Below are 57,671 nucleotides of genomic sequence, written 5' to 3' on the forward strand. Positions count from 1 at the left end.
TGCCCTACAGTCCAGTCATCTGTCGAAACGGCATCAACAGCTTTCCATTTCCACTCTGATACGGCTATGCCATTATCTGACCCACCATCAACATCGTAAGAATTATTGGTTAAACCTCCTGTTGATGACACATAACTGAAACTGGCAATCGGTTTCCTGTGAAAATAAAGTGTCGTGGGATCTGTTGGTAAATCTTCGAATGTAAATGTATATTTACCAGGCTTATCATAATACTCCGGTACATCCTCCAGGTATATGTTCTGCCAGGAGGCCAGCCCCAGGTCATTGGAAAAGAAAGTATTGTCATGACTGATCTTCCAACGCCCACTGGGATAATCCGAATTGGCAGTTCCCGATTTCATCTCAGACGGATCAACATCTATTTCTACAGATGTACCCGCTATAAAATATTCCCCTTCTACAGTCTCTGTTACATACTGATCATAGATATATTGCGCCATAGCCTCAATCCAGGTACTCCAGGATCCGTTACTCCTGTTGATAAAAGTTCCTTTTGCACTGTTTTGTGCAATAAAACGTTCAAACTGAGTTTTATTAGCATCAACACCCCAACCGATATAATGAATATCTTCGTTGATACAACGCATCAGAATTTCTGATAAGTCAGCATCAGCATCAAAATCATCAACGGTTAAATCATCAAGGTTAACGTTAAATCGCAAAGCACTGTTGCGCCATTGTGGTTCGCGCAAAACATCTTTAAACTTACGTAAGGTTTTTTTAGTTACACTAATGTCATAAATCTTTGCGTTAGGCATGCTATAAGTAAAAGGACCATAGCTTCCGGATAATAAAGGAGACCCAAACTGATCATCAGTAATATCAAATATTGTTTCGCCATCATATATCACCTGGATATGATCATTTTCTGCCTTTATTGTCACATCATGAACAGCAATAGGATTATAAAGAATACTTTTAAAACCTAAACAATATGAATTATTAGTAAGCGCACCAATAGACGGATTCTTCAAACCTGTCCATGCGGCTAATAAGTTATTATCAACAGAATTTGGATTAGTAACTCCGTCAACTTTAAAAAGCCCTGCTACCTGCTGATAACCATAAATCCAAAAGGCATAATAGGAATATAATCCATCCTTATTGGTCATTCTGAACGTAAACCCCATTGGATCAGGATGGCATAAATATTCACTGGATGTAAAATTGTATTTTGGTGCTATTTGCCTTACTCTTAGTTCTTCTGTCAATTTATAACTAATTTCAACGTCAGTAGTTGCCTGAGCTTCCTCTGATGCATCCCAGAAACCAGTCCACGCAACATTTGCAGTGGATCCAAGACTATTATCAGTAGAATTAAAAGACCATGCTCCAGAGTTATCCGGATAATTTGTCCACTGTGTAAATATTTTTTCTGCATCAGCATCACTTGAAGAAAACGTTGATCTTTGATAAGCCTCTACTCTTAGTTTATCGGCAGGTATGCCTTTTGCAGCTAATGCTATACCTAAATCATTTTCAAATAACTCTAAATTTTGAGATGCCTGTCCCACAGTCACCATAACATCTACGTTAGGCCCCTGCTTAACGCTCATTGAAACATTTTGAGCATAACTTATATTGGTAATTACTATTAATACCAACAATGTGATAAAAAAGGAAATATTTTTCATGGCTGGATTATTTATTGATTGTAAAATTTATTTTAATGTTCTCGACATTGGAAATATTTGAATCAACACTTTTCACCATACCATTTTCCACAGAATAATTGAATATCAATTCTGCACCTTCAGTGTTACCAAACTCACCTGCTGTTGCATAAATGCTAAGATCTCTATTCTTGCTTTCATTAATTATAAATTCAATATTTGAAGGTGATGAAGCATAAAAAGAAGAATATATGAACAGTTTCTTTATGCTCTTTTCAGTCATAACATTTAATAAATTAGTAATATAATTCTGAAAACCGACACCTGAATTTGCATACTTCGTGCCCCCAATAAGGACCTCCTGCCTATCTCCTTTTACTAATAAATGAATCGCCTCAATATCCGGATTGGCATCCAGCAAGTCTGATAAATTCTGAGGCGCATCCAGATTATCTAATATCTGAATCGCTGAATTTGGCTCAATTCCAAACAATAGTTCCTGCATATTCTCAATATCCGGAGAAAAAATAAGCAAATTCTTATTTTGCGAATTCACCGTTATTACAAATGCCATTAATAGCATTGAAAAAAATAATTTTTTCGTATTCATAACCTTGAGATTTAATATTATTAAATAGTTTAACTTAACTTCAATATGTCAAATTAACATATTTTTAATAACAAAAACAATACTTCGTGATATTTATTTTTCTTTTATTTTACATTTATTTAACTTTCATAGCACAAAAACCCTTAATACAACCATTTGCCACAATCTAATAAGTTCAATACGACTTTCAGGTTTGCTCTAAGATAACGTTCAATAATCTACATGATATGTTTTCTTTTTATCTTTGTAAAAAGATTAAACATGAGAATAGCTTTATTTGGCCGGGAAATAACAGAAGAATACAAATCTCACTTTGGTAAATTCATTGAACAGTGCCAACAGGCAAATATAGAGTATGAAATCTCTGAGCTACTCATAGAAGACGTAAAAGGACATGGCATTGAATTACCACCTGATGTTGAAATACTGGATCAGCATGCCAATCTGAAATCTTTTGACTTCGTCTTCAGTATTGGTGGAGACGGAACCTTTTTACGTTCTGCCCGGCTTGTAGGTGATTCTGAAGTACCCATTATAGGTATTAATACCGGGCGTTTAGGTTTTTTGGCAGATGTAACACTTGACGAAATAAATGACATTCTTGATGATATAATACAAGGGAATTATGTGCTTGAAAAAAGAGGTTTGATTAAACTGCATTCAGACTGTAATTCGTTTGAGAATTGCAACTATGCATTAAATGACATATCTGTATTACGACGTGACACGTCATCTCTGATTGTTATTCATGTTTTTATTGATGACCAGTTTCTGAATTCATATTGGGCAGATGGCTTAATTATTTCTACGCCAACCGGATCAACCGCTTATAGTATGAGTGCAGGTGGCCCTATAGTTTTGCCACAATCAAGTAGTTTGGTTTTAACACCGTTGGCTCCACATAGTCTGACAGTGAGGCCCTTGGTTATTCCTGATGCCCAGAAAATTAAAATTAATATTGAATCACGTTCGTCTAATTACCTTGTATCGGTAGATTCACATTCCATGGCATTTGATATTAATAAAGAATTAATCATTACAAAAGCTGATTTCACAATCAATGTTTTAAAGCGCAGGAACAATGATTTCTACGAAACACTGAGGAATAAATTGCTTTGGGGCCAGGATAAAAGGAATCAATCATAAAGCAGTAAATTTTACTATGGATAAAAAGGATTTTAGAATTATATTTATGGGAACACCGGACTTTGCAACAGGAAGTCTGGAAACTTTGGTCAATTCAGGTTATAATATTGTTGGCGTTGTTACCGCCCCGGACAAACCTGCAGGCAGAGGTCAGAAATTAATGGAATCTTCTGTCAAAAAATATGCTACGGCACACCACATTCCTGTCCTTCAGCCTGATCGACTCAAATCAGAAGAATTTATCAAACAGCTTTCCGATCTAAGCCCTGATCTTCAGGTAGTAGTTGCGTTCAGGATGCTGCCTAAGGTAGTTTGGTCGCTTCCCAAATACGGCACATTTAACCTTCACGCTTCACTTTTACCACAATATCGCGGAGCGGCACCCATAAACTGGGCTATTATTAACGGCGAAAAAAAATCAGGGGTCACGACATTTTTTATAGATGATAAAATTGATACCGGTGAAATAATTCATCAAAAGGAAGTTAATATACCGGAAGATATGAATGCAGGAGACCTACATGATCTTTTAATGGAGACAGGTTCAGAACTTGTTGTTGAAACGGTACAGGACATCATAGACGGAACGGTAAAAACAATTCCGCAAAACAAATATTTTTCAAATATAACTGAACTGCATGCTGCGCCTAAAATTTTCAGGGATGATTGCAAAATTGACTGGTCCTTGTCGGGTCATATCATCTATAATCTTATAAGAGGATTGTGCCCCTATCCTGCGGCATGGACTTCATTCGTTTTTTCAGATCCCGGAAAAAATATTACTGCAAAAATATTTAAAGCAGAGGATATTCCTGATCTGCAAGCAAAACCCGGATATGTAAGAACCGATAATAAATCCTATTTACACGTTGGATGCAAAACGGGTTGGATAAACATCCTTGATCTGCAGCTTGCCGGAAAAAAAAGAATGTCAATTGAAGAACTACTCCGGGGATTCCGGTTTGATAATGCAAAAGCTGAGTAGAATCAATTAATCCCGCTCATCGTCTTGGAAATGAGTTCAATAATATTTTTCCTGACGATAGGTTTTGAAATATAACCATCTGCACCGGCATTGATAAATCTTTGCTTTTCTTCACTTAACGTATAGGCTGTCTGGACAATAATCTTACTGGCAATCTTTTTACTTTTCAGTTTCAGCAATGCTTCATATCCATCCATTTCGGGCATATTAATATCGAGTAGTATCAGGTCCGGCTCTTCTGAATCTGTAAGTTTCAGCAATTCTTTGCCATTTTTCGCACGCTCAATCGATGCATTGAAACCAGATAATAATTCTCTCAAATATAAATAAGAGGCTTCATCGTCTTCAGCGATAATAATTGAGAGCCCGGTCATATCAGATTCGGCACCAGACGCAGCAGACATCTCTGTCTTTTTAATATTTCCGGTTTCAAAAGGTATAGTAAACGAAAATATTGATCCCTCTCCCAATTTTGAACTTACATATATCTCACCACCAAGTAATTCTACCAGTCCCTTACTTATGCTCAGCCCCAATCCTGCCCCATGCTGTTCCTCTGTATTTCCGGAATGATAAAAGCGATTAAAAATTTCTTTCAGCTTATCAGTAGGTATACCACATCCTGAATCTTTTACATAAAACTCAACAAAAGGCCTCTTGTCATATTGCTTAATATTAAAACCAAACTCAACAAATCCTTTATCCGTAAATTTTACTGCATTCGAAAGGAGGTAGATAAGTATCTGCTTTATGCGTTCAGAATCACTAAACACATAAATATCCCTGTTTTTATCTGTGAACCGGAGTCGTAGTTCAACATCTTTTTTCTGCAATTTAACAGGATCGTTACTTACTACATTATAACAAAAAGAGCATATCTCAATCATATTACATGCTGAACGGTTTATTTTTAGCTGTCCGGCATCTAATTTTGACAAATCAATAATATCGTTAATTATTTTTAGAAGATGATTTCCAGACTCCTTAATCGTCCCCAGATATGTTTTTTTCTGATCATCCGAGATTCCCCGATCAGCCAACAGATTTGAAAAGCCAATTATAGAATTCATGGATGTTCGGATTTCATGGCTCATATCGGCTAAAAATTTAGATTTATGTAAATCATTTTGCCGCGCCTTATCACGTTCTGAAAGTATTTTCGATTCATACTCCTTCTGCGAACTGATATCAACAATACTCATCAAAAATTCGCGATGAGTCGTTCCCTTTTTATCCTTAAATCTGGCGAAGATCTTAATAAAAACTGTTTTACCTGACCTTGGCTTTATTTTAACTTCGCAAAAGCCAATATCGGTTTGGGACCTGACCTGTTCAAAATAATAATTAATTATTTCCTGATACTCGGGTAATACAAAACTTAAAAATGGCAGGGTTATCAACTGCTCCTTATGAGAATTTAAAATATCTGCTCCTTTTTGATTAATATCTGATATTTCAAACTCTTCATTTAAAACAAGAAAACTGACGGGAGCTTTATAGAACAAATTTGCATATGCTACTGAATTTGCAATATGATCATCATTAATTATTTTTTTGATCAATGATTCCAGTTCAGATATATATTCAGACTGTTCAATGCTGGTCTTTAAACCTGAAATTCGATTATATTCATCCTCAACATTCATAATATCCAAGTCCGTTAATAGTCATTATAAGAAGACAAAAGCATGCTTTTGTACTTAATTCATCCATCCTCAATAAAAATAAGTATATCCTTTAAAGATAGGAAAATCTTTTCTAATTCTAGTTTTTCAATCTCTTTTAAACAGCAATTAAAAGACATTTCAAATGTAACACATACATATTATATGTTAACACTATTTAAGCTTAAACAACATAAAAAAGCCGTAAATTAGTATCTGTATTTTTATTTGAGAACAAACTTAATATTAAACCTGATTTGCAGGTATTTATTATTCTAACTTATAACAAATATTTAAACTCAAAAAGAAAAGATCATGAAATTTGAACTTCCCCCACTTCCTTATGCTTTAGATGCATTAGCACCTTATCTTGATAAGAAAACACTGGAATTTCACCATGGGAAACACCATCAGGCTTATGTTAATAATTTAAATAACCTGATTGAAGGCACCAGCTATGCTGATATGGATCTTGAAATGATTATTAAATCATCTGAAGGAGGAATTTTTAACAACGCAGCGCAAATATGGAATCACACATTTTATTTTGCTCAGTTTTCACCTAATGGAACCAAAGAACCAGTGGGAAAGCTTGCAGAAGCAATTAACAAGGATTTCGGTTCATTCGCTGAATTCAAAGAAAAGTTCAGTAAAGCTGCTGCAACATTATTTGGGTCAGGCTGGGCATGGCTGATTGAAGGTAAAGACGGCAAACTGGACATTATTCAAACCAGCAATGCAGGCATTCCTCTAAAAGAGGACCTGAAGCCTCTGTTAACATGTGATGTTTGGGAACATGCTTATTATCTGGACTATCAAAACAAAAGACCTGACTACATACAGGCATTCTGGAACATATTGGACTGGAAGATTATTGAAGAACGCTATTAAAACATTTTACGATTTGTAAACGGGGCATTCCAATTTGGGATGCCTTTTTTGCATGTTTTTGGTATATTTGGCAGATTAAACAATTTAAATGGGCTTCAGGTATTTTACAGAATTAGCTTACAACGGATCAGGATTTCATGGCTGGCAGATACAGCCAAATGCAAATTCGGTTCAGGAAACCCTTGAAAAAGCTTTCTCACTTATTTTGAGACAAAACATACAGCTTACAGGTTGTGGCAGAACTGATACAGGAGTTCATGCAAAATATTTTGTTGCTCATTTTGATTGTGAAGAGCAAATTCCAGATACCGATCAGTTAATTAACAAGATCAACAGTTACCTGAATTTCGACATTGTAATTTACTCTATTACCAGTGTTGATGCAGAAACACATGCCCGGTTCAGTGCTATTGAACGGGAATATGAATATCATCTTGTAACCCGAAAAAATCCTTTCTTTAAAGATACAAGCTTTTTTCTGCCAATTACGCCGGATTTTGAGCGTATGAACGAAGCGGCACAAAAACTTTTGGAACATACCGATTTTACGTCATTCAGCAAACTACATACCGATGTAAAAACGAACAATTGCAAAATCATCAGGGCTGAATGGATCAGGCAAAATGAATATTACCGGGTTTTTCATATTCGTGCTGACCGCTTTCTTCGGAATATGGTGAGGGCAATAGTCGGAACCTTACTGGAGGTTGGAAAACATAAAATGACTATTGAAGAATTTGAATCAGTAATCAGAGAAAAAAATCGCGGAAAAGCAGGCACATCTGTACCAGGCAATGCCCTTTTTCTGACAGATGTTGTATTTCCTACGAATTTATTTCAACGGAAAGCGGACTAACCTCTATATTTACTTTTGGTAAAGTAAATCCAAATCTGCTGCCAAATCCTGGTTTACTTTCCACAAAAACATCACCATTCAGACGTTCTATGATGCGTTTTACGATTGAAAGCCCCAGACCATGCCCGTTTTTATCGTATTTTATTCGAACATATTCTTTAAAAAGCGTGTCCTTTTTGTCTTCGGGGATTCCAAATCCATTATCATCAACCCAGAAATGCATATGTGATTCTGTCTCCCTGTAACCAATTTTTATTTCTGCAGGTTTACCACCATATTTTATTGCGTTGGATATCAGGTTTACCCAGACAACTTCAAGCCAGGGTGAATGTGACTTCAGCACAGGCATTATTTCAGGAATATTTATTTTCGCTTTTTCTGTAGTTATGATTTCATCCAGTCCTGAAACAGAGCGGTTCACAACATCCTTCATCCTACAGTATTCCATTTTCACCTTCTCTTTTCTTACTCCGGATAACAACAGTAATGTATCAATAATTTGTAACATTTTTTCTGACTGCATATTTATCCTGCGGAGATATTCCGTTTTTTCATCATCGTCAAAAATATAATCCTCATTAACCAATAATTCCGAAAAACCCATTATAGCATTGAGAGGATTTTTAAGGTCATGTGCAACAGAATGTGCAAATGCATCCAACTCCCTGTTAATTTCTTCCAGCTTCACAGATCGTTCCTTAAGCTCTCTTTCAGCACATTTAAGTGTTGTTATATCAACAATGGCAAAGATTAAACCATCAGCCAAATCATCTTTGTTTAAAGGTACTGCCTGTAACAATACCTCAAGAATTTTTCCCTCTTTGTTTTTCAGCTTTGTTTCAATTGAACCAAATCCTTTTTGAAGCAACTTTGGATATAATTCAGAACCAATCTTTTGGTATTCCTTTTCATCGGAATAATATTTCAATGTGTCCTGATAAATTATCTCAACAGCATCGTATCCTAAAATAGCTGTTGCTGCTTCATTTACCCAAACCACCCTTCGGCCTTTTATGAGGGTAATGCCAATCGGAGACGAAGACAGAATAGTATTTACTAGACGATCTTTATTTTTAAGCTCATTCTCTGTCTTCTTTCTGATTTTTATCTCATTCTCCAGATCAATTGTCCTTTCCGATACTATTTTCTCCAGATTATTTTTGTGTTCTTTTAATTCAGTAAAAGAAATACTGGTATAAAATAGTGTAATAGTTGCAATAAAAGCAAATACCATAAAAATCATAAACCCTTTATCTGCCATTTCATTTGAAAAGACAGTCATCTGATGTGTGGAAAGCCACATAACAAGAATTAGAACAATCAGATGAAACGGGATGAGTTTCTTTATATCAATATAATAAGCTGAAATAATTGCCGCCGGCGTTACTATTACAAACAAAAAATTATTATTAATAGCTTTTGCAGCAACAAATGGAATTAGATAACTACCTACCAGTATCATTAATTCTTTTGGAGAATACAATTTTAAGGAGTTTATGCTATAAATCAAGGGGCCAAATAAAAAAAGTCCCATAGCATCAGCAGCTGAAATACGCAGTATATTGTATAAAACTTCACTGTTCTCTACTATTACTGTGCCCTGATATAATTCATTCAATACAACAAACCCCCAGCTGGTAAGTAAAGATGGAACAATAGCGATATATAATAAAAACTGAAATACATCAAACCCCTGCCGAAACAGAGGTCTCCCTTTTTTTTGCTCCAGTTTCTCCCATATTACCCATGCCATTAAAGGTTGAGTGGTTTTTATAATTGAACTTAATAGTATAGCAGAACTGAATACATAATTTACCGGCTGAGGATTGTAAATCTGAAACAACAAAAACTGAAGAATAAGATTTGAAAATACTAAATAAGGTAAAGCCGTTTTCCCATAGCGTGCCAGCATAATAAATCCAAAACCTCCGGCAACCCATAACGAGAAATAACCATCCGTTGGTATAAAAACGTTTTTATAGCAAACTATTCCGGTAAGAATGTATAGAAAACTGTATAATGACAGAAGTTTAAAATTCTTCATTAGTAGTAGGATTGATTTGCTTACAAAACTACTAATTTAACTTTTAATTAACAAATATTCATTTAATATTTACTTATATGCTAAATAATTTAACATATATAAAATATTTAGAACACATTAATTACTAATACACTAGATGAATTTCATATGTAAAAAGAAATTTCTATCAGTCCTTTTATTTTTCCTTTTTCCAGCCATGGAGACTGATGGATGACCTTTGTGCGACCGTCTTTTTTGTTTTTCATATATGTATGTGATCCTCCCGTCTTCATCTGTTGTCTTATCATTTTCTGAGAATGTTCATTATGACAATCAAGCAAACTCTGACCTATCAGGCTTTGCCCTCCGTATTTCTCAAAGTCCCTGATGGAAGTATCATTCATGTAAATAATGGTAAAATTTTCATCACAGACCGTTACAGCACCATCGAATTCTTTTATCCAGTCAAACATCAGGCTTTATTTTTCGTATCAATAAGTATTGTTACAGGTCCGTCATTTAGTAATTCCACTTTCATATCGGCACCAAATATTCCTGTTCCGACACGCTTCCCCATTATGCCAGACATTGCATCACAAAAAGACTCATACAACGGTATTGCAACATCAGGCTCAGCTGCTTTAATATAAGAAGGCCGGTTTCCTTTCTTAGTCATGGCATGAAGAGTAAACTGACTTACCACAATGGCGTCTCCTTCTACATCCAGCAACGACCGGTTCATAACACCCTCATCATCAGGAAAAATCCTAAGGTTAGTTATCTTCTTCGAAAGCCATTGTACGTCCTCGGTGGAATCTGCATTCTCAATTCCCAAAAGAATAAGAACACCCTGTTTAATAGAAGAGACAACATTCTCATCTACTGTTACCGATGCCTTGCTTACCCTTTGAATTACTGCCCTCATATATTAATTTTGAATTTAAAATTAGGTAATAGAAATTTTATCCTGTGTCTTGAGTCTTATGTCTTACATCTTAAACCTACTTTCTTCCAAAATCTGCAGGTATCTCTCCCCAGTTTCTGGTGTCCCACTTCAATATTTTAGTTTCGTATTTATTTGTTCTGAGCCATATTTCAGCTCTTTTGATCAGTTCAAAAATTCTGGCATTTTTACTGTTCTGAACCAGTTTTGTATTACACCGTTTATTTCTGATCCAGGCCAATGCATTTTTACTATCCGTATACACAGGCATGTCAAGCTTTTGTTGTTTGAGCCATGCCAGAGCATGAACCAGTGCCAGAAATTCACCAATGTTATTGGTCCCGTCCTCGTGTGGTCCCTGCCTGAATATTTCTGTGCCGGAATACGTATAAACGCCCCGGTATTCCATTTTACCCGGATTCCCGCTGCAGGCTGCATCAACAGCAATGCTATTGGCTGTAGGTCCGTCAGGACGGTTAAACAGTTCCTGATCAATTTCTGCAACCTGTTTTTTCCCAATTACAGTCTCCGGTCCTTTTTCAAAAGCCTTTTCCGCCAAATTCTTTGCCTTAAATCCTTTATATTTTGCCCCTTCAAATCCATGAACCTGAGCTTTACATTTCTCCCATGAATCATAAATTCCGGGGTTGTTTCCTACCCAGACTACATAGTAATTATTTTTACTTTTTCCCATAACTATCTGGGTATTGTATTAGCATCGACCATTTTATATAATTTATCGGATCGTCTAATTTTTTCCGGAACCGAAATCGAAAACCGCTCCCCTTTTCTTGTTGTCTGAACAGGCTCCAGATCGACCCTAAGTTCATCAACCGTCATTTCAATAACGCCGGTTGTAGGTCCGGTAATTAAAATTTCATCACCGACAGAAAGATCCATGGCGTCCATCTGGAACTCCGCTACGCCAAGTTTTGAAAAATAATTTGTTCCTTTCCCAATGTATATTCGTCTCTTTGTTGCCTCGGATCCATAATTAGCACTCCACTCTCCCAGCCTTTGTCCAAGGTAGTAACCGTCCCAGAAGCCTCGATTAAAGACCGTTTTCAAACGTTTATCCCAATCAGAAATTTTCTCCTCCGTAAACGAATCATCTATCCATGCTTCTACGGCCTCGCGGTAACACGAAACTGTCGTTTTAACATATTCAGCACTACGTGCCCTACCTTCTATCTTTAGCACCCGAACGCCTGAATCCAGTATTTTATTCAAAAAGTGAATCGTCTTTAGGTCCTTTGGCGACATGATGTATTCATTGTCAATATCCAGTTCAATCCCCGTGTCTTTATCCGTTACGTTGTATCCTTTCCGACAAATCTGCATACAGTTTCCTCGGTTCGCACTGGCATTCATTTCATGCAGACTCAAATAACATTTTCCTGAAACCGCCATACATAGTGCTCCATGTACAAACATTTCAAGCCGGATTGGTTTTCCTCCGGGTCCGCATATGTTATTCTGCGTAATCTGTATATACATTTGAGCAACCTGGTCAAGATTCAGTTCTCTTGCTAATACTGCCACATCGGCAAAATGGGCATAAAACTGTAAGGATTCATAATTCGTTATATTAAGCTGTGTCGATAAATGAACCTCAATACCTGTACTGTTTGCATATTGCATTACAGCAACGTCGGAAGCAATAATTGCAGATATACCAGCATCTTTAGCCGCATTTACATAACTGCGCATCTGGTTCAGGTCATTATCATACATAACCGTATTCAGTGTGAGGTATGTTTTTATATTATGCTTTTTCGCTATGGATACAATTTTGTGCAGATCGTCGATGGTAAAATTCAAAGACGACCGTGAACGCATATTCAGACTGCCAATTCCAAAATAGACAGAATCTGCTCCTCCCTGTATGGCAGCCATAAGTGACTCGAATGAACCTACCGGTGCCATTATTTCTATGTCTTCCCGCTTCATATTTTTTTAAACTGGCACAAAATTACGACTTGTTTTTGCTCTTTGCAACCCTGTAAAGATATTGGGTAAAACCTGTAAAGCTGTTATATTTGCTGTGAAAATACCTTTTATGAACATACTCTTCATAAATTCACTCAGAAAAAACCGCTGGGGTGGCGGTGAAAAATGGATGGTAGAAGCCGCTGGGGGACTATCAGCTCTGGGGCATCATACCATTGTTGGATGTTTAAAAAATTCCTTCATAGAACATAAAGCCGTTCAAAAAGGTGTTGAAACAATTGAATTTGGAATTCCGTCGGATATCAGTTTTTTATCCATTTTCAAATTAAAAAAAATCCTCATCAGTAAACATATTGATGTACTTGTATGCTGTCAGAACAAGGATGTCAAAATCGGAGGACGGGCAGCCCGACAGGCTGGCACAAGGGCTGTGTTTTCACGTCAGGGCTTGCAGCTGTTTTCAAATAAGCGGAAATATAAATTCCCGTTTACCCGACTTATTGATGGCATCATTACCAATACACAATCTATAAAACAGATTTATGAATCGTTTGGCTGGTTTCCAAAAGATTTTATACATGTTATTTACAATGGTATGGCACCGCCCAAAACTGAGATGTCTTTAAGTAAAGAAACTGTTTTTGGTGTTGATCCCAGTGTTAAAGTTATTTTTTCTGCCGGAAGATTATCTGAGCAAAAGGGATATTCTTATTTGATTGATACAGCCGCTATTTGCAGGGATAAAAAGTTGGATTACCAATTTTTCATTGCCGGATCAGGAAAGCTGGAAGCAGAATTGAAATCCCGTGTAAAAGAACTTAACCTGGGTAATTATGTTCATTTTATCGGATTCATAGAAGATTTGTCAGTGTACTACAGTACTGCTGATGTATTTGTCCTTCCCTCTTTGCACGAAGGCATGCCTAATGTGGTAATGGAATCCATGGCGCATGGTACAGTGGCGATTGCAACCCGAGTAAACGGTGCTGAAGAACTTATAGAAGACGGAAAGAACGGTTTTCTTATTGAACCCGAATCAGCGGAACAAATTGCAGAAAGACTTGAAATATTTTTTTCTGACACTGTCGATCGTGAGACAATGGCAAAACAGGCAAAGCAGCACATTAAAAAAAATTTCACAACCGAAGTTATGAGTAGAAAGCTGGAAACGCTGTTTCTGAACCAACTAAACAAAACGTCATGAATATCCTGTTTGTATGTTCGGCAAAATCATGGGGAGGAAATGAAAAATGGACTTCCATGGCGATGAAAACACTTTCCGGGCAGCACAATGTGCTTTTCTTTGGCCGCAAGAAGAAATTGGGAAATGATTTCGGATTAGAATTTAAAAAGGATTTTGCCCCCATGTTCTCATACTGGGACCTGTATTCATACTATAGAGCATGGCGATTTGTAAAATCAAACAAAATTGACTGTATAGTCAGTACCAAGAAAAAAGAATATTTTATTTTTGGTATCATTTCCCGCATTCTGAAAATCAGGCATTTAATCAGGCTTGGTATTGTAAGGGATATGAATCGCCCGCTTTGGCATAATATTGTTTACAACAAACTTAATGATGGTATTATTGCCAATGCCCACCGGATTGAGAAGAACCTAAAATCAACGTCGTTTATGTCTAACAAACCGGTTTATGTCCTTTATAATACAATTCCCGGCCTTTCAGATTTATTAAACATAAAAAAAGAAGCACCTGATCAATTTACGATTATCAGCACGGGTATGCTGACCCGAAGAAAAGGATTTCATATTCTTACAGAAGCTGTTGCAGCCTTACCTGATAACCTGAAACAAAACATTAAAGTTGTTTACATCGGACAGGGACGTGAAAAAGAGAACCTGGAGAACCAGATCAGTTCAGCAGGCTTGAACCAAACAATTAAACTGGCAGGCTTCCAAAAAGAACCTGCATCATTTCTTAGAAAAGCTTCACTGTTTGTGCTGTTGTCAGAAAATGAAGGGATTTCCAATGCACTGATTGAAGCCATGGCATGCGGCGTTCCTGTATTGACAACTGATTCAGGAGGTTCTACCGAGTTTATAGGCTCCGGTCAAAATGGTTTTATTGTGGAGCCTAATGCTGAAACTGTCGCAAACAAACTAATTGAATTGATACAAATGCCAAATAATATTTTACAGGATATTGGGAAATCAGGACAGAAAACGGTTTCAGGATTGTTCGCCGAAGAGGTCTTTCGTAAAAACTTGTTTGAAATATTCAAATCATGAACAACACCTGATTCTGCTCGTCAGGTAATCCAGCATTCGCGATGCCTGGTTCTCACATGAATAATAGTCTTTCAACCTGCTGATATCCGGATCTCGTTTTTTCAGTTCGTTAATGCAGGCCTCTACATCGTTGTTAAAATCTTCCAGAAAAACGATACCATCGTAATACCCGGCCAGTTTAACATAGGATGGAATTTTATTCGCAATTACCGGAATACTCAGACTGGCAAATACCAGCGCTTTATGTGAACTATGACCTGAATTATAGGACTCGTCAATATCACGTGGCAGAAAACCAATATCACATTTTCGAAGTGCTTCAGGAAAAGAATAATAGTCCCAATCAATAAAATCGTATTTAAATTCCAGGGGAACATCTTTGATGTAATCTTTTGTGATCAATCTTGTTCTGCCGTCAATTACTTCTTTGTATTTGTTCAGATAAATGGCCTTATGTGGTACTCCCGACCAACCGAAAATCGGATTATCAAAATTAATTTTCTCTTTTACTTTATTAAAGTGTTCAAAATCAACCGGATCATCCATAACAAATACCGATTTTGCATGCGGTGCAGCTTTTTCAGCGATCTTATCTGAGGCACAAATAATACCGTCACAAATTGCCGCTATTTTGTGAGCAGCTTCCAGTCTTTTTTTATTGATTTCTTCATGCTCATCAAATATGTTAATGCAGGTATCAAAATAAATATTGCGTGAAATAAACCGCAGATATTGCATGAACCTGTAGTATTTAGGTTTGGGTTTCCTGAAAAAGATTGCAAAATCGTAAGTTTTAAAAGGTTTGTTGATATAAACATCTATCCCCAGTTCCTTATAATACTTTTCCATCTGCAACACTCTGATCCAGTGCGATGCAGCAGCTTTATTGAAATTTGTAGTCTTTTTGGGGAAGAACAGGCCTAGTCTCATGTATAAATTCAATTTATTTTCTACAAATATACAATAACCATAAAAAGATCTGAATAACTTATAATCCCAAATAATCAAATACCTTTCCAGCAAATTCAATATTCCTGTCCCGACAGATATCAAGAGCTTCGTTATAAACCACTGTCTTGCTAAGATGGCTTTTAAATGACTGAAAATCAGTATGAGGAACAGGAAACTTTAAATTAAACATCTTAGTAGAATTAGGCACAACCAATACTTTCTTCTGCATCAATATGCTCCAGTACATAGCATGATAACTATCTGTGACTACATATTCTGATTCTCCTATAAACTTTATGACATCCTCAAATGAACTATCGTTGTAAATTACAGGATAACTGGATTCCGGTAAGTTATTAAAGCTGTGATGTTTTACAATACCGATCTCCTGCTTTGTCTCGTACTTTCTATCCAGGTTATTGCTCATACAACTGGCACACGGAACCCATTCATGCTTATTTATGTCGCGTGTACCAAATAATTTAATACCGGATACATCATGCGAATATTTATGAGAGTAATAATCGTATGAACCCATCCTGGGGTCATTATGACCAATACCCCAGAAAACAACTTTTCGTCCTTTTTCTGCCAGATGCAGGAAAAAATCAATGGAATGTTTGAAGCCTTTGCGTTCCAGAAAACCTCCACCGCCCACAACTACATTATTCTGAGCTATCTCACTGGTCCAGTCATGGTAATCAAATTCTTCTTTAAATCCAAGAATATCAATTCTTTTCCGTCTTAATTCGGAAAAGTACAGATAGGGGGCAGAAGCTCTGTCTCCCACATTGTTTGTATTAAAACGGTGAATATTTATCACACCATCATAATCAGCACCTGCATGCTCAATATGACGGAATTTTCTTTTTTGCAAGTAATTCCCTAACATGTTACCTCAACATTCTAATACCAATTCCAAACATCCCCGAAGGGATGATCCTCACCTATTTAATAATATCCAGCAGCTGCTTTGAAATAGCTGACCAGTTATATGTCTTTATCACCCTTTTTCTTCCGTTTTTACCCATCTGAACAGCTTTATCCTCGTTATTCAGAAGATACAAAAGCTTATGTGAAAGAGTTTCAGCATCCTCAGATTCAACCAAAAATCCGCTATATCCTTCTTCAATGGCATCAGGCACCCCTCCTGAATTACCACCAATAACAGGTTTTTCACAGGCATTAGCTTCCAGAAAAGTAATCCCGAATCCTTCACTGTCTCCGTCCAGATACCTGCTCTGCATGACATAAATATCACACAAATTATAATGATCAACCATCTCCGAATTCTCAACATATCCCGAAAAATAAACATGATCCTCCAGTCCAAGATCTGAGACCTGTTGCTTTAATTCAGACATATAATTTTCATTATATGGTCCTGAAACTAAATAAACAACCTCACCAAGATTATCTTTTATCTTACTTATAGCCTTGATCACCACATCATGTCCCTTCCTCGGATTTACCCTGGCCAATGTCATAATAATCTTTTTACCATCCAGTCCGTAGCGTTCCCGCAGATAAGCCGTATTGTTGTCAGGTTTAAAATAATTGTAATCCACTCCATTAGGAAGTACAGCAAGCTTAGATGATGGTGTACCAAAGTTTTCAGCAATCTTTTTTCGAGTAAACTCGCTGACGGCAATAACCTTAAAACATTGATTAAATGTATATCGGAGCCATATCTTTTTCAAAAACGGCATTTTGCGGGTTACTTCCAGACCATGCGCAATGGTAATTAACTTTATCCCGTTCCTTTTACATATTCCAGTCAATCCCCGAGACGCATTCCAGGTTGTTGCTATGCAAAAATCCGGAACATCACCACTTGCTATCTGTTCAGATAAAATACTTTTCCAGTAGAATGTCCTTTTTCGCTTCCAATCCTTTCTTTTGTGATACGAAACCCGATAACCAAAGTCTTTTTCAAATTCAGGAGGATAATTATCAAAATGCCTGCAATGTACATTAACCTTTGTATTCTGCTCACTTAGCCCGTCAGCAATTCCTTTGGCCCATTGTGCAATTCCACCAACTACAGGTGGAAAATCTTCAGAACATATAGTTATTTTAAGTTGCTTCATTTTAAAATATAATATTCCCTTGTACTAAGTAAAAGATACATTTAACCGGAAAGCTATCAGAAAATAACCAGTACATTTACAAAGTCGTAGACATATTAATCAAATTTCCAAAAATCGGATTGTCATAGTTAAACCGGGCGCAAAGATAATGAATTATAATTACCAGTAAAATTGTAATATACTGGCTGCTAAATAAAAAGAAATAACCAAACATCCTTATAATGTATTTTCGATCTCCCTTTTTACCCATCCGGGAGTAATGTCAAAAAGACACTTTTTGGTTTCTGCTATCTTACATTCAGAATTCCCTTCTTTTGAACACGGGCGACACGGCAGATCAATTTCAAGCACACTAATGCTTTCTCCGGTGGTGTGACCAAAGGCGGTCGGCCCCATAAAGGCTATTCCGTTTTTGCCAAAAAGATCTGCAGCATGCAAAAATCCGGTATCAGCAGATACAATAAAAACAGACTGTTTAACCAGATAAAAACTTTCATTCAGGTTTGTCCTGCCTGCCAGATTTAATACACGTTCAGTAGCAACGTCTGCAATATCTTTTGTAAATGTATCATCAGGTCCGGCAACCACAATGAACTTATAATCAGGCATAATCTCAACCAACTTTTTCCAGTGTTCCAATGGCCAGCGTTTCAATTCCCATGCCGCCGAAGGAATGATTGTTATGGTTTTATTATCAATACTAAAATTTTCAGCTTTTAAAAGCTGATCCACACTGGAGGTGACCGATTGAGGGAACAACCATTTTTTATCTTTTTGTATGGAAAAATCTATACCCAGTTTACGAAGTGGCTTCTGAAAAGATATCATACCTCTGAAAGGTTGTGGGATAGCATCTTTCCTGCCCAGCCTGAAAAACAAAAACCTGTTAAACCTGTATTTTTTACGGACAATTACTTTGGGTCTTGACCTGAACAACCTTAAAGTAAACGAATTAATCACCCCACGAACAGTAAAGGAACGAATATTAAGATGTGCATCATAAATCAAATCGAACTTTTCCTTTTTCAGTGATCTCGCCATTCTTATCAACCCGAAAAGCCCTTCTTCCCGGTCAAATTCCCACACGCGGTGAATGTGAGGATCCGTCTTCAGAATTGATGACATATCAGTCCTGGTAATCCAGTGTATTTGTGGGTTATCAAATTTTCGAAATAAACCACTGGTAACAGACATACATTGTATGACGTCACCAATTGAACTAAACCGGATAATTAAAATCTTCAAATTGAAATGCTTTCAGAAAAGAAATTATATAGCTTCGTTGATAAGAACCGTAACGTTGTTTTCTTTCACTTCAACATATCCACTGCTAATGTCATAGGTTTCATACACATGTCCCCCTTTACTTAAAGATACTTTCCCTAAAGCCAGAACAGACATCAAAGGAGCATGGTTTTCCAGAACCTGGAAACTTCCATCTTCACCAGGAAATTCGGCCATATCCGCATCGCCCTTATAAAGGACCTTAGTTGGTGTAATCACCTCTATATACATAGCTATTCTTTTAACAGTCTTTCTCCGTTCGCAATTGCTTCTTCAATGGAACCAACAAGGTTAAATGCCTGCTCCGGATACTTGTCCAGCTCTCCGTCCATAATCATATTGAAACCTTTGATGGTATCTTCTATCGGAACCATAACACCCTTAATTCCGGTAAACTGTTCAGCCACATGGAAAGGTTGAGAAAGGAAACGCTGAACACGACGTGCACGGTGTACCACCATTTTATCTTCTTCGGACAACTCGTCCATACCAAGAATAGCGATGATGTCCTGCAACTCTTTATAGCGCTGTAAAATCTCTTTCACACGCTGTGCACAGTTATAATGCTCTTCTCCCACTATGTCAGGGGTTAGAATCCTTGATGTGGAATCTAACGGGTCAACAGCCGGATAAATACCCATAGATGAAATTTTACGGCTTAGAACCGTAGTTGCATCCAAATGTGAGAATGTTGTTGCCGGAGCCGGGTCTGTCAAGTCATCCGCCGGTACATATATAGCCTGAACCGATGTAATTGATCCGTTTTTAGTAGAAGTAATTCGCTCCTGCATATTTCCCATTTCAGTGGCCAGTGTAGGCTGATAACCTACAGCTGATGGCATACGTCCAAGTAGTGCAGATACCTCAGAACCGGCTTGTGTAAAACGGAAGATATTATCAATAAACAGTAGAATATCGCGACCAGCACCAGTGCCATCACCATCACGGAATTTTTCAGCAACAGTCAAAGCTGAAAGTACAACCCTGGCTCTTGCTCCCGGAGGTTCGTTCATCTGTCCGAATATCATGCTCACCTGCGAATCCTTAATCTGTTCTTCATCAACTTTCGACAAATCCCATCCGCCTTCTTCCATGCTTTTAAGGAATTCATCGCCATATTTTACGATTTTGGATTCAATCATTTCGCGCAAAAGGTCATTGCCTTCACGCGTACGCTCGCCCACACCGGCAAAAACCGATAATCCGGAGTGTCCCTTGGCGATGTTGTTGATCATTTCCTGAATCAGTACAGTCTTTCCCACACCAGCTCCACCAAACAATCCGATTTTACCTCCTTTCACATAAGGTTCAATCAGGTCAATAACTTTTATACCGGTATAAAGAACTTCCGTTTTTGTAGAAAGGTCTTCGTAAGCAGGAGGTTCTTTATGGATAGGTTCACTGTTGTCTTTTGATATTTCACTCAATCCGTCGATGGTTTCTCCAACCACATTTAACAAACGACCTTTAACCTGATCACCTACAGGTACTTTAATTGGCGATCCGGTAATAATAACCTTCATTCCTCTTTTAAGTCCGTCTGTAGAATCCATGGCAATAGTACGAACCGTATTTTCACCAATATGTTGTTGAATTTCAACAATTAGGGGGAAACCTGATTCTCTTGGAATTTCGAGTGCTTCGTAAATGGCAGGCAGTTCAATGCCCTCACCTTCAAAACTAACATCAACAACAGGACCAATGACCTGGGAAATTTTACCTTCTGCTAATGACATATTTCTGGTTTTTGTGTGCTAAAATATGAATTAATTGTTTGTAATAAAAGAACCCTCATTAATTTATTTTGTTCGCTTCATCAATGAATCAGCCAGATTTCTTAATTCACCTAATGCTTCAGAATCACCGGATACTTTTTCCAATTCCTGCATTGCCGTGTTATAGTACGATTCCATCTTTTGTGAAGCCATATTTTTTACGTCAGTTTCATCGTATATTCTTCTTATGGCATTGTATTTTTCTTCGCGGTCAAAAGTTGCAGCATTGATCCACTTATTCAGTTCCACTTGCATATTTCCTTTTGCTTCATTCAGTGCAGTAAGCAGCAAATATGTTTTTTTGTTGGAAATGATATCACCTCCCGGCTCTTTTCCAAATTCTTCTTTATCGGCATATACATCCAGAATATCATCCATCAACTGAAATGCCAGGCCAATATTGATACCAAAATTATACAGATGCTCTGCATTTTCTACCGATGCTCCACCAGTTATGGCACCAATTTTTAAACTTGATCCAAGCAATACAGCGGTCTTTAACCTGATCATATTGAGGTATTCCTCAATTGTGACATCATCCCGGTTTTCAAAATCCATATCGTACTGCTGCCCTTCGCAGATTTCAAGCGCCACTTTCGAAAACTCGTTTTGAACTGCTGCCAGATATTCCGGGTCACACCCTGCAACATACTGATATGCCATAATCAACATGGCATCACCGGAAAGGATAGCCGTATTTTCATTCCACTTTAAATGTACCGATTGTTTTCCACGGCGAATATCAGCGTTATCCATGATATCGTCGTGCAGTAAAGTAAAGTTATGAAACACTTCGATGCCTACAGCAGGCATAAGTGCTTTTTCAGGCTTAGAATCAAATACCGAATGTGCCATTAAAGCCATGGCAGGGCGTATACGCTTTCCTCCATTGGCAAGCGTATAAGCAATTGGATCATATAATCCCTTTGGTTGCCTGTTAAAATTTATGTCTCCCAGTTTTTGTTCTACCTGGTTCAGCGCATCCGTAAAATTCATTGGCTATTTTAAGATTTAAGATATTAGATAAAAGATTTAAAATAAGATTGATAATTAGTCTTAGGTCTTGTGTCTTATATCCTAGGTCTTTATTTAAATCAATCTATATGCTTTGAGTGACTCCGCCATTTCAGCGGCAAGTTCTTTTGCTTTTTGTCCGGCTACTTCGGCAAACTTATCGGTTGAATCGGCATAAATGATTCCTCTGGAAGAATTTACCAGCAATCCACACTGACTGTTAATGCCATATTTAACCACTTCCTGAAGACTTCCTCCCTGTGCACCAACACCGGGTACCAACAAGAAATGATCCGGAATTAATTTTCTGATATCCGAAAGCATTTCAGCTTTTGTGGCTCCCACCACATACATCATATTATTACTATCTCCCCAGTCTTTTGAAGTTTTAATAACCTCCTCAAACAGTTTACTGCCCGTTGTTTTGTCTTCTATAAACTGAAAATTATAAGCTCCCTTATTCGAAGTCAACGCCAGAAGAATCACCCACTTTTCGAAATAAGTCATAAAAGGTTTTACGGAATCTTCGCCCATATATGGCGCAACGGTCACCGCATCAAAATCCATATGATCGAAAAATGCCCGTGCATAAATTGCCGAAGTATTTCCAATATCTCCACGTTTGGCATCCGCAATAATAAATATGTTTTCGTCTACACTCCGGATATAGCTCACCGTCTTCTCGAGACTTTCCCATCCTTTAACTCCCATGGATTCATAAAAAGCCAGATTGGGTTTGTATGCTACGGTCACTTTGTGTGTTGTATCAATTATCTCCTTGTTAAAAGCAAAAATTGGATCAGTGGTATCTTTTAGCTGCTTAGGAATTTTATTGATATCCGTGTCGAGACCGACACACAAGAATGATTTTTTCTGCTTTATCTGCCCGAAAAGTGCGTTAGAATCCATTTTGTACGTTTTTGTGCAAAAGTAATAAACTATATCTTTTTTATAACTCTTTTATTCTAAAAGACGGTTAAAAATAGTGTCAGGCATCAGATATCAAGACTTAAGATATAAGATATAAGATATAAGACATATGATAAAAGACTCGGTTTTGATTTGTTCAAACGTATAATTGTCATTAAGAATGAACACCAACAAAAAGCCCCTTACGGTAAATAAGGGGCATATAAAATCTTATGTCTTGTGTCTTGTGTCTTGAATCTTATGTCTTATATCAGTATCCTGCTTCTTTCAGCTTTTCTGTGTTTTCAGCGATCATCAGTTTATCTATAATATCCTGAATATCACCGTCCATAATAGCAGACAGATTATATAGTGTATAGTTGATCCTATGATCTGTTACACGTCCCTGAGGGTAGTTATAAGTACGAATTTTGGCAGAACGGTCACCTGTTGACACCATTGTTTTACGTTTGGCGGACAGTTCCTCCATCCTTTTCTGATATTCCAGGTTATACAAACGTGTGCGTAACTCTGCCATAGCCTTATCAAGGTTTTTAAGCTTCGACTTCTGATCCTGACAGGTTACCACAATACCGGAAGGGATATGTGTTAAACGAATTGCCGAATATGTCGTATTTACAGACTGACCACCAGGTCCGGATGAGCAATACTCATCACGACGGATATCCTCATTTCGCAGTTCCACATCAAATTCCTCTGCTTCGGGCAATACAGCCACAGTTGATGCGGATGTATGTACCCTTCCCTGGGTTTCGGTTTGGGGAATACGCTGCACACGATGTACTCCCGACTCGTACTTCAGAATACCGTAAACACCTTCTCCGGATACGTTGAACACAATTTCCTTATAACCGCCTGATGTTCCCTCGTTATAATGCGTAACCTCTACTTTCCAGCCTTTTGTTTCGCAATACTTTGTGTACATTCTGAACAAATCACCTGCAAAAATACTCGCTTCATCTCCGCCGGTTCCTGCCCTGATCTCCATTACGGCATTTTTAAAATCCTCCGGATCAGCAGGAACAAGCATCAGTTTTATCTGCTCTTCCTTGGGTGCCACCTGTGGTTCCAGTTCTTCCAGTTCCATTTTAGCCATTTCACGCAACTCCGGATCACTCTCCTCTGCTAAAATTTCTTTAGCAGTTGCAATGGTATCCAGAGTTTGCTCGTAGGATCTGGCGACCTTAACGAGTTTATCTAAATCTTTATATTCCTTATTCAGTTTTACATAACGGTTCATATCAGCAATCACTTCCGGATCGGTAATCAATTGCGACACCTCTTCGAACCTAATTTTTACGGTTTCCAGCCGATTTAAAAGATTATTCTTTTCAGCCATATAGTTTTAATAAGTAAACTCCCCAAATTCTGATCTGATGGTCAGGGAATTGACATCAGACGCCTCACAATGTCCTACAATCCTCGCGTCCAGATTGAAGGATTTTGCAATATCCATCACTTTTTGTGCATGGGATTCAGGCAGATATATTTCCATCCTGTGCCCCATGTTAAACACTTTATACATTTCTTTCCAATCCGTACCGGATTCCTTCTGAATAATATTAAAAAGAGGCGGAACGGGAAACATATTATCTTTAATCACTCTTAAATTATTCACAAAATGCATCACCTTGGTTTGTGCCCCACCTGAACAATGCACCATCCCGTTTATTTCGGATCCCAGCTCATCCAGTACAGTCTTTATAACGGGTGCATAGGTACGTGTCGGTGATAACACCAGTTTTCCTGCATTCAGACCTAAACCTTCAATTTTATCCGTCAATCGGTATGAACCGGAATACACCAGATCATTATCGATCGCATCATCATAACTTTCAGGATATTTGTCTGCCAGATAATGTGCAAATACATCGTGACGCGCCGAAGTTAGTCCGTTGCTGCCCATTCCACCATTATATTCTTTCTCATAAGTGGTTTTACCCGAAGAAGACAAACCAACAATCACATCACCAGCTTTTATGTTATCATTGGATATCACTTTAGACCGATGCAATCGCGCAGTTACGGTAGAATCCACGATAATGGTTCTTACAAGGTCACCAACATCAGCTGTCTCACCACCAGTACTGTATACCGAAATACCCATATCCCGCATTTCCTGCATCAATTCTTCCGAACCATTAATAATAGCAGAAATAACTTCTCCGGGTATAAGGTTTTTGTTACGTCCTATGGTAGATGATACCAGAATATTTTCAACAGCTCCAACGCACAGAAGATCATCAACATTCATAATCAATGCATCCTGAGCAATTCCTTTCCAGACTGACAAATCGCCGGTTTCTTTCCAGTACATGTAAGCCAGAGAAGATTTTGTGCCTGCACCATCTGCATGCATAATGTTGCAGTAGTCCGGATCACCTCCAAGATAATCGGGAACAATTTTGCAAAATGCTTTCGGAAAAATTCCCTTATCTACGTTTTTTATGGCATTATGCACATCATCTTTTGAGGCTGAAACGCCACGTTTATCATATCTTGAATTACTCTCCATTGTAAGCGTTGAAAAAATTTGTGCAAAAATACCGAACTAACATCAAAGCAGCAAATTTATTTGAGACACAAGATATAAGACGTTAGAATCAAGACTTTCCTCTTTTTTGAAAATGGAGATGTTCCGATACTTCGGAACAGAGAATTCCAGATAGAACATTCTTCAATACAAATCAAGGATTGATTTTTCGTATACACTATTAGTATTTCTGCAAAAAATCTTATGTCTTATGTCTTGTGTCTTGGTTCTAAAATAAAAAATGTATTTTTGCTTAAAACAATAAAATTATGAGTAAGCCCCTTATCGAAGCCCGCGACGTAGTCAAAGCATATTCCAATCATTTAGCGCTGGATAAAGTCTCTGTCTCTGTTCCTGAGAATCATATTTTTGGTTTACTGGGCCCCAACGGAGCCGGCAAAACAACGCTGATCCGGATCATTAATCAGATCACTGCACCTGATAGCGGTGAACTGTTGCTGGATGGGAAAAGAATGTCGAATCTGGATGTGGAACATATCGGTTATCTTCCTGAAGAAAGAGGCTTATACCGTAAGATGAAGGTTGGAGAACAGGCGCTTTACCTTTCGCAGTTAAAGGGATTAAGCAGGAATGATGCCATGAAAAAACTGAAATACTGGTTTGACAAGTTTGACATCCTTCCCTGGTGGGACAAAAAGGTGGAAGAACTCTCTAAAGGAATGCAACAAAAAGTGCAGTTTATTACCACCGTATTGCACGAACCCAAACTGCTCATCTTTGATGAACCATTCAGCGGCTTTGATCCGGTAAATGCCCAGTTGTTAAAAGATGAAATTCTTGAACTGAAGAAAAAAGGTGCCACTATTATTTTCTCAACACATAACATGAGTTCTGTAGAGGAAATCTGTGATGACATTGCACTGATCAACAAATCGAAGGTAATTCTGGAAGGTAATGTAACGGATATTAAGCATACATATAAATCCAATACATTCAGATTCCTGATAGAAGGGAATAATTATACACTTAACGGCGACCTTCCAAAATGGGCCGAATTGATGGATAAAAAAGAATTAAAAGAGAATCTTCAACTGGTCATTCATCTTGAAGAAGGACATAATCCGAATGACGTACTAAAAGTATTGATGAAAGATCATTCCATTCTTGGATTTGAGGAACTGATCCCCAGCATGAATGATATTTTTATCAAGGTGGTAAGTTGAAATTTCAATAACTGGCAAGTGTCTTAAGGAACGCCCCTTTTTGTTTTATATCGTAGTAAGAAATATTGTTTTTATCGCACCAGTCAACAATCTTTTCCGTGTCGTAATAATTGCATGATCGCAAAATAATACACTGTTTTATGTAAGGCTTTGCAACACTTAAATTATAAGGAAAAGCTTCCAGCAACAGATATCGTTTAACCGGTAATTCCATCAATCTGTCTTTTCGGTCCGAAACCAACTGAAATAATTCACCGCCGGCATACTGAAAATTTTTCAACCGTTCTGCATATGAACCTTGGATTCCAGTATCATTTACATAATCGGTTGTACATTGATCCGGTTCATCCATGGTTGGCGTATAAAATATACATGTTTTACCTGCTCTTTCTGCAATTATTATTGAACTCGAATTAAATACAACCACTTCTCTCCTCTTTTCTGACTTATAACCGCTAAAACCACTGAACAAAATCAAAGCTATTCCTAAAACAGAAACATGTTTCAACAACTTCAGATTTTGACGGTACATCATTGTAATAAGTACTATAAATATGCTATAGAGCAACAATACCATTTCAAAGCTGATATTGATCCCTGAAAATACTGCATCATTCAATCCTGAGACCATCTCAGGGACAAGATTAATGAAAGTAATTAGCCAGTCCAGCGGCTTGGAAATAAACTCTAAAGGCACACCAAATATTCCCAGAATAATAATGACAAAGTTGTAAATCAAAGCAATGCCTATGAAAGGGATTACGAATAGGTTGGTGACAAGGAAATACTTTGGGAACTGTTTAAACCAAAATAAAACCAGTGGTAAAGTTCCGGGTTGAGCAGCAATAGTTACCAGTGCAACTTCAAAAATTCGTTTTAACACTTTAGGCTTCTCTCTCAAATAAGGTGCAGCCAGATTCATGATTAACAAGATCGACAAAACTGCACCGTAACTCAACCAGAGTCCCGGTTCGAACAGATAATGTGGATCTGCTATAACAATGATAAAAGCACTGATAGCAATCACATTATAAATAAGATGAGGTTTTCGTAATAACCGGGTCAGATCAATAAGTATAAACATAATTACTGCTCTTGTCACAGAAGGACTTAAGCCTGTGAATAATGCATATATCATAAGAATTACTAAGATTACAAAAAAAGAAACGAATCTGCCATATTTCCTTTTGGACAAAGGCTTTAAAAGTGCAAAGATCATCATATACATTATTCCTACATGGAGACCGCTAACAGCCAGAATATGGATAACACCGGAATTTTTAAAGGCTTCTTTTTGTTCGTCCGAGATCAGGCTTTTATCACCGGAAGTCAGGGCATACAGCAATGCTGCATTTTCTGGTCTAAATCCGGCATTCTGATATAACTTTTTAAGTCTTTCTTTCAGTACCCAAACGATATGAAAATAATCTTTTCTTACTTCCAGTATTTCCACGGATTGCACAAAACCATTTGTAGTAATATGCTGTCGTCTTAGGTACGATGCAAAATCATATTCACCGGGATTTCCTTTATTTTTAACAGTATTACATGTAGCACGGATCAGTACAACTGCTCCGGGAATGACTTCAGGATCATCATGTTGCCAAAACAAACTGGCTTTATAGCTTTTAATGGAATTCTCAGCTTGTAATGTTTTAATTACTATTATTGATCTGCCTTCGGACAAAATGCGTTTGTGTTCAACCTTAGCAACCACAGTGTATTTTCCAATTTCCGGGTAAATAATGGTATTTGACTCGTGAGTACTAAAAATAAGAAAACCTGAAATAAGCAGAAATACGTTTAAAGTTATGCCGAAAACAAAAGACCTTGATGTTTTGCGGCAGTGATAATAAAGCAAAAACAGAGCAATAAGGATAGCCAAGACCAGCAGAAACCAGTTATTACTACAATCCCAAAGATGACTTAAAAAGTGAAATACAAAAATACCTGCAATAATTGGCAACAATATTCTTACAAAAGAAACAGAATATATGAAAGACTTAGGGCTCAAGGCATTAAATTTGGATAACAACCAAATTTAATGAATTTATTTTAAACAGATACTTTCCTTATAATACCGCTCAACTACAAGTTCGCTTTTCTTTATGGATTTCATTAACCACTCGTATTTTAATTCATTACGTTCATCCGAAGTAAGCTGCCAGGCTACAGAGCTGTTCTTTAACCTTTTAACAAGGTCATGCAAACAAATGGCTGCAGAAACGGAAATGTTATAACTTTCAGTGAAGCCGTACATGGGTATGCGCAAAAAAGCATCGGCATATTCTTCAACAGTTTCTGAAATACCGGATTGCTCCGTTCCAAAAACCAATGCAAATTTTCCATCTTCCAGGTTAAAATCGTCCAGTAGTATATCGTCGGTATGGGGTGTGGTAGCAATAATACGGTAACCGTTCTGTTTTAAATGCTTCAGGGCTTCAGACGTATTTTCAGTTTGATCGTTGTATTTGTGCATGGTCAACCACTTGTCTGAGCCCAGTGCCACATCAGGATTCACATCGTAATCGTTATAATTTTCAATAATATGGACATCCTGAATGCCGAAACAGTCACAGGTTCTGAGGACTGCACTGGCATTTTGCGACTGAAAAATATCTTCCAGAACGACTGTAATATATCTTGTTCGTTCTGTCAGAACCCTGTCCATTGCAGCATTTCGGTCTTCTGTGAGAAATTGAGTAAGGAATTGTATTAGCTTAAGATCAGACATCATAAAATAAAAATGGGAGTACGCCTAGTGCACTCCCAAATATCTTTACCAGAAAAACTGATTAATTTACTGCATCACCTAATTCAGCACCTGCTTTAAATTTAACAACTTTTTTGGCAGGGATTTGAATAGTAGCTTTAGTTTGAGGGTTGATACCAGTTCTGGCACCTCTTTCAGATACTGAGAAAGATCCAAAACCTACTAAACCTACACGATCACCAGCTTTAAGTGCATCAGTAACAGAAGCAACAACAGCGTCGAGGGCTTTTTTGGCATCGGCTTTGCTAAGTCCAGCTTTATCAGCAATTGCATCAATTAATTGAGCTTTGTTCATAATAAATTTTTTTTAGAGTTAACAATTAGTTTTTCTTGAAACATTCACAAATTTATAGGAAATTACCAATTAACCAAACGTTTTCAGGGAAAAATCACATTTATTTAATGATTTGTACCTTTATTTAATATTAAGAACTAAAAATATGCTGTAGAGCACCAAAAATCGCGTATGAAAGGCGTTTTAGAAAATTTGTTCAAAAAACAAGCATTTTTGATTAACAATAAATTAACAACCACATGGACAGAATCAGAATTCAGGCATTAATAACACCCGATCCGATCAACTCATCGTCATGATACCAGGCTGCAAACTGTCCGGGCGTAATAGCTCGTTGTGGCTCATCAAAAATAATGTAAATACCCTCCTCCCTGGAATATAATGTTGCCTGCTGAAGCGGTTGTCTGTACCTTATCCTAACTTCAAATCTTTGCTCCTCTCCGGTCCCTATTTTCAAATCTTCTCTGATCCAGTGAACCTCATCGGTTTTAATAAATAATCCCTTTCTGAACAGTCCCGGATGATCCTGCCCCTCTCCTACATATATAATATTGGTATCAGTTTTGGTTCCCAGTACAAAAAGCGGTTCTTTAAATCCTCCAATATTTAACCCTTTGCGCTGACCCACCGTGTAATAATGTGCCCCGTTATGTTCGCCCACCTTTTTTCCCCGAACGGATGCAAAATCGTAAGGTGCAGATAATCGGATCAAGTCTTCGTCTGTTGAAACCCTGTCATTGTGCTGATCCTTAAAGATCCGTTGTGTGGAGAATACTTCTATAACATTTCCTTTCTCCGGTTCAAGTTTTTGTTTAAGAAAGTCCGGAAGATGAACTTTACCTACAAAACAGATTCCCTGGCTGTCTTTCCTGGTAGCCGTTGGTAATTTGACCTCTTCTGCAATTTTCCGGACCTCCGGTTTTGTCAATTCACCAATTGGAAATAAGGCACGGGACAATTGCTCCTGGTTCAGCTGACATAAAAAATAACTCTGGTCTTTATTCTGATCCAAACCGGCCAGAAGTGAATATACACCATTTTGCTCTGACTTTCTGCAATAATGACCTGTAGCTACAAGATCGGCACCTTTTTCAAGAGCAACATTCAGAAATTCATCAAATTTTATTTCCCGGTTACACAATACATCCGGATTGGGAGTGCGGCCTTTACCATATTCATCAAACATATAATCCACAACCCGCTGTTTATATTTTTCAGACAAATCGACCAATTCAATGGGGATGTCCAGTTTTTTTGCTACCATCTGAGCCAGGTCCCAGTCATCCTCCCAGGTACAGCTACTGGTTAAAGTTCCGGTTCTGTCGTGCCAGTTTACCATAAACAATCCATGCACATCATATCCCTGCGCTTTCAGCAAATATGCTGCCACACTGGAATCAACCCCACCTGATAAACCAACAATTATCTTCATCCTTTAAGTATCAGGTATCAGGTATCAGGTATCAGGACTTTTAATTTCGAAATTGGAATATTGAATTACAAATTTTGTTGATTTTGAGTTCCTTTAATTTACTTTCTTATTAACAGTCTTCAACTCCCCATAAATTATGTCCAAAATTATCTTGTGTCTTGATTCGTGATACTTGATACTAATTAAGCCACAAAGATAACAAATGAAAATTGAATCAGTGAGACTGTGATTTCAGAAATAAAGTGAATTGAAATTACAAAGTCGAACTGATCCCGAGCTTTTGTCGAGGAATCTATGGGTTTTATTCCCTGCCCTTGGTGGCGATAAACGAATAATTCCTTATTGATACCCTGTCAACTCTGGGGCGGGTCGTTCATTTTAAGGGTTCAGCTTAATGGGTTACATGACAGGTATTTCGTTAAAAGTTCTTATTTGCTGCAGACAATATCATAAATTTACAGCATATTTATTTCGGGATCATTAATTTTAATTCTGATGTAACTTTTTAAATAGCATTACGTCTTGCATATGGAAATAAGATGAGAAAGTGACGACAAAAGAGTACAATATCATAGTGGATGATTATAGCGACAGACTTTACCGTTACGTTTTAAAGATCATGAAAGATGCAGATGCATCGATGGATATCGTTCAGGAAAGTTTTGAAAAGCTTTGGAAAAACCGTGAAAAGGTTGAATTTGAAAAAGCCGGACCCTGGCTCTTTAAAACATCATATAACGCTGTTATCGATGTTAAACGTAAAGGATACAGGCAGGTATATACCGATACACTTCCGGAACAGGGTGAAGAACGTAACTACAGTGATTTGAAAGAGATTCTGAATGAAGCGCTCTCAAAAATCAATGAAAGACAACGCACCGCTATTATATTAAGAGATTACGAAGGTTATTCTTACCAGGAGATTGGAGAAATAATGAAATTAAATGAAGGCCAGGTAAAAATAACTATTTATCGTGGAAGAGTCGCTTTAAAGGAGTACATAGGCGCATTAGATGTGGTTATTTAAAAAGTTTGAGATGAACATTAACAGAGAAAATTACGAATTATTCATTGTTGATTTGCTGGATGGAACCATCTCAGAAGATGTGAAAAAAGAATTACAGCATTTCCTGATGGAAAATCCGGATATATGGAAAGAGGTTCAGGGACTGGAAACAACATTTCTGAAACCTGAAAATATTTCATATCCGAATAAAGCAGCATTGAAACAATCAGTCTTCGAAGACGAAGAAATTTTTAACGAAACAGCAGTAGCATATCTGGAGAATGATATTACGGAAGATGAAAAAGCAGATTTTGATGCTTATATCAATACACATAGTTCGGCTAAAAGAGAATTCCGCCTATTCTCATTAACCAAATTGAAGCCAGATCTTTCTGTGTTGTTCCCTGATAAAGATCTGCTTTACCATAAAACAAAGGTTATTCCCTTATTTATACGTTTTGGCAGAATTGCTTCGGTAGCAGCTATATTTCTGATTGCCTTGTTTTACTTCAAGCCATGGCACACAAGGACACAGCAAGCTATTGAACAACAGCAACAACAAAAAATTGCAGAAATTTCAAACCGGAGTTACGTTCAGAATTCTGATATTTTAAATGCTGATAATAATGACAAACAGAATGTTACAGAAAAATCGGATGTAACATCTGAATCGAGTTCAGATGTTGTAATTGAACAACCTCAAAAAGCAGCACACAGAAATCCGGTTCAAACCGCCTACCGTCCAGAACAGGCAGATGAAATAATTGAAGACAGAGAGGAATACAAGGAACTGAAACCAAAGAAAGCAAAACCAGCAAAATATATTCTGATTGTCAGGCCTACAATTGCCGCCAATGATAATTACCTTGCTTCCAATAATGAAAAAGCCATGCAACGTTTTGCCAAAACCGGTGAGAAATTACTGGATCAGGGAGCAAAACTGGATAGGGAACAAGTTGAAAAAGGTGTACTGAACGTTCTCAAGCTAGCATCTAAAGACAGAATAAACTACGAAACAAATAATAACGGAAAAGTGAGTAAAATTAATGTAAACAGTGATTTACTGGCTTTTACTCTACCAATAAGAAAGAACAATAAACAATAAACTACAAACAAACAGAGATTATGAAACGATTAACAGTTTTACTAGGGGGATTACTTGTGTTTATCTGGTCAATAAGCGCACAGGACACTACAAAACTTGATGTAGGTGCAAAAGGAGAAGTAACTGTTGTAAATAAGGGTACGTCAACGGTAATAACCATTGATGCAGACAGTCTGAACCAGGTTATTGAAACCGTGGCATCCGAGTTGGTAGAAAGCATGAACATGATGCTAAAAGAGCTTTCTGCAAGCATGGATGAAATGTCAAAAGAACTAGATAAAGCTATAAAAGAACAGAATGACATTGATTTAATGGAACAACAACTGATAGCTGACGAACAAAATAAAATGGCAAAAAAAGAGGTTGAAACCATTAGAAAGGATCTGGAAGTACAGAAGCAGGCCATGAAAGAACAACAGGCTGATCTGCAAAAACAAATGAAAGCCAATGAAGTTGAATACCGTAAACAGCTGGCACAAATGGAACAGTACAAAAAGGTTAAAGATGCTATTATGGAAAACCGTGATGAACTGGAAAATATAAACGGTAAAGTCACCATAGAAATAGCAGAACCTGTACTAAAGTCCACGTCAATTACAAAAAAATCAAATGCCGATACAACAGAGGTAAAAATTGTGGGCAAGTCTGTTGTAAAAGTTGTTGACGGAAGTGATGCATCGGAACTTGCCATTGGCGGATACGATAACATCTATATTGCAGATAAAGGCGGGGACACTGTTGAAGTCAGGTTAGGTAAAAAAATGATGCGTGTAACTGACATTAACGGTAAAGCTGATGTTACTTTCGACAGGATTCAAAATGATGATGACAATGATGTAGCAGAACATCATGAAAAAAAGGGAAAATTCAAAGGTCACTGGTCAACACTTGATCTTGGGCTCAATACTTTTACAGCGCCTGATTACAGCATGTACGGAGCTAATCCTGGTTTTTCACCAACCAATGAATTTATGGAACTGAATTATAATAAATCCATTGAGGTTAATATTAATCCATTCCACGTAAACCTTGGAATCATTAACGGAAGAACCCGGCATTCAGCTAAAATGGGAATCGTTACAGGCTTAGGTTTCAGTTTCAACAATTATACTTTTGACAACAACCTAACCATAGCTAAATTAAATAATCGCATAGAACCGGTTGATCTGGCAACAATTCCGGTTCAAGCCAAGAAAACCAAACTTACAACCTCCTACCTGACTGTTCCGGTCATGCTTGAGATTACACTTCCGGGAGGAGACGCATTTATTTCTGCGGGTGCTATTGGTGCTTTAAAACTTGGATCCAAAACCAAATACAAAACTGAAAATGTAAAACAAAAAGACCATGGCGATTACTATCTTAATCCATTCAGATATGGGTTTACAGCCAGGGTTGGTTACAAAGGAATAAGCCTTTACGGCACTTACTATGTTTCAGAATTATTCCAGGAAAACAAGGGACCGGTTACCACTCCTTTTTCAATAGGTATCGGTATCATGTAATACTAAATTCGTTTTAATCATTTTTAGACAGGTGTTGGATTCAACACCTGTCTTTTTTATATCAGTCCCATATTTTTCATTAAAATAGTGGCATTCATCGTGGTCGTTACGCCTTCCCTGAGCGTATAGTCATAAATCACCTTCTCTCCTTCAAATCGCAGTTCAAAACATATAAGGTGGAAACGTTTGTCATTTTCAGCCAATACTTTCAATTCCAAATCGTGTGTAGCAACCAGACCACAAACGGGTAACTGAACCATCTTCCCAAGCAATAGTATTGACCCTTTTCGCTTATCTTCCGAGTTTGTGCCCTTCAGTGGTTCATCAATGGCTATCACTACCGGTTCTCCCTTAGCTGCTTCTTCCATCATCTGTTTTAAGCGGATCAACTCTGCCTGAAAATACGACACATCATCTATAAGATTATCAAACGTTCGAATACTGGAGAAAATGGATGCGGGTTTATAACTAAACTTTTTAGCACAAACAGCTGATCCTGACGAGGCCAGAACCAAATTGATTAAAGCAGTACGCAAAAAGGTACTCTTACCGGACATATTGGCTCCGGTCACAATATGCAGTTCTCCGGTTGATGTTATTGTAAAATTATTACAAACCCGTTTTTCTGCATCAATTAACGGGTGACCTAGCTCTTCTGATTTCAAAAACCATGTCCCTTCAGAATCAGGAAAAATAAAGTCAGGATTGTTAAAATTAAAATTTGCAATGCTAATCAGTTCATCAAACTCAGCAATATGGGCCATCCAAAGAGGAACTTCATTTTTATATTTTTTCAGCCAGCGGTTAAACCTGAGAATCAACCACAAATCTCTCATGTAAACGCCATTCAATAAAAATGAAACTACCATATTCATGCGGTTTTCAAATGCATTCAGCAAGAGTTCGGACTGTTTAATGGCACTCAGTGCAGAACCTTCCTTTTCAATGAGTTCCCTTTTGAGATTGGCAATTAATTCAGATCGAAATGTATATTTTTCTATGGTTTTAAGTAACCGTGCATCCCTTTTCAGGTTTTTACTTATACTGTCTATAATTCGATGGTACCCGTTTATGCGTTTTACATAGTTTCCTACAATCGCAAGTTGAAGGATGAACATCATAAACGGTAGATTATTGGAAACTTTTTCTGCCGAAGCTAACACAACACTTAAAATAAAAATCAGCGGGAAAAGGATCAGCAAAACACGATAAATTATATTCTCAGAATTTATTGTTAATAATTCATCTGATTCAAGCAGTTTGTTTACATCATCTTCAGGAACGTGTGGGTTGAGGTATTTTTCAACGATAAAACCATGTCTTAGTTCCGTATTTTCAGCCAGTTCGCCTACGGAAGCCTGCCGTGCTTTTATTTCATCTGTGTTTTTATTTACAGTTTTCAATGTTTCCGAAAGCCGTGCTTCTCCCAGTGGTGTTACGGTTCTGTTAATATGTTTAAACAGCGAACCTTCCCCAAAAACATCAATATCAAAGCTGTACGGGTGTTTCGGATCAACACTGGCTGAGCCATTACTAAAAATACGATGTGAGTGACTCTTGTCAGACGCTATCTCGTCCTCGTTTAAAGTCTTCAGAGCTCTTTTTAGCTTTAAACGGGCTACTAATTTGCTATCGATTAATAATATGGCAACAAAGGCTGCTATAGCAGTTAATGGAATAAAAAATGAATAACCCACAGCAAACAAATAAACAGACACTCCTGATAAGAGAAACAGGATTAACCGGACAAATGAAAAAATATTATGTCTGCCGGATAACAGAGCTATTTCCGATTCCAGTACTTCAATTCTTTTTCTATACGCATTAAACGGTTTCATAGATCAAAATAATTAAACAAAAAAAGGGTGCTAAAAAGCACCCCTAAATATAGAACAAATGATTTGATTACATCAAAAAGCTTAATAAAATACCGGCTCCAACAGCAGAACCAATTACACCGGATACGTTAGGTGCCATGGCATGCATTAATAGGTGGTTGGTAGGATCATACTTTAATCCCTGATGCTGAACTACCCTTGCACTGTCGGGAACAGCAGAAACACCAGCTGCACCAATCAACGGATTGATTTTGCGGTCACCTTTCAGGAAAAGGTTCATCACTTTTGCAAACAACAAACCTCCCATGGTTGCAATACAGAAAGACACTGCCCCAAGAAAGAAAATCTTAATAGAATCAAATGTCAAGAATACATCTGCCTGTGTTGAGGCACCAACTGTTACACCCAACAAAATAGTTACAATATCTATTAACGAATTTCTTGCCGTTTCGGCCAAACGGTTGGTTACGCCAGATTCTTTAAGCAGATTACCAAAAAACAACATTCCAAGCAAAGGCAATGCACTTGGCGCAATAAACAATGTTAATAGCAAACCCAAAATAGGAAATACCACTTTTTCAGTTTTAGATACAGCTCTTGGAGGTTTCATCCTGATTTTGGCTTCTTTTTCTGTAATAAGCAAACGCATAAAAGGTGGTTGAATCACAGGCACTAAAGCCATATAGGAATATGCTGCAATCGCAATAGGACCTATCAGGTGCGGAGCAAGCTTTGATGAAAGAAAAATAGCCGTTGGACCATCGGCACCACCAATAATACCAATTGCACCGGCCTCTTGTAAAGAAAATCCTAACGCAACGGCACCAAGAAAAGTTCCGAATATACCAAGCTGTGCAGCAGCCCCTAACAGAAATAGTTTCGGATTCGAGATTAACGACGAAAAATCTGTCATTGCACCAATTCCCAAGAATATCAATGGAGGATAAATCCCCTGACGTACACCATAATATAGATAATTCATCACAGAACCCTGCTCATAGATACCTATTTTATAACCTTCCACAAACGGAATATTTCCTATAAGAATACCTGTTCCAATTGGAATAAGCAAAAGAGGTTCATAATTTTTAGTAATTGCAAGTGTAATAAAGAAAATACCTACACCTATCATAATCAGATTCCTGATATCAAAATTGGCAAAACCGGTAAACTCCCATAACTTGGTTAACCCTCTCATTGCTCCAGATGATGCTTCGGCTTCAACACCGGTTTGTGCAAAACCCAAAACATAATTAAGGGCCAGAACCACACCGATAATACCAAACATCACGAAGCTTTTTTTATTATTAAATTTCATGGTTTCGTGATTATTCAAATTCTACTAAAACATCTCCCTGAAGAACAGCATCGCCAACTTTAACTTTTAAAGATTTTATTACGCCGTCCTTTTCAGCCCTAATATCATTCTCCATTTTCATAGCTTCCATTATAAGCAGATTCTGCCCCTTTTTAACTTCATCTCCTTCAGAAGTCATAATTTTAAATATACTTCCAGGAAGTGGAGCCTTTAAGGTACTGCCTCCGGTACTTTTTGTAATAGTTCCTTCACCAGGTTTTTTAACCACATCCTTACGAACCAACTTAGGCGTTTTTGTTTTTTTAACTTCCTGATGGATTTCAACGGCATACTCTGTACCATTTACTTCTATATGCGCAATATTATCTTCCACATCTTTGATATGAACACTGTATTTATTGCCCTTTATTGTGAATTCTAGCTTTTTCATCTTATCTTCTTACTTTGGAAAATTTACATTGTTTAAACCATAAATCTTAGAACTCCAGGGGGAATAGCGTCTTTCTATTTTTTTGATGGTTATTACATTACTTTCTTCCTCGCGCAAATCATTGAAGAATAGTTGTAACGACATCGCAATAGCTGCACTTACTTCACCACTTAACTGAAGATCATTATCTGAGACAACCTCTTCCGGATGAAGCTTTCCTGATTTTTTAAGCCTTCTGCGGGTTTGTATATTGAGAATCTTAGGAACGAGTAAGAATACATAAACTAACGTTACTAATGCAACAAATACAATCGCGTACCCCAAAAAGGTAATAATCCAAACCTGTGAACTAAATAGAAATATCATATCTTCTCCTCCTATAATGGTATGTTACTGTGTTTTTTAGGCGGGTTACTGAGTTTCTTGGTCTGAAGACTCTGGAAAGCCCTGATAATTCTGAACCTTGTATTTCTTGGCTCGATCACATCATCAATGTATCCCATTGAAGCAGCCTGATAAGGATTGGCAAATTTTTCCTTGTATTCATCCGTTTTATCCTGAACATATCTTGCTCTTTCCTCTTCATTTTCAATTGCTGCAATACTTTTACCCTCAAGCACTTCAATTGCTCCCTGGGCTCCCATTACAGCAATTTCAGCCATTGGCCAGGCGTAGTTAAAATCGCCACGTAATTGTTTACAGCTCATCACATCGTGTGCGCCACCGTACGATTTTCGTAATGTTACTGTTACTTTTGGTACAGTAGCTTCTCCATAAGCAAACATCAGTTTTGCTCCGTGCGTAATAATGGCGTTATATTCCTGGCCTGATCCTGGTAAAAATCCAGGTACATCAACCAGTGTAAGAATCGGAATATTAAATGCATCACAAAAACGAACGAAACGAGCTGCTTTACGTGAAGCATCCACATCGAGAACACCAGCCAGATAGCTCGGTTGATTTGCAATTACACCAACACTCATACCTTCCAGACGACAAAATCCTGTTACGATATTTTTTGCATAATTTCTGTGTATTTCAAGGAATTCGCCATCATCAACAATGGCGTGTATAACGTCCTTAACATTATACGGCTGATTTGGATTGTCCGGCACAATATCGTTAAGTGCTTCTTCCAGACGATCTATCGGATCAGTACATTCCACTAATGGTGGCTCTTCAAGGTTGTTTTGTGGCAGATAAGAAATCAGTTTTCGTATCAATAAGAGTCCTTCTTCTTCATTTTCAACCATAAAATGTGACACCCCGGACTTTGATGAATGAACCTCAGCACCACCAAGGTTTTGAACCGAAATATCTTCACCAGTCACTGTTTTAACAACCTTAGGACCAGTAACAAACATATAGCTGTTTTCCTCGGTCATCATAATAAAGTCAGTTAACGCCGGTGAGTAAACAGCCCCTCCAGCACACGGACCAAAAATTGCTGATATCTGAGGTACAACGCCGGAAGCAAGAATATTACGCTCAAAAATTTCAGCATAACCTGCCAGCGAAGTAACACCTTCCTGAATACGTGCACCACCTGAATCGTTAATACCAATTACAGGAGCACCGACCTTCATGGCCATATCCATAACCTTGCAGATTTTCTGTGCCAGAGTTTCTGATAACGAACCTCCAAAAACAGTAAAATCCTGAGCATAGACATAAACGACACGTCCATCTATGGTTCCGTGACCAGTAACTACACCGTCTCCCAGGAATTTCTTCTTTTCCATTCCAAAATTGGTACAACGATGTGTTACAAACATATCAAGCTCTTCAAAACTGCCATCATCCAGCAGCATCTCAATACGTTCACGGGCAGTCATTTTTCCCTGCTCATGTTGCTTTTCAATTCTCTTTTCACCACCACCCATTTTGGCCTGATCCCTTAGGTCAATGAGCTTTTTCAGTTTATCTTTATTAGACATAAGTATGAATATTTTTGTATTATTCGTTAGGATGTTCACACAATTCGGTTAATACACCAAATGTGGATTTAGGATGTAAAAATGCGATATTCAAACCTTCGGCTCCTTTACGCGGTGTTTTATCAATTAACCTGACACCTTTTTCTTCAGCAGCTAAAAGTTTCCCGGCCAATCCATCCACAGCAAACGCCATATGGTGAATTCCTTCGCCCTTTTTCTCTAAAAACTTACCTATAGGTCCTTCCGGATCTGTTGATTCAAGTAACTCAATTTTGGTCTGACCCACTTTGAAAAAAGCCGTTTTCACTTTTTGATCCGCGACTTCTTCAACAGCATAACATTCCAAACCAAATACATTTTCATAAAATGGTATTGCTTCGTCAAGACTTTTAACAGCAATTCCAATGTGTTCAATATAAGAAGGTTTCATATAATTTGTTTTATTGTAAAAATCAATTAAAACGAAAAGTTATAATATTCAATCACCAAATATTATACAAAATTTAATTAAAGAAAAATTTATCCAATTAAAAATTAAAGGCACAAAATTATATTAAAAATAACTCAATTTTAAATGTTTTCAGACTTAAATTAGTAATTTATAATTATTCCTCATAGACAATTTTCTACATATGTATTTATTTTAATGTCAAACATTTAATAATCCTACCAGTTCATAACAATGATACAGATAAAAAAATGTATCAATTTTAATGTTCAGAAATCCCAAAATTGCTAATGCTATTTTATCTTTGCCTCAAATTTCAAGGAGATGTGGTTAGTATTGGCGCTGATTTCAGCAGTTCTGTTAGGGGTTTATGATGTATTTAAAAAGTATTCGGTAAACGAAAATGCTGTTTTTCCTGTCTTACTGTTCTCCTGCACAACCTCAGCTCTTCTTTTTGTTCCTGTTTTTATACTTTCTGCCACTCAACCTGCATTTATGAAATCTACCGGATTATTTCTTCCCACTTTAAATAAACACGAGCACCTTCTGGTAATCCTCAAATCCATCATTGTGGTTTCTTCCTGGACATTCGCATTTTTTGCACTAAAAAACCTGCCATTAACCATCGTCTCTCCTATCAGAGCAACATCACCTGTATGGACACTGATAGGTGCCTTGTTAATATTTTCGGAGAAGCTAACTCCTATCCAGTGGACTGGACTCGGTATAACTATTACGTTTTTTTACTTGTTTTCAACTGCGGGTAAAACGGAAGGAATTTCGTTCAGAACCAACAAATGGATCTGGTTTATCGTACTCGCCACCCTGCTTGGTTCAGCCAGCGCATTATACGACAAACATCTGATGCAAAATTATAACAGAATTGCAATCCAGGCATGGTTTTCTGTATATCAGGTGGTATTACTGTTGCCGACAACTCTTTTATTTTGGTATCCTAAACGTAAAACTGTACCCTTTAAGTGGCGTTGGACCATTCCAATGATTGGTCTCTTTTTGGTGATTTCGGACTTTACATATTTTTATGCACTTAGCGATACCGATTCATTAATATCAGTAATTTCAGCCATACGCCGAAGTGGTGTGGTAGTAGCATTTACGTTTGGCGCGCTTATTTTTAAAGAAAAAAATATCCGCCGGAAAAGTATTTATCTGGCGGGTATATTAATAGGTGTAATGCTTTTAATGCTGAGTTAAATTATTCCAGGTATGTGTATCCGTAAAGCCCTGACCTGTAGTTAGAAAGAAACTCCTTCCCTTCTTCCATTGTTATCTTACCGGCTTTTATGGAACTTCCCACCCAGGTTTCAACAGTTCTCACGAGCTTTTTGGCGTTGTATTGTACATAATCCAATACTTCTGCAACAGTTTCCCCGTCAATAACCTGATCAATATAATATCCCTTTTCATCCACAGAAACATGTACAGCATTGGTGTCACCAAACAAATTATGCAAATCACCTAAAATTTCCTGGTAGGCTCCAACCAAAAATACACCAATATAGTACGATTCATTACTTCTTAAACGGTGAACCGGTAAATAGTAGGAAATATTTTTAGTGGCAATAAAATTGTCAATTTTACCGTCTGAATCGCATGTAATATCCTGAATAGTAGCTACACGTGTTGGCTTTTCATGCAACCGGTGTATCGGCAGAATTGGAAAAATCTGATCTATCGCCCAGGAATCAGGCAAGGACTGAAATAAAGAGAAATTGCAGAAGTATTTATCCGCCAGCATTTTGGGCAACTGCCGCAATTCATAGGGAGTATGCTTTAATTCAACGGCCAGTTCATATACATCGCGTGCAATGCTCCAGAATAAGCGTTCAATCTGTGCGCGGGTTTTCAGGTCTATTAATCTCAGACTGAACCTATCCAGAGATTCCTCTCTGATCTGCTGAGCATCGTGCCATGTTTCCAGTATCTTTGTCTGATTTAAAGTATCCCAAAGGTTGTATAACTCTACAACCAATTCATGTGCATCATCGTCTAACTTATCCTTTTCTTCATCCCATGATGGCAATGTAGCAGTTTCAAGTACTTCAAAAATCAGCACCGAATGATGAGCGGTTAATGAACGCCCCGATTCAGTAATAATATTAGGATGCGGAAGATCATTTTTATCACTGGCATCCACAAATGTGCTTACCGAATCATTTACATACTCCTGAATGGTGTAATTTATGCTGCTTTCGCTGTTGGATGATTTTGTACCATCGTAATCCACTCCCAGACCACCACCAATATCCACAAATTCAATATTGAAGCCAAGTTTACATAGTTCCACATAAAACTGTGACGCCTCTCTCAGGGCAGTTTTGATCCGTCGTATTTTTGTTATCTGGCTTCCGATGTGGAAATGAATAAAACGGAATGATTCCTTCAGATTGTTTTTTATCAGATAATCAGTCGCTTCCAGTAATTCACTCGATGTCAAGCCAAACTTACTTACATCACCGCCAGAATCTTCCCATTTTCCACTGCCAGTGCTGGCCAGTTTTATACGAATACCAATATTCGGCTGAATCTTTAGTCGTTTAGAGATTTTTGCAACCAGCTTAAGTTCATTCAGTTTTTCAATGACAATAAAGATGCTTTTCCCCATTTTTTGTGCCAGTAATGCCAACTCAATGTAATCTTCATCTTTATAACCATTACAAATTATAAGCGACTCGGGGTCTGTATTAATTGCAAGAACCGCATGTAATTCCGGTTTGGAACCAGCTTCAAGGCCAATATTATATTTTTTACCGTGGCTTACTATTTCCTCTACCACGGGACGCATCTGATTGACCTTAATTGGATAGATCAAATGGTTTTGTGCTTTATATTCGTATTCAGCGGCAGCCCTCTGAAAACATTCAGAAATTGTTACAATCTGGTTATCAAGAATGTCAGGAAAACGGACCAGAATTGGCGTTGTAACATCACGAAGGGATAATTCATCAATTAACTCCTTCAGATCAACCTGTGCCATTCCCTTCTTAGGATTTACATATACATTACCTTCTTCGTTAATTGAAAAGAGATCAACTCCCCAGCCATTAATATTATACAGCTCAGCAGAGTCTTCAATGCGCCATTTTCTCATGCTTTATTAATATTCTGTTTAACCTAAAAAACAAGGTTACGAAATTAAAAAATACAAATTGAAAATTTATGAAAATTTTAAGAAAATTCAAAAATAAAATACATATTTAATAATCTGAATATCAGATACTAAAGGGAATTAATCAGAATTGCTCCGATTTATTCAGGTATAGAAGGGACCTCACTAATATTAATTAAATTTACTTCAACCCTGAAATTCATATATCTGGGAAGATTATCAACAATATATTGATTGAATGCGAGGTAATAAGGAATAATCATTGTTGCTTTTCCACCCTCTCTCATATGAGTCAGGCCTTCATGCAAGCCCACCATTCCATAAGGAATAGAATAGTTACTGCTTGATAATTCGTTACTACCATAAAGTGTAAACTCAAATTTATTCGCAGAAAGCTCATTATCCTGAATATACATACTGTCGAGCGTATAAACACGGTATTCTATAATAACTTTATCACCAGATTCCGGCATTTTGCCGTCGCCTTCCTCTCGTGGAATTAAATAAAGTCCTGATTCCAGCTTAAATGAATCCGGTATGCCGGCGGCCTTAATATATTCATCGAATTGCATCTCTGAATCTGCCTTTTCTGCCGAATAATCAGTTCCACATGAAATTAAAGTAACAACGAGTAATACAAGTGAGAGTTTTAAGAATAGTTTCATTTGTTCTAAATTAGATTATTGAGTTTTTCAATAATTTCCGCAAATATAATAATTGATCACCAAGATATAACGATTAAAAGTGCAATATGTAACACCATTAACGTTTTTCAACTTTTTCTATTGTAATTTCTACCCGTAAAGGCTGAAAAGGGGCAACTTTTCCCGGAATTCCTTTAACTCCGTAAGCCAGAGTAAAGGGTAACATTAATGTTGCCTTTTGATTTTCCCGCATTTTAAGCACACAGTTTTGTATTCCTATAGGTATGTCCTGGCTTTTTCCAGCCACATATCTTACTTTATAAGTATCAATTGGGATGTTCAAAATTGTTTTCAGAACATAGTTCATACTCACCAAATCGTCTGTCATTATTTGTGCTCCATTTTCAGAACCGGATATTGAATAATAATATCCATTGTCAGACTTTACCCAGTCAAAAACCGATGTATCAGCAATTGCTGCAAACAGAGAGTCCTGTTGCTCCGACATTTTTTTGTTCCATTCCAACATATACTGTTCTCTGGAAGTTTCAATTTGTTGCAACTCTCTGGAAGACTGCCGGGGTTTGTTTTTACATCCTGAAAATATCAAAAGCAATACCACGAAATAAATCAGTGACCTTTTCATGAATTTCTGTTAAGCGGGTAAAGGTAGTAAAGATTAGTTTTTCACCAATTTTGAAATGAATGTTTTCGCATTCTCCATTCGCACTACAACAACATAAGAGCCGGTTGAAAGATAAGCTATATTATAAAAGTATTGTTCCTGATAATTCCAGCTTTCAAGCTTTTTACCAGACATATCATACAATTCAATTCCAATAATTTTTTGTCCCTCAATTGGGATCACGGTAAAGCTTGTTGCTGTAGGATTAGGGTAACACTGAACTCTGGGATTAACAATACCATCCAATTTATCAGAAACTGAAAAATCAGAATACTGAAATATCCCCTTCTGATCATCTTTCCATGTTCCCGAATTTACATCCCAATAATAAATTTGAGTTGTGGTTATCTGGCTGTTAAAATACAAATCTATTATACTTTGATCCGAATATGGAAGCACCAGCATATCTTTGACAATAGCTGTATTATAAGAATAAAGTTCCCTGCTGTTTTCTATCCATGCATTTTTGGATGTCTGACGGTCGTAGTCCACAAATTCAGTCAGATTACCTGCACCGTCATAGGTATAGGTTTCTTTATCGTAATAATCCCATCTTTTGGACATGTTGTTCCAGTCATATTCCGCATAATATATAAGGTGGTTCCAGGCATCAAACTCATGAATTTCTTTTGACAGATCATTCCACACTCCATTATCCCAATACCATGATAAGAATCCCAATGTCAACATATCAGCAGTGTATTCCGAATAATCCTTGTAATAGTTGTCCCAGGAGTTAGTACCTTCATTCCAGGTATAATAAAAATATTCTTCGGACACCGGATTAGTAAAATATGTATATACTTCTTTGTCATAATTCACCCAGTCGCCAAAAATAAAATCCCACACCCTACTAACATAACCAGTAATTCTGTTTTCCGCGTCGTAAGTCATGGTTTCAATCAGATAGTCTGACCAGTCTTTTTGTAAAATACTCCACTGCTGGTAGCGCCCTTCTATCAGATTTCCATTTGAATCATACGTCAGCAATTCACGTTCTGATTCATTCCATGGCAGCACATTTGCAGAACGTTCATAAATAATTACTTCTGATTTCAATCCGTTGGTATAGGTATAAACCTTTTTTAGCGTATCCACCCAAATTCCGTTAGAACCCAAATAAGAATTTACGGTTTCCGAAAGCAAGGTATCATTATAAACATTGAACGTTTTTTCAGTTTCTTTCCAGTTTCCATTAACCGGATCCCAGACAGAACTAATAATGGTTTTAACTTTACCATTATCATAATAGGTATATTCTTCCGAATCAGAATTAATAAATGAACCGGAGGATAGATTATAATCTTTCCATTCTGTCCTGTCCAACTGAATTATTCCGGCGGTAACAGCTCCCCTAAGAATTTGTGAGTTTAAAGCACTGATGAAAGGGATAACTACAAACCAGATCAATATACGATGCTTGGTTTTCATATCGCCTTACTTTACTTAATTTTAAGAATATAACCTATTGAAAATTGCATATATCCCACACTATCATAATAATATAAAGGATCCAGTGTTCGTGGAAAATTGTGAATATAAGCAATTTCAAAATCAAAGTCCTTATAAGAGATGCTTACAGGCAGAATTAACTGTGTATTCAGCAAACCAAATTTCTCGTTGTAACCGTATACCGGCTCAAAAAACATTTGATTTTGTTGTTCCGGATTAAGTAGAGTTTCAACAAGTTCTGATCCAAAATATGTTGAAATTTCAGGTTTAAACTGTATCCTGTCCAATCTGCCGAGACTAAGTAGTTTAATACGGGTATATAAATCAATTGAAAACTGATGGCTTATGGTATCACTACCTGTCATCATTGCATAATCAAATCGAAGTCCTGTATTTTTATGTTTCAGTGAAAATCCGAGATTTAGATTATTATAAAAGTTCGGATTATAATCTGTTCCCATATTCAGATAAATGAACCTGTTATAAGATGCTCTGTATCGAAAAAAGTCATGTTTTTTTAGTCCTTTTGTGTATCCCAATGTAAAAACGGCAGTTCTGAATGAAGGATCCATCTGACTGTACCAGGCACCTGATGTTCCAAAATAAAGGCCGTTTGAAATAAAATAATAAAGCTGAGCACTGGTATTGTGAATCGATCCCTCTGTTAATGGATCGATAATTTCCCGCCCTGCATAAAATGAACGGGAATTGTACATTGAACCAAAGTAGAGGAAATGGAAGTTGGTATTTCCATCAAATAATTCGTAAAGATCAATGTCATCTTCAAAGAGCAATTCATCCAAAGCAGCATTGATAAGTGAATCATTTTTGGTTACTTCCTGCGCTTTAATGAACTGGATAGAAATTATAAGTAATAATATGATAAATAGTCTTTTCATGATGCTCACGTGGTGGATATTAAACATTAAAGGAAACTCACAGCCCTGAAGCGGGCTGTGAGGAGTTCATCAACAATTAACTAATGAACAATCACTATTCACTTCCACCTTGTGAACTGTTTCCCTTTCTAAGCATACGTTTTTTCATGGCAGCTTTCTGGTCTCCGTTTAATGTTTCCCTGAATGCTTCACGCTGTGCTTTCATTGCTGCCCGGTTGTTGGCAAGCAATTCTTTTTGTTCTTCTGTTAAGGTTGCCTGCAAAGCTTCCCGCTTTTCTTCACGTGTCATTTCCTGATTTTCAAGAATTTCGCACTGTGCTTCTGTTAAGGTTGCTTTAAATGCTTCCTTATTTTGAACAGCAAGTTGTTTACGTTCCTGCAACATTGTTTTCTGTTCCTCAGAAAGATTTTCACGCAGTCTTTCCCTTATCTGTGCCGGTTCTTCAACTGTAGTTGTTGGCTCCTCGGTTACCGGTTCTTCCCCTTCTGTCTGAGCAGATACAGCAAATACAGCTAAGAACATAAATGCAAAAATTGAGATTCTTTTTACTAAAGTTTTCATGACTATTAATTTTAGTTTCTAATTTGTTTTCACTTATATACCGACTCCCCCTCTTTTTACCCTACCTAAAAACAATAATATTTTTATATGTTTTATATAAGTATTGATTATCAATAAGATATATCTAAAAAAAACATTAGAAAAAATGGTTGATGAGCATTACTGACAATTAAATTCGGCTCAGAATCCCGGGATAAATTTGTCTGAGATAAATATGGATAATTCTTTCGGTTGGTAACATTTAGGGCATTTATTCCAAACCTTAGCTTAGACTTTAATACTTCCATCCGGTAATAAACTGAAGCATCTAATCTGGAATATGGCATTTCCTTATCAATATTCTGGAGCAGTTCTTTATTAAATCCCGATCCATACACATAATTCAGACTAAAATACAAAGGCTTAAAATTAAGTATCGACGCTGCCTTATATTCATGTTTCAGGCTGTTTCTTGCCGGCACATATTCACCTTCGGGCATGTCGCTGAAATGTTCCCTGGTATCGTTGAATGAATATGAAAACCAAACCGTATGTTTTCCGAAATCCTTTTTTACAAAAAAATCAAGCCCCTGTGATTTGCTTAATCCTGTAGATTCTTCTGAATACATCTGATAAATCTTAAACCTTTCCAGTCCTTCTGTTCGCCGAACATATCCTTCTGCATTCAATAAAAAGCCATTCCCTGACCAGGAAAGCCCTCCTCCCAGCACATCGGATTGTAAAAACGGAGCATCACTGTCTCCCGGGACTTTCCAGAAATAGTGGTAATTATCATCTGAATCAATCAATGAAATAACAGAGATAAACTGATTATATACCCCCCATGTAAGATTCAGCTTCAGATCATTCCATAATTTCACAGAACTTCTTAACCGGGGCTGAAAAAGCATTTTATTCAGTTTTAAAGCATAATCCAATCTGAGCCCTATATCCATTTTAAGCCTGTCGCTGGCCTGAATATTATTCCTCGCATATAGTGATACTTTATCCAAAATGTTTGTCTGATTAAAGTATGGATAATCTCCCCTGGTATAACTCAAAGTTGTTTCATAATGATTCAATTCCAAGCCCGCTTCTACAAACTGTTGTGTTGTCAGAGAGAACCTGTTATCAATGGTGAACCCAAATTCATCGATCCGGTTTTTGTCATCGTCCTTTACAGCCGTATTTAAAACAAAATCCTCAGGATTCAGGGGAAGTTCCTTCTGCCCATGACTGTTATAACCTGAATAAGTCATTTTAAAGTTACTGTTGATACCATTTCCCCACAGTTTTCCGTAAAATGCGGCCAAACCGGTTTGCCGCATGGTTTGGTCATGATTATATATTAACCAGTCCGGTTCACCCTGATGATAGTCAAATCTAAAAAGATCAGTAGCCCTGCTGTTGAAACCAGACACAAAAAACTGATCCCCATTATTCAGAAATGAAGAGAACTTTACATTTAAGTCCTGAAATGTGTTTTCTGGAAGTACATAAACATCAGAAAAATCATCTGCATAAAAATCACCGAATTTCCGGCTCATATCCATGTTAAAATCAGGAAACAACGACCGACGATGGCCAACAACGAGTGAACTTCGTTTCAGCATCGGAATGCTCACCATTGCATTCAGCGATAGGTTATCAGCATATAATTCAATGTCCGGTTTATTATAATTTCCATCTATTCCGTTAATCTCAATAATGCCTCCAACCCTGTTCCCCTGATTGGAACCATAACCTCCTTTGTAAATATTGATATCTTTAATAAGCAAAGGATTTACGCTGTTAAAATAGTCACTGTAACTATTCAGGTTATATATAGTCATACCATCGAACTTTGTCTGGTTTTGACCGTGTGCACTTCCCCAGATAGACAAGCTTTGATTGTGATCAACACTGCCTTTAATCCCGGGTTGAAGCCGGAGTATATTGTAAACAGAATTATTAAGTCCGCCGGGAATAAAACCTGCAATTTTTTGGTTCAGCCTCACCTCACCAACCTCATTTCCGGCCTGTGCCGCATAATCAACAGGTTTACCTTCCACCATAATTTCGCCTAATTCCATATTAGAGGGAATCAATCCACACACAACCTGACTACGTGGTGGAATAATGGTATCGTAAACATAATACCCCAAATGTGTAGCTTTAACATGCAACAGGTCTCCCGAATATGCGATGTAGGAAAATCTGCCCCTGAAATCTGTCACGCGTAATTCATTATTAATCAAAACTGTACTATAAGGCAAAATTTCCCCGCTGAATTTATCTGCCACCAGACCATTAATTAAAATTGCTCTTTCATCTGCATCAAATAAATTTTCCGGCTTATCAACAACAATGTAAATATTGTCTCTCTTTTCGAGCATCCAGGGCGTTCCATACAAAATACCTTCCAGTAAGTCATCCAGCGAGACAAATTCTTTTTTCAGGGTAATTGTGTGTTGCGAAAGTTTGGCATCATTGAAGGAAAATTTTATATGAAAAGAATCCCTTAAACCAATAAAAACCTGGTTTAAGGGCATATTAACATAATCAACTGCTATTTTTTCCTGTGCATTCAGATTAGTCAGCCAACTGAATAAAAGGAGTATAAAGAGTGCTTTTAGTTTAATTTTCATAAGCTATTTCATATTCACCTTTTCCTTTTTCCACTGTTTTAAGACCAAAAGGTTTGAATACGAAATATAATACATTTTCTGCAGATAACGAGCGATCAAAGCTTCCTGTATAGGTAAGTGTATCTGTTCTTACTGCTTGGCTTAACGTAATATGTATATTATACTGGAGTTCAATGTCTGAAATAACTTTTGAAAGTTGTTCACCGGTATAGATAAATTCATTGTTGATCCAGGATACTGCATCCTTAACCGGCACATTATTATGAACCACTAATCCATTGTTACGAATAAGTTCAGCTTCCTGGTTGGGTTTAATAATCACATCGGAAATATAATCCGATACTTTTACTGATCCGGTAAGACAGGCAACAGTATAGGCGTTATCTCTGGTATAAATATTAAAACTTGTACCCAGAACAGTAGTTTCACCCATTTCGGATTTAACGGTAAACGAATTTCCTTTTGTGACCTCAAAATAAGCTTCTCCTTCCATATTTACCTCCCTGTTAAACTTCCACCAGTATGGATGATATGAGAGTTTTGTATCGGCATTCAGATCAACTTTTGAATCATCAGGAAGTATTATTTCCGCATGTTCACCATAACCAACATATATTGTATTGGTATAAAACCGCATAAACATTGGCAAACCAATCAGAATGGCGACTGCCGCCGCAACAGCATATTTAAAGATTGACCGTGCATAAACCGGGTTCAGTGTTCTGACTTTCGAATCCTTTTCCTCAGTCACCCTGAAAAGTTCTGCCCAGACATCCTCTTTGGATCTGGTATAAGGTGGTTTTAAACCGGAAAACGGTTCCAGCTCCGGATGTTTACTTCCGTTATTCATTTCTTTATGTGTAGAATTATCCTGCATGTGTCAATAAATTTTCTTTTAAATAATCAAGTGCGATTTTCATGCGTTTCTCAACGGCTTTTACGCTTAGATCAAGCCTTTCGGCTATTTCATGATATTTCAGCCCTTCATTGCGGCTCATCAAAAAAACAGTTCGTTGCTTTTCAGATAAATTTGCCAGGGCAGTTTCATATTTCTGCTGTAATTCCCGGTAAGCCATATCATTTTCCGGTGTATTCTCATCATAATCAATCGTGATGGAATTCCTGAATTTGATTTGCAGGGAGTCGTGTCTGTAACGACTTATAAACAGGTCGCTTGCGATCTTATACAACAGCCCCACAATTTTACCCGGAATATATTCCAGCTGTTTTTCCCAAACTCTTAAGAACGTATCCTGTGCAATATCTGTAGCCAGTTCTGCATCTCCACTCCGGTAATAGATGTAATTCCTTACCGCATCAAAGTATTTATCAAAAATTAATTTAAACTCTTCTCTGCTCAAAACCAGCTTCTTTTATAACACATCTGAAAGGCTGAAATCACTATTAATCCCTTCTGTTTCCTGCGCTTTCACCTATATACCGAAACACATACAGTTTACCCTACCTAAAAATAAAAAATTTTCAGGACAAATAGTTGAAATACGTGGAAGCGGATTATAATTCTGTTGAATCTATAAGTTTTTTGATGTCGGGGAACAGAGATTTAAAGTATTTCACAGTGTCTTCGACAGAAAGGTCACTACTGCCACCTGCAGCATTTAAGTGTCCTCCCCCCGAGAAATACGTCGAAGCGATTTTATTAGCAGGAAAGTTGCCTTTTGATCTGAATGATAATTTGGTTTTATCATCGCGAACCGAGATAAAAACGGAGAGATCAATACCTTTAATGGAAAGTGGCATATTTACAACACCCTCACTATCACCCTTTTTAAAATTATATTTATGCATTTCGCTCCAGTTCAGCGAAACAATCGCCGTTCTTATTTCAGGAAAAACTTCCATCTTTTGGTTTATCAGGTAACCCACCAACCGCATTCTGTCCTCTGAATACTGGTTATAAATTTTATCGATGATCAGATCCTTATCTGCACCATGTTCAAGCAATCCGGCAATATTGATAAAAAAGTTGTCGTTGGAACAGTTGTAACTAAATGCTCCTGTATCAGTTATCATACCAGCCATAAGTACTGTTGCAATGTCAGAGGTTATCCTGTCCTTAAATCCAAGCTGACAAATAATTTCATATGACAGTTCACAGGAAGATGATGCGCTCACACGGGAAAACATGAGAGCTTCGTTTGGTGTAATCTTCGGATCGGGATGATGGTCAATCATGATTTTCTGACCGGAATGTTTCACCACTGCTTCGCTCAGATTTCCACTCCGTTTAAAATCGTTATGATCCAGCAACAATAACACATCTGCATCCGAAATAAGCCTGTCCGCTTGCTCCTGATGTTTTTTCCCAACCAGAACCTGATCCATTCCAGGCAAAAAAGATAAAAAATCAGGTGCAGAATCCGGTACAATGACCGTCTTTTCAATTCCAAGATCATCCAGCAATAAACCGAAGGCCAGTGAAGCACCTATAGCATCCCCATCAGGATTAAGATGCGGTATAATAACCCATTTTTCACCTTCCCTGAATAGACCTTTTAATAAACCAACCTGATTCTTATCGAACATAAAAGTGAAATTATATGAAAAAACCGGGAAAACCCGGTTTTGTTTATTCTTCGTTTAACGCCTTTTCAAGTTCATCCGTCATCTCAAGATTATGGAAAACGTTTTGAACATCATCGTTATCTTCAAAATCCTCGATCATTCTCAACACCTTTTTGGCATCATCCAATGACAACTCTTTAGTATTATTAGGTATTCGCTGCAATTCAGCCTTTTCAGGAGTGATGCCCAGTTCTTCCAGTTTTTTGTTCAACTGACCGAAATCTTCAAGTGCACAGGTAATTATCAGTGTATCTCCTTCATTCTCTATATCTTCTGCTCCGGCATCAATAACCTCCAGCTCCAGATCATCCATGTCTATGGATTCGGGCTTCGGAAATTCAAATACACCTTTACGATCAAAGATAAAGCTGAGTGATCCGTTTGTACCGAGGCTTCCTCCCTTCTTTGTAAAAATAGCCCTGATGGCTCCAACGGTCCGGTTGTTATTATCGGATAAGCACTCCACAAAAATTGCCACGCCACCCGGTCCGTATCCTTCAAAATTCATTTCAACCAGTGAGTCTCCATCTTTAGAAGCTTTGTTAATGGCCCTTTCAATAACATCCTTCGGCATATTCTGAGCTTTAGCATTCTGGACTGCTAACCTCAAACGCGGATTCATTTCAGGATCTGCACCACCACCTTCACGTGCTGCAATGGTTATTTCTTTTGATATTCTCGAAAATATTTTGGAACGTTTCGCATCTAATGCGCCTTTCTTCCTCTTAATTGTTGACCATTTACTATGACCTGACATATATTATTTTTTTTAGCTCCGCAAAAATAAAAAATCGATTCAATTTTCAAAAATACGTATAATATAAAGTCAAACATAGTTTATTTTACTGAGAAAGTACTTAATATGTATAATTTGAAATTTTCGTTTTTTTTTAAAATGTGTAATTAAATAACTATCGATAGAACTTTTTATGTGCTTTGTTACATATTTTCTCGGCTTTCTCCTTATCGCTCATTACGCGTTTCAGTTCATTTTTGCAATCATTAAACAGTTGTTCATCTCTTTCATTCAAAGCCATTTCCATATTGATCCGGATAATCTCAAGTGTTTTTTCATACATGATTTCATCCATACTCATGTTTTTTTCCTTGCAGCAAATAATTGCTGCCATCAATCTATTATCTGCGTCTGAAATAAACCTATAACCTCCACCATAAATACTCTCTTCATTATTTAAAATGGCTTTAATTATTTCAATATCCAGATAATCATTCATTCCGATCAAAGAAAGCAGGTCATAGAGAGCAACGCTGTCCTTTTGTCCTATTTCATTTTCCTGTTCAATAAGTTCCGTTAAAAAGACCTTGTCTTTTTTACGGGATTCATAATCACGTTTTTTAGCATTTACCTGAGATGCAATTGAAATCCTTTGATTGGCCGCCTGCCCCATTTTAACAAGTTCATTTAAACTCTTTATTCCATAATCCTTTAAAATGACGTGCCCCTGATCGTCTAAAAAATAATATCCGGGTAAAACATTCGTCTTTTCCATTAATGCAGCAATATAGGTATCATTGGCATAAACCGAATCTTTGTATACTATTTTATTGATGAAATGATTATTATAGAAATTTACCAGAATGGAATCAGAAAAGTTTCCTGTTTCAGGATCAAGTGAAGCCATATCATCTACATTAGTAATGCAAATGAATATTTTTTGTGATGAATCCGTTGACGCGATAATATCAGGAACTGAATTAAAATTAACTTCTAAAATCTGACAATAGGCGTCCAATGTTAAAAAAATAGCTACTAACAGAGAAAACGAGGGCAAACGTCTCATCATAAATACAGGGTGTTTTGGGGTCTTACATTACATGTGCCAAGATACCCAAAAAACATGTAACTACCAACGACAAAAAAAGCAGCCAGAAAACTGACTGCTTTTAAGTATGTAATGGTAAAATAATTTACAATGATTTTTTCGCAAGGTAGAAATCCACTTTTTCAAGAGAATCATCTTTAATCCTTGCATCCATTTCATCCAGTGTTTTTGGTGGCGGAACAATTACCTTTTCACCCGGAGTCCAGTTTAACGGAAGGGCGACACCAAATTTATCTGTTGTCTGAAGGGCTTTCAGTACACGGATAATTTCGTCCATGTTACGGCCTACATTCAACGGATAATACATGATCAAACGAATTTTTTTCTTCGGGTCAATAAAAAATACGGCGCGTACGGCAGCTGTCTGACTTTCGTTTGGCTGCAACATACCATAAAGTTTGGATACTTTCATATCCAGGTCTGCAATTATCGGAAAATCGAAATATACACCGGTATTTTTGCGGACATTATCAACCCATGCCAGGTGAGCATGAATACTATCAATACTCAAACCTATAAGTTCTGTATTTAATTCATCAAACTCGGCTTTACGCGTGGCAAAACCGCTCATTTCAGTTGTACAAACCGGGGTAAAATCGGCCGGGTGTGAAAACATCACAATCCATTTGCCTTTCGCATAATCACTGAGTTTTATCTGACCTTTAGTAGTTACTGCAGTAAAATCAGGCGCATCATCGCCGATTCTAGGCATCATTGTTGAATTTAAAAATTGTTCTTCCATAATTTTAAAATTTAATTTGAGAGTTTATTAATATTTATGAGTATAGTTTATTCATCAAAGTATGCGTGCTCAAACGTATGCCAGGTATCATTCAATTGCTTAATATAAGCAAGATCTGTGGTTTGCTTGGCTTTCATGGCATAAACCAGCATTTTATGAAGCAAGACCAATTGATTTGTATATTTCTGATATGCTTCACTTTCAGAAGGGTCTTTAATTTTAATACGCTGATGCAAAAAATATTGTTCAACAATATCCTGCAGCTTATTTGCATGATCATCCTTGTTATTGACCCACCGAACAATCTGATTATAATTTATGACGTCTTCTTTTGACAGACGATCAATTTCACGCATCGATTTTTCTATCGTTGTTATGTGTTCATAAACCTCTTTAAATCGCAAAGAGTCTCCATAAATACCACAGGGTATTTCACAATGTGCATAAGTCTTTTGTGTAAGTGCTAAACCTGTTAGAATAATTAACGAGGTAAAAAAGAGTTTTAGTTTCATCATATTTTTGATTAATAAGTTCGCTTTTAAAACAATTTAGACTCATTCTTGTTTATGCCATTTAAGATTTATTAATACTATTTGATCCAATATAAATTCCGTAGTTTTGCTTCGTAAAATTTTAAAGTTTGATCCAAAATGAAAAACCGCTGTACATGGCCCGGAAATGATGAATTATATATTACATATCACGATAATGAATGGGGTGTACCCATATATGACGATCACAAGATATTTGAATTCCTGATACTGGAAACGTTTCAGGCAGGTCTAAGCTGGATCACCATACTCAGAAAACGCGATAACTTTAGAAAAGCATTCGATAATTTTGATTTTTATAAAATTGCCGGGTACGATGAAACTAAATTAGATGAACTGATTAACAATGCCGGAATAATCCGAAATAAACTTAAAATAAAAGCGGCCGTAACCAACGCACAGGCTTACTTGAAAGTGATTGAAGAGTTCGGCTCATTCAGTACTTATATCTGGGGATTTACAGGTGGGAAGCCAATTATAAACCAATTTAAAACGTTATCCGAAATACCTGCAAAAACTGAGCTCTCTGACCAAATAAGTAAAGATTTAAAAAAGCGTGGGTTTAAATTTGTAGGTTCCACCGTTGTTTATGCGCACATGCAGGCCACGGGAATGGTGAATGACCATGTTACTGATTGTTACCGCCATAAAGAGTGCCAGCAGATTAATTAATCACCTCTTTCATTCGGAATTTATTTTTTGAGTTTACATTTTGTAAGGAAACACCGCATAAGAGACAAAATATTTCCTTTTCAAAAACCAAAATGTTAAAAAAAGAATTATCTTTAATCCTGAATCTTTTAACCCTTTAACTAAAATGGATTTACAAACACTATTGCAACCACACATTATCTGGTTTCTGATTGGGATTGTTTTATTGCTTCTGGAACTGGCGATTCCGGGAATCTTTGTCATTTTTTTCGGCGCCGGAGCAATAATTACGGCAATTGCCAGCTATGTTTTTGATATTGATATCAATGTTCAGATACTGGTCTTTGTCATCTCCTCTGTCGTTCTTCTGCTTGCATTAAGACGTTGGCTTAAACGCAAATTCTTTGATAAAGCGGGAGATAAAGATGTTACACTCGAAGACGAATTTATTGGGAAAAAAGCAATTGCTGAAACCAGCTTTAAAAAAGGGCAGAAAGGAAAAGTTATTTTTAAAGGAAC

55 protein-coding genes (1 of these 55 running past the window's edge) are annotated in these 57,671 nt (G+C 37.2%); 13 read left to right on the forward strand and 42 right to left on the reverse strand.

From position 1 onward, the window contains the following. Together ACE01N_RS15260 and ACE01N_RS15265 are read right to left on the reverse strand one after the other, a co-directional pair. A partial coding sequence (locus ACE01N_RS15260; protein WP_380590775.1) for a hypothetical protein occupies positions 1-1,655 on the reverse strand: 1,655 nt, incomplete at its 3' end. Between the two features lie 7 nt (positions 1,656-1,662). Beyond that, the gene (locus ACE01N_RS15265) at positions 1,663-2,244 is read right to left on the reverse strand and encodes a DUF4347 domain-containing protein (RefSeq protein ID WP_380590777.1); all 582 of its coding nucleotides are present in this window, start codon (positions 2,242-2,244) and stop codon (positions 1,663-1,665) included. A gap of 261 nt (positions 2,245-2,505) precedes the next feature. Between ACE01N_RS15265 and ACE01N_RS15270 the strand changes: the two genes are divergently transcribed. After that, complete coding sequence (locus ACE01N_RS15270) at positions 2,506-3,390, forward strand: NAD kinase (RefSeq protein WP_380590780.1); 885 nt, start codon at positions 2,506-2,508, stop codon at positions 3,388-3,390. 16 nt (positions 3,391-3,406) lie between these two features. Further along, on the forward strand, positions 3,407-4,375 hold the full coding sequence (fmt, locus tag ACE01N_RS15275) for a methionyl-tRNA formyltransferase (protein WP_380590783.1): 969 nt from the start codon (positions 3,407-3,409) through the stop codon (positions 4,373-4,375). A 2-nt stretch (positions 4,376-4,377) separates the two neighbouring features. Here fmt and ACE01N_RS15280 read toward each other — a convergent pair whose 3' ends face one another. Next, complete coding sequence (locus ACE01N_RS15280; protein ID WP_380590786.1) at positions 4,378-6,021, reverse strand: response regulator; 1,644 nt, start codon at positions 6,019-6,021, stop codon at positions 4,378-4,380. Positions 6,022-6,354: 333 nt separating this feature from the next. On the opposite strand from ACE01N_RS15280, the gene ACE01N_RS15285 reads away from it, so the two are divergent. Next, the gene (locus tag ACE01N_RS15285) at positions 6,355-6,930 is read left to right on the forward strand and encodes a superoxide dismutase (protein ID WP_380590788.1); all 576 of its coding nucleotides are present in this window, start codon (positions 6,355-6,357) and stop codon (positions 6,928-6,930) included. A gap of 88 nt (positions 6,931-7,018) precedes the next feature. Then, entirely contained in the window at positions 7,019-7,786 is a 768-nt protein-coding gene (gene truA, locus ACE01N_RS15290; protein WP_380590791.1) for a tRNA pseudouridine(38-40) synthase TruA, read from the forward strand. On the opposite strand, the gene ACE01N_RS15295 is transcribed toward truA, so the two are convergent. The 5 genes from ACE01N_RS15295 to ACE01N_RS15315 form a co-directional block, all read right to left on the reverse strand. Continuing rightward, positions 7,755-9,830: an ATP-binding protein gene (locus ACE01N_RS15295; RefSeq protein WP_380590794.1), complete on the reverse strand. Its 2,076-nt coding sequence runs from the start codon at positions 9,828-9,830 to the stop codon at positions 7,755-7,757. The two genes, truA and ACE01N_RS15295, sit on opposite strands and share 32 nt — an antisense overlap. A 143-nt stretch (positions 9,831-9,973) precedes the next feature. Then, the gene (locus ACE01N_RS15300; protein WP_380590797.1) at positions 9,974-10,282 is read right to left on the reverse strand and encodes a PAS domain-containing protein; all 309 of its coding nucleotides are present in this window, start codon (positions 10,280-10,282) and stop codon (positions 9,974-9,976) included. Continuing rightward, on the reverse strand, positions 10,282-10,734 hold the full coding sequence (gene dtd / locus ACE01N_RS15305) for a D-aminoacyl-tRNA deacylase (RefSeq protein ID WP_380590800.1): 453 nt from the start codon (positions 10,732-10,734) through the stop codon (positions 10,282-10,284). Before dtd ends, ACE01N_RS15300 begins: the two co-directional genes overlap by 1 nt. A gap of 76 nt (positions 10,735-10,810) precedes the next feature. Next, positions 10,811-11,446, reverse strand: a complete 636-nt coding sequence (locus tag ACE01N_RS15310; protein ID WP_380590803.1) for a ribonuclease H1 domain-containing protein — start codon at positions 11,444-11,446, stop codon at positions 10,811-10,813. 2 nt (positions 11,447-11,448) lie between these two features. Continuing rightward, positions 11,449-12,702, reverse strand: coding sequence for a peptidase U32 family protein (locus ACE01N_RS15315; protein ID WP_380590806.1), 1,254 nt, complete (start codon positions 12,700-12,702; stop codon positions 11,449-11,451). Between the two features lie 109 nt (positions 12,703-12,811). Between ACE01N_RS15315 and ACE01N_RS15320 the strand changes: the two genes are divergently transcribed. Together ACE01N_RS15320 and ACE01N_RS15325 are read left to right on the forward strand one after the other, a co-directional pair. Beyond that, positions 12,812-13,906, forward strand: coding sequence for a glycosyltransferase (locus ACE01N_RS15320; RefSeq protein ID WP_380590809.1), 1,095 nt, complete (start codon positions 12,812-12,814; stop codon positions 13,904-13,906). Continuing rightward, positions 13,903-14,952, forward strand: a complete 1,050-nt coding sequence (locus tag ACE01N_RS15325; protein WP_380590812.1) for a glycosyltransferase — start codon at positions 13,903-13,905, stop codon at positions 14,950-14,952. The genes ACE01N_RS15320 and ACE01N_RS15325 overlap by 4 nt, the downstream gene beginning before the upstream one ends. Here ACE01N_RS15325 and ACE01N_RS15330 read toward each other — a convergent pair. From ACE01N_RS15330 to ACE01N_RS15375, 10 genes are all read right to left on the reverse strand, one after another. After that, on the reverse strand, positions 14,947-15,882 hold the full coding sequence (locus tag ACE01N_RS15330; RefSeq protein ID WP_380590815.1) for a hypothetical protein: 936 nt from the start codon (positions 15,880-15,882) through the stop codon (positions 14,947-14,949). The two genes, ACE01N_RS15325 and ACE01N_RS15330, sit on opposite strands and share 6 nt — an antisense overlap. Positions 15,883-15,940: 58 nt before the next feature. Further along, the gene (locus ACE01N_RS15335; protein WP_380590818.1) at positions 15,941-16,795 is read right to left on the reverse strand and encodes a polysaccharide pyruvyl transferase family protein; all 855 of its coding nucleotides are present in this window, start codon (positions 16,793-16,795) and stop codon (positions 15,941-15,943) included. Positions 16,796-16,850: 55 nt separating this feature from the next. After that, positions 16,851-17,993 (reverse strand): glycosyltransferase family 4 protein, encoded by a 1,143-nt coding sequence (locus tag ACE01N_RS15340; RefSeq protein ID WP_380590821.1) that lies wholly within the window; start codon positions 17,991-17,993, stop codon positions 16,851-16,853. A 216-nt stretch (positions 17,994-18,209) separates the two neighbouring features. Beyond that, positions 18,210-19,238: a glycosyltransferase family 9 protein gene (locus ACE01N_RS15345; RefSeq protein ID WP_380590824.1), complete on the reverse strand. Its 1,029-nt coding sequence runs from the start codon at positions 19,236-19,238 to the stop codon at positions 18,210-18,212. A 24-nt stretch (positions 19,239-19,262) separates the two neighbouring features. Further along, on the reverse strand, positions 19,263-19,508 hold the full coding sequence (gene atpC / locus ACE01N_RS15350; RefSeq protein WP_375726916.1) for an ATP synthase F1 subunit epsilon: 246 nt from the start codon (positions 19,506-19,508) through the stop codon (positions 19,263-19,265). A 2-nt stretch (positions 19,509-19,510) separates the two neighbouring features. Next, entirely contained in the window at positions 19,511-21,013 is a 1,503-nt protein-coding gene (gene atpD / locus ACE01N_RS15355) for a F0F1 ATP synthase subunit beta (RefSeq protein ID WP_380590827.1), read from the reverse strand. Between the two features lie 63 nt (positions 21,014-21,076). Then, positions 21,077-22,048: a polyprenyl synthetase family protein gene (locus tag ACE01N_RS15360; RefSeq protein WP_380590830.1), complete on the reverse strand. Its 972-nt coding sequence runs from the start codon at positions 22,046-22,048 to the stop codon at positions 21,077-21,079. A gap of 93 nt (positions 22,049-22,141) precedes the next feature. Continuing rightward, positions 22,142-22,975: an orotidine-5'-phosphate decarboxylase gene (gene pyrF / locus ACE01N_RS15365; RefSeq protein ID WP_380590833.1), complete on the reverse strand. Its 834-nt coding sequence runs from the start codon at positions 22,973-22,975 to the stop codon at positions 22,142-22,144. A 271-nt stretch (positions 22,976-23,246) separates the two neighbouring features. Further along, positions 23,247-24,335 (reverse strand): peptide chain release factor 1, encoded by a 1,089-nt coding sequence (gene prfA, locus ACE01N_RS15370; protein WP_380590836.1) that lies wholly within the window; start codon positions 24,333-24,335, stop codon positions 23,247-23,249. Positions 24,336-24,341: 6 nt separating this feature from the next. Then, a complete protein-coding gene (locus tag ACE01N_RS15375) occupies positions 24,342-25,511 on the reverse strand; it encodes an AIR synthase related protein (RefSeq protein WP_380590839.1) in 1,170 nt (389 codons plus the stop codon). Between the two features lie 287 nt (positions 25,512-25,798). Here ACE01N_RS15375 and ACE01N_RS15380 point away from each other — a divergent pair, with 287 nt between their 5' ends. Next, positions 25,799-26,713 carry an ABC transporter ATP-binding protein gene (locus ACE01N_RS15380; RefSeq protein WP_380590842.1) on the forward strand — a complete coding sequence of 305 codons (915 nt, stop codon included), beginning with the start codon at positions 25,799-25,801 and terminating at the stop codon, positions 26,711-26,713. 4 nt (positions 26,714-26,717) lie between these two features. On the opposite strand, the gene ACE01N_RS15385 is transcribed toward ACE01N_RS15380, so the two are convergent. The 4 genes from ACE01N_RS15385 to mnmA form a co-directional block, all read right to left on the reverse strand. Then, entirely contained in the window at positions 26,718-28,727 is a 2,010-nt protein-coding gene (locus ACE01N_RS15385) for a ComEC/Rec2 family competence protein (RefSeq protein ID WP_380590845.1), read from the reverse strand. Between the two features lie 36 nt (positions 28,728-28,763). Then, entirely contained in the window at positions 28,764-29,450 is a 687-nt protein-coding gene (locus ACE01N_RS15390; protein WP_380590848.1) for a TrmH family RNA methyltransferase, read from the reverse strand. A 58-nt stretch (positions 29,451-29,508) separates the two neighbouring features. Next, positions 29,509-29,781: an HU family DNA-binding protein gene (locus ACE01N_RS15395; protein ID WP_375718977.1), complete on the reverse strand. Its 273-nt coding sequence runs from the start codon at positions 29,779-29,781 to the stop codon at positions 29,509-29,511. A gap of 256 nt (positions 29,782-30,037) precedes the next feature. Continuing rightward, on the reverse strand, positions 30,038-31,213 hold the full coding sequence (mnmA, locus tag ACE01N_RS15400) for a tRNA 2-thiouridine(34) synthase MnmA (RefSeq protein ID WP_380590853.1): 1,176 nt from the start codon (positions 31,211-31,213) through the stop codon (positions 30,038-30,040). 547 nt (positions 31,214-31,760) lie between these two features. Here mnmA and ACE01N_RS15405 point away from each other — a divergent pair. From ACE01N_RS15405 to ACE01N_RS15415, 3 genes are read left to right on the forward strand one after another with little or no spacing between them, the layout of a single operon-like run. Then, positions 31,761-32,240: an RNA polymerase sigma factor gene (locus tag ACE01N_RS15405; protein WP_380590856.1), complete on the forward strand. Its 480-nt coding sequence runs from the start codon at positions 31,761-31,763 to the stop codon at positions 32,238-32,240. Between the two features lie 10 nt (positions 32,241-32,250). Further along, positions 32,251-33,324: a hypothetical protein gene (locus ACE01N_RS15410; protein WP_380590859.1), complete on the forward strand. Its 1,074-nt coding sequence runs from the start codon at positions 32,251-32,253 to the stop codon at positions 33,322-33,324. Between the two features lie 20 nt (positions 33,325-33,344). After that, complete coding sequence (locus tag ACE01N_RS15415; RefSeq protein ID WP_380590862.1) at positions 33,345-34,829, forward strand: outer membrane beta-barrel protein; 1,485 nt, start codon at positions 33,345-33,347, stop codon at positions 34,827-34,829. A 56-nt stretch (positions 34,830-34,885) separates the two neighbouring features. Here the strand turns inward: ACE01N_RS15415 and ACE01N_RS15420 are convergent, their stop codons facing one another. From ACE01N_RS15420 to mce, 6 genes are all read right to left on the reverse strand, one after another. Continuing rightward, positions 34,886-36,667, reverse strand: coding sequence for a MutS-related protein (locus ACE01N_RS15420; RefSeq protein ID WP_380590865.1), 1,782 nt, complete (start codon positions 36,665-36,667; stop codon positions 34,886-34,888). Between the two features lie 67 nt (positions 36,668-36,734). Then, the gene (locus tag ACE01N_RS15425) at positions 36,735-37,985 is read right to left on the reverse strand and encodes a sodium ion-translocating decarboxylase subunit beta (RefSeq protein WP_438826949.1); all 1,251 of its coding nucleotides are present in this window, start codon (positions 37,983-37,985) and stop codon (positions 36,735-36,737) included. Positions 37,986-37,995: 10 nt separating this feature from the next. Further along, positions 37,996-38,415, reverse strand: a complete 420-nt coding sequence (locus ACE01N_RS15430; RefSeq protein WP_380590868.1) for a biotin/lipoyl-containing protein — start codon at positions 38,413-38,415, stop codon at positions 37,996-37,998. 9 nt (positions 38,416-38,424) lie between these two features. Then, the gene (locus ACE01N_RS15435) at positions 38,425-38,781 is read right to left on the reverse strand and encodes an OadG family protein (protein ID WP_380590871.1); all 357 of its coding nucleotides are present in this window, start codon (positions 38,779-38,781) and stop codon (positions 38,425-38,427) included. An 11-nt stretch (positions 38,782-38,792) separates the two neighbouring features. Beyond that, a complete protein-coding gene (locus ACE01N_RS15440) occupies positions 38,793-40,352 on the reverse strand; it encodes an acyl-CoA carboxylase subunit beta (protein WP_380590874.1) in 1,560 nt (519 codons plus the stop codon). A gap of 19 nt (positions 40,353-40,371) precedes the next feature. Beyond that, positions 40,372-40,782, reverse strand: coding sequence for a methylmalonyl-CoA epimerase (gene mce / locus ACE01N_RS15445; RefSeq protein WP_380590877.1), 411 nt, complete (start codon positions 40,780-40,782; stop codon positions 40,372-40,374). 342 nt (positions 40,783-41,124) lie between these two features. Here mce and ACE01N_RS15450 point away from each other — a divergent pair, with 342 nt between their 5' ends. Further along, on the forward strand, positions 41,125-42,015 hold the full coding sequence (locus ACE01N_RS15450) for an EamA family transporter (protein WP_380590880.1): 891 nt from the start codon (positions 41,125-41,127) through the stop codon (positions 42,013-42,015). Position 42,016: 1 nt separating this feature from the next. On the opposite strand, the gene speA is transcribed toward ACE01N_RS15450, so the two are convergent. The 14 genes from speA to ACE01N_RS15520 all read right to left on the reverse strand — a co-directional run bounded on the left by speA (position 42,017) and on the right by ACE01N_RS15520 (position 56,465). Continuing rightward, the gene (gene speA, locus ACE01N_RS15455) at positions 42,017-43,912 is read right to left on the reverse strand and encodes a biosynthetic arginine decarboxylase (protein WP_380590883.1); all 1,896 of its coding nucleotides are present in this window, start codon (positions 43,910-43,912) and stop codon (positions 42,017-42,019) included. Between the two features lie 158 nt (positions 43,913-44,070). Next, complete coding sequence (locus tag ACE01N_RS15460) at positions 44,071-44,595, reverse strand: FKBP-type peptidyl-prolyl cis-trans isomerase (protein ID WP_380590886.1); 525 nt, start codon at positions 44,593-44,595, stop codon at positions 44,071-44,073. 97 nt (positions 44,596-44,692) lie between these two features. Further along, positions 44,693-45,220 (reverse strand): FKBP-type peptidyl-prolyl cis-trans isomerase, encoded by a 528-nt coding sequence (locus tag ACE01N_RS15465; RefSeq protein WP_380590889.1) that lies wholly within the window; start codon positions 45,218-45,220, stop codon positions 44,693-44,695. 33 nt (positions 45,221-45,253) lie between these two features. Beyond that, on the reverse strand, positions 45,254-46,690 hold the full coding sequence (locus ACE01N_RS15470) for a T9SS type A sorting domain-containing protein (RefSeq protein WP_380590892.1): 1,437 nt from the start codon (positions 46,688-46,690) through the stop codon (positions 45,254-45,256). An 11-nt stretch (positions 46,691-46,701) separates the two neighbouring features. Then, complete coding sequence (locus ACE01N_RS15475; RefSeq protein WP_380590894.1) at positions 46,702-47,610, reverse strand: hypothetical protein; 909 nt, start codon at positions 47,608-47,610, stop codon at positions 46,702-46,704. Between the two features lie 94 nt (positions 47,611-47,704). Continuing rightward, a complete protein-coding gene (locus ACE01N_RS15480; RefSeq protein WP_380590897.1) occupies positions 47,705-48,172 on the reverse strand; it encodes a hypothetical protein in 468 nt (155 codons plus the stop codon). Positions 48,173-48,282: 110 nt separating this feature from the next. Continuing rightward, positions 48,283-50,778 (reverse strand): TonB-dependent receptor plug domain-containing protein, encoded by a 2,496-nt coding sequence (locus ACE01N_RS15485; protein ID WP_380590900.1) that lies wholly within the window; start codon positions 50,776-50,778, stop codon positions 48,283-48,285. Further along, positions 50,768-51,655 (reverse strand): FecR family protein, encoded by an 888-nt coding sequence (locus tag ACE01N_RS15490; protein WP_380590903.1) that lies wholly within the window; start codon positions 51,653-51,655, stop codon positions 50,768-50,770. Before ACE01N_RS15490 ends, ACE01N_RS15485 begins: the two co-directional genes overlap by 11 nt. Beyond that, positions 51,645-52,139: a sigma-70 family RNA polymerase sigma factor gene (locus ACE01N_RS15495; protein WP_380590906.1), complete on the reverse strand. Its 495-nt coding sequence runs from the start codon at positions 52,137-52,139 to the stop codon at positions 51,645-51,647. The genes ACE01N_RS15490 and ACE01N_RS15495 overlap by 11 nt, the downstream gene beginning before the upstream one ends. A 154-nt stretch (positions 52,140-52,293) precedes the next feature. Then, positions 52,294-53,325 carry a DHH family phosphoesterase gene (locus ACE01N_RS15500; RefSeq protein ID WP_380590908.1) on the reverse strand — a complete coding sequence of 344 codons (1,032 nt, stop codon included), beginning with the start codon at positions 53,323-53,325 and terminating at the stop codon, positions 52,294-52,296. A gap of 43 nt (positions 53,326-53,368) precedes the next feature. Then, positions 53,369-54,121, reverse strand: coding sequence for a YebC/PmpR family DNA-binding transcriptional regulator (locus ACE01N_RS15505; RefSeq protein WP_380590911.1), 753 nt, complete (start codon positions 54,119-54,121; stop codon positions 53,369-53,371). A gap of 154 nt (positions 54,122-54,275) precedes the next feature. After that, complete coding sequence (locus tag ACE01N_RS15510; RefSeq protein ID WP_380590914.1) at positions 54,276-55,169, reverse strand: hypothetical protein; 894 nt, start codon at positions 55,167-55,169, stop codon at positions 54,276-54,278. 124 nt (positions 55,170-55,293) lie between these two features. Beyond that, entirely contained in the window at positions 55,294-55,950 is a 657-nt protein-coding gene (locus ACE01N_RS15515) for a peroxiredoxin (protein WP_375726947.1), read from the reverse strand. A gap of 47 nt (positions 55,951-55,997) precedes the next feature. Beyond that, a complete protein-coding gene (locus tag ACE01N_RS15520) occupies positions 55,998-56,465 on the reverse strand; it encodes a superoxide dismutase [Ni] (protein ID WP_380590917.1) in 468 nt (155 codons plus the stop codon). Positions 56,466-56,600: 135 nt separating this feature from the next. Here ACE01N_RS15520 and ACE01N_RS15525 point away from each other — a divergent pair, with 135 nt between their 5' ends. Continuing rightward, positions 56,601-57,173: a DNA-3-methyladenine glycosylase I gene (locus tag ACE01N_RS15525; protein WP_380590920.1), complete on the forward strand. Its 573-nt coding sequence runs from the start codon at positions 56,601-56,603 to the stop codon at positions 57,171-57,173. A 145-nt stretch (positions 57,174-57,318) separates the two neighbouring features. Beyond that, positions 57,319-57,671 carry the 5' portion of an NfeD family protein gene (locus tag ACE01N_RS15530; protein WP_375726950.1) on the forward strand. The gene runs 97 nt beyond the window's last position, so 353 of the gene's 450 nt are visible here — the first part of the coding sequence; the start codon lies at positions 57,319-57,321; its stop codon lies beyond the right edge, outside the window.

This window comes from Quyinboa ferrireducens, from assembly GCF_042436675.1.
Classification (GTDB): Bacteria; Bacteroidota; Bacteroidia; order Bacteroidales; family UBA5342; genus JBHJHP01.

Excerpts from the sequence above, each read along its gene's own strand:
- ACE01N_RS15310 (WP_380590803.1), bottom strand. The coding sequence starts at position 11,446 with ATGGGAAAAAGTAAAAATAATTACTATGTAGTCTGGGTAGGAAACAAC.
- ACE01N_RS15430 (WP_380590868.1), bottom strand. The coding sequence starts at position 38,415 with ATGAAAAAGCTAGAATTCACAATAAAGGGCAATAAATACAGTGTTCAT.
- speA (WP_380590883.1), bottom strand. The coding sequence starts at position 43,912 with ATGAGAAAATGGCGCATTGAAGACTCTGCTGAGCTGTATAATATTAAT.
- ACE01N_RS15420 (WP_380590865.1), bottom strand. The coding sequence starts at position 36,667 with ATGAAACCGTTTAATGCGTATAGAAAAAGAATTGAAGTACTGGAATCG.
- atpD (WP_380590827.1), bottom strand. The coding sequence starts at position 21,013 with ATGTCATTAGCAGAAGGTAAAATTTCCCAGGTCATTGGTCCTGTTGTT.
- ACE01N_RS15415 (WP_380590862.1), top strand. The coding sequence starts at position 33,345 with ATGAAACGATTAACAGTTTTACTAGGGGGATTACTTGTGTTTATCTGG.
- ACE01N_RS15285 (WP_380590788.1), top strand. The coding sequence starts at position 6,355 with ATGAAATTTGAACTTCCCCCACTTCCTTATGCTTTAGATGCATTAGCA.
- ACE01N_RS15330 (WP_380590815.1), bottom strand. The coding sequence starts at position 15,882 with ATGAGACTAGGCCTGTTCTTCCCCAAAAAGACTACAAATTTCAATAAA.
- truA (WP_380590791.1), top strand. The coding sequence starts at position 7,019 with ATGGGCTTCAGGTATTTTACAGAATTAGCTTACAACGGATCAGGATTT.
- ACE01N_RS15390 (WP_380590848.1), bottom strand. The coding sequence starts at position 29,450 with ATGATGTCTGATCTTAAGCTAATACAATTCCTTACTCAATTTCTCACA.
- ACE01N_RS15270 (WP_380590780.1), top strand. The coding sequence starts at position 2,506 with ATGAGAATAGCTTTATTTGGCCGGGAAATAACAGAAGAATACAAATCT.
- ACE01N_RS15510 (WP_380590914.1), bottom strand. The coding sequence starts at position 55,169 with ATGATGAGACGTTTGCCCTCGTTTTCTCTGTTAGTAGCTATTTTTTTA.
- ACE01N_RS15470 (WP_380590892.1), bottom strand. The coding sequence starts at position 46,690 with ATGAAAACCAAGCATCGTATATTGATCTGGTTTGTAGTTATCCCTTTC.
- dtd (WP_380590800.1), bottom strand. The coding sequence starts at position 10,734 with ATGAGGGCAGTAATTCAAAGGGTAAGCAAGGCATCGGTAACAGTAGAT.
- ACE01N_RS15425 (WP_438826949.1), bottom strand. The coding sequence starts at position 37,985 with ATGAAATTTAATAATAAAAAAAGCTTCGTGATGTTTGGTATTATCGGT.
- mce (WP_380590877.1), bottom strand. The coding sequence starts at position 40,782 with ATGAAACCTTCTTATATTGAACACATTGGAATTGCTGTTAAAAGTCTT.
- ACE01N_RS15440 (WP_380590874.1), bottom strand. The coding sequence starts at position 40,352 with ATGTCTAATAAAGATAAACTGAAAAAGCTCATTGACCTAAGGGATCAG.
- mnmA (WP_380590853.1), bottom strand. The coding sequence starts at position 31,213 with ATGAAGATAATTGTTGGTTTATCAGGTGGGGTTGATTCCAGTGTGGCA.
- ACE01N_RS15325 (WP_380590812.1), top strand. The coding sequence starts at position 13,903 with ATGAATATCCTGTTTGTATGTTCGGCAAAATCATGGGGAGGAAATGAA.
- ACE01N_RS15465 (WP_380590889.1), bottom strand. The coding sequence starts at position 45,220 with ATGAAAAGGTCACTGATTTATTTCGTGGTATTGCTTTTGATATTTTCA.
- ACE01N_RS15375 (WP_380590839.1), bottom strand. The coding sequence starts at position 25,511 with ATGGAGAGTAATTCAAGATATGATAAACGTGGCGTTTCAGCCTCAAAA.
- ACE01N_RS15300 (WP_380590797.1), bottom strand. The coding sequence starts at position 10,282 with ATGTTTGACTGGATAAAAGAATTCGATGGTGCTGTAACGGTCTGTGAT.
- ACE01N_RS15485 (WP_380590900.1), bottom strand. The coding sequence starts at position 50,778 with ATGAAAATTAAACTAAAAGCACTCTTTATACTCCTTTTATTCAGTTGG.
- ACE01N_RS15295 (WP_380590794.1), bottom strand. The coding sequence starts at position 9,830 with ATGAAGAATTTTAAACTTCTGTCATTATACAGTTTTCTATACATTCTT.
- ACE01N_RS15340 (WP_380590821.1), bottom strand. The coding sequence starts at position 17,993 with ATGAAGCAACTTAAAATAACTATATGTTCTGAAGATTTTCCACCTGTA.
- atpC (WP_375726916.1), bottom strand. The coding sequence starts at position 19,508 with ATGTATATAGAGGTGATTACACCAACTAAGGTCCTTTATAAGGGCGAT.
- ACE01N_RS15525 (WP_380590920.1), top strand. The coding sequence starts at position 56,601 with ATGAAAAACCGCTGTACATGGCCCGGAAATGATGAATTATATATTACA.
- ACE01N_RS15450 (WP_380590880.1), top strand. The coding sequence starts at position 41,125 with ATGTGGTTAGTATTGGCGCTGATTTCAGCAGTTCTGTTAGGGGTTTAT.
- prfA (WP_380590836.1), bottom strand. The coding sequence starts at position 24,335 with ATGGCTGAAAAGAATAATCTTTTAAATCGGCTGGAAACCGTAAAAATT.
- ACE01N_RS15490 (WP_380590903.1), bottom strand. The coding sequence starts at position 51,655 with ATGCAGGATAATTCTACACATAAAGAAATGAATAACGGAAGTAAACAT.
- pyrF (WP_380590833.1), bottom strand. The coding sequence starts at position 22,975 with ATGGATTCTAACGCACTTTTCGGGCAGATAAAGCAGAAAAAATCATTC.
- ACE01N_RS15320 (WP_380590809.1), top strand. The coding sequence starts at position 12,812 with ATGAACATACTCTTCATAAATTCACTCAGAAAAAACCGCTGGGGTGGC.
- ACE01N_RS15505 (WP_380590911.1), bottom strand. The coding sequence starts at position 54,121 with ATGTCAGGTCATAGTAAATGGTCAACAATTAAGAGGAAGAAAGGCGCA.
- ACE01N_RS15460 (WP_380590886.1), bottom strand. The coding sequence starts at position 44,595 with ATGAAACTATTCTTAAAACTCTCACTTGTATTACTCGTTGTTACTTTA.
- ACE01N_RS15265 (WP_380590777.1), bottom strand. The coding sequence starts at position 2,244 with ATGAATACGAAAAAATTATTTTTTTCAATGCTATTAATGGCATTTGTA.
- ACE01N_RS15380 (WP_380590842.1), top strand. The coding sequence starts at position 25,799 with ATGAGTAAGCCCCTTATCGAAGCCCGCGACGTAGTCAAAGCATATTCC.
- fmt (WP_380590783.1), top strand. The coding sequence starts at position 3,407 with ATGGATAAAAAGGATTTTAGAATTATATTTATGGGAACACCGGACTTT.
- ACE01N_RS15480 (WP_380590897.1), bottom strand. The coding sequence starts at position 48,172 with ATGAAAACTTTAGTAAAAAGAATCTCAATTTTTGCATTTATGTTCTTA.
- ACE01N_RS15500 (WP_380590908.1), bottom strand. The coding sequence starts at position 53,325 with ATGTTCGATAAGAATCAGGTTGGTTTATTAAAAGGTCTATTCAGGGAA.
- ACE01N_RS15395 (WP_375718977.1), bottom strand. The coding sequence starts at position 29,781 with ATGAACAAAGCTCAATTAATTGATGCAATTGCTGATAAAGCTGGACTT.
- ACE01N_RS15475 (WP_380590894.1), bottom strand. The coding sequence starts at position 47,610 with ATGAAAAGACTATTTATCATATTATTACTTATAATTTCTATCCAGTTC.
- ACE01N_RS15315 (WP_380590806.1), bottom strand. The coding sequence starts at position 12,702 with ATGAAGCGGGAAGACATAGAAATAATGGCACCGGTAGGTTCATTCGAG.
- ACE01N_RS15360 (WP_380590830.1), bottom strand. The coding sequence starts at position 22,048 with ATGAATTTTACGGATGCGCTGAACCAGGTAGAACAAAAACTGGGAGAC.
- ACE01N_RS15515 (WP_375726947.1), bottom strand. The coding sequence starts at position 55,950 with ATGGAAGAACAATTTTTAAATTCAACAATGATGCCTAGAATCGGCGAT.
- ACE01N_RS15335 (WP_380590818.1), bottom strand. The coding sequence starts at position 16,795 with ATGTTAGGGAATTACTTGCAAAAAAGAAAATTCCGTCATATTGAGCAT.
- ACE01N_RS15520 (WP_380590917.1), bottom strand. The coding sequence starts at position 56,465 with ATGATGAAACTAAAACTCTTTTTTACCTCGTTAATTATTCTAACAGGT.
- ACE01N_RS15435 (WP_380590871.1), bottom strand. The coding sequence starts at position 38,781 with ATGATATTTCTATTTAGTTCACAGGTTTGGATTATTACCTTTTTGGGG.
- ACE01N_RS15280 (WP_380590786.1), bottom strand. The coding sequence starts at position 6,021 with ATGAATGTTGAGGATGAATATAATCGAATTTCAGGTTTAAAGACCAGC.
- ACE01N_RS15410 (WP_380590859.1), top strand. The coding sequence starts at position 32,251 with ATGAACATTAACAGAGAAAATTACGAATTATTCATTGTTGATTTGCTG.